The sequence below is a fragment of the Sphingomonas sanguinis NBRC 13937 genome, assembly GCF_001591005.1.
Taxonomy (GTDB): Bacteria; Pseudomonadota; Alphaproteobacteria; order Sphingomonadales; family Sphingomonadaceae; genus Sphingomonas; species Sphingomonas sanguinis.
In genome coordinates this window covers 1-56176 of the sequence record NZ_BCTY01000022.1, presented here as the reverse complement: position 1 = coordinate 56176, position 56176 = coordinate 1, and the positions used below count along the sequence as shown (strand labels likewise).

The following is a 56176-nucleotide window of genomic DNA, read 5'->3' as shown; positions in this document are numbered from 1 at the left end:
GACAGGACATCCCATCGCCAGCCGCCATCGGTCAGAACCACCTGTCGCGACAGCCCCGGCCGGTCGAGCGGGCTCGCCGCCAGCAATCGGTCGGCCCGCGCCAGCACGCGCCCCATCGCCGCGCGATCGATCGGCTGTTCCGACAGCACCGTAGTCGACCCGAAATCGGCGCGGTGTGGAAAGGCGAGGGCGGCGGGGGTGTGAACCACGGCGGCGAGGATCACGGCGCCGCCACATCCGATCCGGGCGGTCCATCGGCGAAGGGCGGCCAGTCGCATGGGGCTTACAGGTCCACGCCCGCGGCGATGGCTTCGAGCTTACGGATACGCTCCTTCAGGTCCGCCATCTCGATCCGCGACGCCGCCGAGCTGGCGGGCGGGTAGGGCATGTCGTTCGCCCGGTCGAACTCGCGGCTCTTCAGCTGCAACCAGCCGCGCCACCCGGCAAGGCCGGCGGTGACGATCATCGCGAGGCCGGCGAGCCCGGCGGTGGCAAGGACGATATAAAGGTTGGTGTCGGTCATGATCCGGGCTCCCTGTCCGTATCAATGGTTGGCTTAACGGTCGCGCAGCCGCTCGATCTCGCGGTCGAGGTCGATGCTCTTGCGCTCGTCGGTGATGACGCGCTCCAGCACCTGGATGCGTTCCTTGAGCTGCTGGATTTCGCCGCGCAGCGCCTGGGTGTCGCGGGCGCTGTCGCCGCGCAGATGCTCGACCATGTCGAGACCGGGCGAGCGGCGATGCTTGGCCTTGAAGATGCTGGCGACCATGACGATCGCGACGATCAGAACGACCATGAACTGTGAACCGGACATGGTGGTAACTCCCTTTTATATTATGTTTCTATGATGTCAGTGTTCGATGCGGGCTGGCGTCTCGCCGGGGACCCGCAGACCGTCGATCTCGTCGCTCAGCGCCAGGCCGCGATCGGTGATGATCCGCTCCAGCACCCGGACCCGCTGTTCCAGCCGCTCGGTCTGGGCGGCGTACTGCGCCGCCTTTTCCGCGACCATCGAGGCTTCGGTGGCCAGCCGCTTTTCGCGATAGGCGAACCAGGGGCGGACGAAGACGCCGCCGATGATCGCGACCATGCCGCAGCTGATACCGAAGAGCGGGACCAGGATGCCGATATCATTCATCACCCTTCTCCCTCAGCGATCGCGCAGCGCGTCGATTTCGCGCGCGGTCCGCTCGGCGGGATCGGTGGCGATGCGCTCCAGCACCGCGATCCGCTCCTCCAGTCGAGAGACCTGGCCGACCAGTTTCTGGTTCTCGGCGGTCAGCAGTTCGACCTTGCGGCCGTCGGCGATGTCGCTCTTGTGCGTCATGCCGCCCCAGTCGTTTTCCAGGCTATAGCCGTGCTTGGCCCGTATCCAGGTGGTGACGACCCACCCGATCGTCGACATTGCGATGATCGCCAGGACGAAACCCGGTCCTCCCCAAGACATAATCCATACTCCCATAGGATAGTTGATGTGTCAGCGCAGTCTCAGCGCAGGCTGTCGATCTCGTCGGCGAGCTGGCGGTTGCGGCTGGTATAATGCAGCTCGATATCGGCGAGGCGACGGTCGAGATCGCGGAACTTCGAGCGGACCTCGGCGGTCGAGCGGCGCGGGTTGCTGCGCACGCCCTGCCAGAATTTGGCATCTTCGTCCGACTGATAGAGGCCGATCGGCTTGGCCGTCGCCATCCAGGCGATCAGCATATAGGCGAGCGGTACCCAGGGCATGCCGACCCCGGTGAGGGTGAGCAGGACCGCGGCGACGCGGACCCACATCACATCGACGCCAGTATAGTCGGCGATGCCGGAGCAGACGCCCTTGAACTTGGCATTCTGCTTGTCGAGGTAGAAATTGGTGCGGCTGGCGGTCATCTCAATTCCTCCGATCGAGGCTGTAGTCGGTCTGGCCCAGGCGCGGTTCGGGGCGCCATTCGGACTGAAGACCGGGCTTGAAGTCGGGATTGTCGGCGGCGACGATCCGTTCGACAGTGTTGAGCCGATCCTCCAGGCGACGGGCGAGCAGGTGAAGCTCGTCGAGCAGTTGCTCATCCTCATGGGTGATCTTGGGTGCCTGCTTCCACTTGGTGACATAGTGCAGGACCAGCCAGGGCAGCGCGACGAAAAGCGAACCGAAGACGATGAAGGGTACAGCGACGCCGTTCATCTCATTCCCCCTTGTTCAGGCGCGCCTTGAGCGCGGCGAGTTCGGCATCCACCCGGTCCGAGGCGCGCAGTTCGGCGATCTCGTCCTCGAGCGTCTTGGGGTTCGCGCCTAGGCCCAGCGCTTCCGCGCGGCCCTCGGCTTCGTCCACCTTGCGCTCCAGCATGTCGAAGCGGCTGAACGCGTCGTGTGTTTTCGGCCCGTTCCACATCTCGCGCAGGCGATAGCGGTTGTTGGCGCTCTCCAGACGGGTCTGGACCGCGTTCTGCTTTGTCCGCGCCTCGCGCAGCTTGTTCTGCAGCTTGGCGATGTCCTCTTCCGACGCGCGCAGCGCATCGTCGAGCACCTGGACTTCGGCCTTTAGCTGGTCGGCCATGTCGGCAGCCTTCTGACGCTCGATCAGCGCGGCCTTGGCCAGGTCCTCACGGTCCTTCGACAGCGCCAGCTCGGCCTTTTCGGTCCAGCTGTCCTGAAGCTGGTCCAGCTTCATGATGTGGCGGCGGATTTCCTTCTGGTCGGCGATCGTGCGGGCGGCGGAGGCGCGCACCTCAACAAGCGTTTCCTCCATTTCGAGGATGATCATGCGGATCATCTTCGCGGGGTCTTCCGCCTTGTCGAGCAGGTCGGCGAAATTGGCGGCGACGATGTCGCGGGTGCGGGAGAAAATGCCCATCGGATACTCCTTGATGGCGGCTATTCGGGGATTATGCGGTCGGTGCCTCGATCGCCGCAACCGACGTCTGCGCGGTGGCGACATGCGCGGGGGCGAGGGCGCCCATCAGGCAGGTGGCGCTCATCACGACGGTGCAGGCGATAGCGGCGATCTGGCGGGTGAAGGTGGTGGCGAACATGGTGAAAACTCCCTGAATTCTTATGTCGGTCCGCTCGTTGGCGGGATGTCGATAGCATTGCAGGGGGCGTGCCAATTTTGAAAATGATGTAAAATCAACGATTTGTGAAATAGTTGCGGTACCCGAACGATTGCAGCCTTGCCAAGCCTTGGGAAAATCCGCCACCTGTTGGGAATGGAGCGAACGAGTCAGGTCATCGGCCAGTCGGGGGCCTTTCTGGACGCGCTGGAACGGGCTAGCCGCGCAGCCGCGCTCGACCGTCCGGTGCTGGTCATCGGCGAGCGCGGGACGGGCAAGGAACTTGTCGCCGAACGCCTCCACCGCCTGAGCGGACGCTGGGACCAGCCGCTGGTCATCATGAACTGCGCCGCCCTTCCCGAAACGCTGATCGAGGCCGAGCTGTTCGGCCATGAGGCAGGGGCCTTTACCGGCGCGACCAAGGCGCGGGCGGGGCGGTTCGAGGAGGCGAGCGGCGGGACGCTGTTCCTCGACGAACTCGGCACGCTGTCGATGGCGGCACAGGATCGGCTGCTGCGCGCGGTCGAATATGGCGAGGTGACTCGGATCGGATCGTCACGCCCCTTGCGCGTCGACGTTCGTATCGTCGCGGCGACCAACGAGCATTTGCCCGACAAGGTCGCCGCCCATCAGTTTCGCGCCGACCTGCTCGACCGCCTGTGCTTCGAGGTGGTGACGCTGCCTCCCCTACGCGCCCGCAAGAGCGACATCATGGTGCTTGCCAATCATTTCGGGCGGCGCATGGCCGCCGAGATCGGCTGGGAGGATTGGCCGGGCTTCGGGGCGGCGGCGACCGATGCGCTGATGGAGCATCGCTGGCCCGGCAATGTGCGCGAGCTTCGCAATGTGGTCGAGCGCGCCGTCTATCGCTGGGACCGGGAAGGGCCGGTGGACGCCATTGAGATTGACCCCTTCCGCTCGCCCTATCGGCCACAGGGCCAGTCGCCCGCCGCCGCGAAAAGCGAACAGGTCGGCGCACCCGGGCCGGTCAGCGATGGCGACGAAGTGGCGGCCTGCGACGTCGGCCCGTCCGACTTCAAGTCGCGCGTCGCCCGGTTCGAGCGCGAGTTGTTGACCAAGGCGCTGGCCGAGAACCGTTTCAACCAGCGGACTACCGCCGAGTCGTTGGGATTGAGCTATGACCAGCTCCGTCACGCGCTTCGTCGCCACGATCTGATCGGAACGGTTGCGTAACCGCCTTTTGGGAGCCATTTGGGGTGCTCGGCGTTGCCACAGGCAAACCCAAAGGAGCATTGACGATGGCTTTCGAACTGCCACCCCTTCCGTACGACTATGACGCGCTGGAGCCGGTCATCTCCAAGGAGACGATGACCTTCCACCATGACAAGCATCATGCCGCTTACACCAACAAGCTGAACGAGGCGGTCGAGGCAGACACGTCGCTGCAGGGCAAGTCGATCGAGGACATCCTGGCGAATATCTCGTCGGCCCCGGCGGCCGTCCGCAACAATGGCGGCGGCTTCTGGAACCATGACTTCTTCTGGAAGATCATGACCAAGCCCGGCACCACCCAGCCTTCGGGCAAGCTGGCCGAGGCGATCGAGGCGTTCGGTGGTCTCGACAAGCTGAAGGACGAGTTCAACACCAAGGGTGCGGGCCAGTTCGGTTCGGGTTGGGCCTGGGTAATCGCGGATGCCGAGGGCAAGCTGAAGGTCACCTCGACCCCGAACCAGGACAACCCGCTGATGGACGTCGTTGCCGACAAGGGTACGCCGATCCTGGGTAACGACGTGTGGGAGCACGCCTATTACCTGACCTATATGAACGATCGTCCGGGCTATCTGAAGGCTTGGTGGGACGTCGTGAACTGGGACGAGGCCGGTCGCCGGTACGAGGCGGCGGTCGCGTAATTCCGCGATCCGTTTCGGATAAGGGAAAGGGCGGCTCCAATGGGGCCGCCCTTTTTCGTTGTTTCTAAAACTTCTTCTACCCCGGCGAAGGCCGGGGCCCAGGTGCCGCCAAGCCTATGGTACGCCAGGGGGTGAGAGGGAGGCAAGTGCGGCCGCCCGTTATTGCCTCCCACGCAAAGCCGGACCACTCACCCGGCTTCACCGCAACTGGGCCCCGGCCTTCGCCGGGGTGGTGGCCGCGGTTTGGTGAGATCGCTTCACTCCACCGGCGGTTCGTCGACCTTGGCGGCGTCCGCATTCAGCCCGTGCTTCAACAGCATCGGGATGTTCGCGATCGCGAAACCGAGCGTCAGCGGCATCGCGCCCCACAGCTTGAAGCCGACCCAGAAGTCCCAGGTCGAGTTGCGCCACACCAGCTCGTTGAGCACCGCCATGAAGGCGAAGAAGCACGCCCAGTTGCGCGTCAGCTTGCGCCAGCCCAGCTCGGTCAGCCCCGGATAGACATTGCCCAGCACCATCTGGATCAGCGGCCGCCCGGTCGCCAGGCCGAAGAACAGCAGCGCCGAGAACATGGCATAGACGATGGTCGGCTTCATCTTGATGAAGCGCTCATCGTGGAAATACAGGGTCAGCCCGCCGAACACGACGACCAGGATGCCCGACAGCCATAGCATCGGCGAGATGCGGCCCAGCTTCACCTTGCTGACGATCATCGCCACCACGGTCGCCGCCATGAAGACGCCGGTCGCGACCAGCACGCGGGTCAGCGGCCCCATCGGCGCCAGGAAATTGACCGCGAAGAACAGGACCAGCGGGCCATATTCGATGCCTGCCTTCAGGCCGGGACCGGCTTCGGTCTTGGGGGCGGGGCTCACTTTCGGCCTCCCTCGATGCCCGCGATGATGCGGCTGACTTCATTGGCGTCGAAGGGGCGCAGGTCGGTCATGCCCTCGCCGACGCCGATGGCGTGGATGGGCAGGCCGTATTTCTCGGCCGCCGCGACCAGCACGCCGCCGCGCGCGGTGCCGTCGAGCTTCGTCATGACCAGGCCGGTGACGCCTGCCACGTCCTTGAACACCTCGATCTGGTTGAGCGCGTTCTGGCCGGTGGTCGCATCGAGGACCAGCAGGATGTCATGCGGCGCCTCGGGGTTCAGGCGGCCGAGCACACGGCGGATCTTGGAGAGCTCGTCCATCAGTTCACGCTTGTTCTGGAGGCGTCCGGCAGTGTCGACGATCAGTACGTCGATGCCGGTCGCGGTCGCCTGCTTGACCGCCTCATAGACGATGCCCGCGGCGTCGCCGCCTTCCTTGCCCGAGACGATCGGCACGCCGACCCGTTCGGCCCAGGTGGCGAGCTGGCCGATGGCGGCGGCGCGGAAGGTGTCGCCCGCCGCCAGCATCACGCCATAATCCTGCTCCATGAACAGATGCGCCAGCTTGGCGATGGTCGTCGTCTTGCCCGACCCGTTGACACCGATGACCAGGATCACCTGCGGCCGGGGAAAGGCGTCGATCTCCAGCGGGGTGGCGACCTTGGCGAGCGCCTTCTCCACCTCCTCGGCGACGACCAGGCGGATGCCCAGATCCTCCATGTTCCGCTCGAAGCTGCCCTCGGCCAGGCGGGTGCGGATATGGCCCGCCGTCTCGGGGCCCAGGTCGGAGGCGATCAGCGCTTCCTCGATCTCGTCCAGCGTGCCCTCGTCGAGCCGCGCGGTGCCCAGGCCCGCCAGATTGCCGACCAGCCGGTCCGAGGTGCGACGGAAACCGCCGAGCAGCTTGTCGTGCCAGGAGGAGGAAGAACTCATGCCAATTGTCCGATCAGATGGGTTTCGGTCGCCGCCGTAACCCGAACGCGGGCGATGCTGCCGGGTTCGGCGGTGGGGGTAAAATGAATATCGGCGAAGTCGGGCGCATGGCCGCGCGTGCCCGGCCGCTCGACCAGCACGTTGCGGAGTTGCCCGACCTGCGCCGCCAGCCAGTCACGGCGACGACGCGCGGCGGCGTCGCGCAAGGCCGCAGCCCGTTCGCGGCGGAGGGGATGGGGCACCTGCGGCATCCGCGCGGCGGGAGTGCCGTCGCGCGCCGAATAAGGAAAGATATGCGCATGGACGATATGGGCGTCGTCGATCAACGCCAGTGTGTCGGCCGCCATCGCATCGTCCTCGGTCGGGAAGCCCGCGATCAGGTCGGCGCCGATCGCGATCTCGGGCCGCGCGGCCAGCAGCCGCTCGACGATGGCGACCGATTGCGCGCGGCTGTGGCGGCGCTTCATCCGCTTCAGGATCAGGTCGTTGCCCGCCTGGAGCGAGAGATGAAGGTGCGGCATTACCCGCGCTTCGCCGGTCACCAGCTCGAACAGCCGGTTGTCGATCTCGATCGAGTCCAGCGACGATAGCCGCAGGCGGGGGAGGGCGGGGACATGGGTCAGGATACGCTCGACCAGCTGGCCCAGGCTGGGCGCGCCGGGCAGGTCATGGCCATAGCTGGTCAGGTCGACGCCGGTCAGCACCACTTCCCGGTGCCCCAGTTCGACCGCGCGGGTAATGCGGTCGATCACCAACCCGGCGGGCACCGATCGGCTGGGGCCGCGTCCGGTCGGGATGATGCAGAAGGTGCAGCTATGGTCGCAGCCATTCTGCACCTCGACAAAGGCCCGCGCATGGCCCGCAAAGGCGGCGGCGAGGTGTGGCGTTGTCTCCACTATGCGCGACAGGTCGGTGACCAGCATCGGCTCGGTCGAGGTCCAGCTTTCGGGGCGCAGCTTGTCGGCATTGCCCAGCACGCGCGCGACCTCGGGCATGGCGGCGAAGCTGGCCGGGTCGATCTGTGCCGCGCAACCGGTCACGACGATCTGGGCGTCGGGGCGCGCCTTGGCCGCGCGGCGGATCGCGGCGCGGGTCTGCTTGACGGCTTCGTTGGTGACGGCGCAGCTGTTGATGACGACCATGTCCGCCCGGTCCGCGGCGAGCGCGCGGATCGTTTCGCTTTCGGCGATGTTGAGGCGACAGCCCAGACTGATGATCTCGGGGCCAGGGAGGGACGACATGATCGCCGATCTAGGGATGGATGAGGCACAAGTCCACGCGCACGCGCAGACCGTGCTGGACTTCTGGTTCGGATTGGCACCCGACCAGCATTTTGCGAAGGACGAAGCGCTCGACCAGGAAATCGCGGATCGGTTCGGCGCCCTGCGCGATCAGGTGCTGGCGACCGAGGCGATCGGGTGGCGCGACGATCCTGACACGCTGTTGACGGCAATCCTGCTGCTCGACCAGTTTTCGCGCAACCTGCACCGGAATAGCGCACAGGCCTATGCCGCCGATCCGCTCGCGCTGGAGCTGTGTCTGGGCGCGATCGATGCCGGGTGGGAGGATCGCTATCCGCCCGACCGGCTGGCCTTTGTCTACATGCCGTTGATGCACGCCGAATCGCGCGCGATGCAGGACCTGAGCGTCGCCAAGTTCGCCGAGCTGGGCCGGGAGGACAATCTGAGCTTCGCGCGCGATCATCGGGACGTCATCCGGCAATATGGACGTTATCCCAGCCGGAATGCCGTGCTGGGTCGGGCATCGACCGACGCCGAGCGCGACTATCTCAAACGGCCAGACGCGGGCTGGTGATCGTGGTCGCCTTGGCCCCCACCAGCAGGCGCTTCTCGGCCAGCAACTGACGCACCTGACCCAGGTCGAGCGTGGGGCCGTAGAACGGTCCCTGGCCGTGCGAGCAGCCGATATCGCGCAGCCGGGCATCGATCTGGGCATCGTCCACGCCCTTGGCGGCGATCGGCAGGTGCAGGCTGTCGCCCAACTGGACGATTGCGGCGACGATCGCGCCGCAATCGGGATCGGCGGCCATCGAGTGGATGAAGGTCGGGTCGATCCGCACCCGGTCGAAGGGCAGCGCGCGCAAATGGGCCAGGCTGGAATAGCCGCTGCCGAAATCGTCGAGTGCCAGGCCGATCCCCTGATTCTTCAGGCTGACGACGATCGACTGGGCCAGCGCCAGATTGGCGAACAGCGCATTCTCGGTGATCTCGATTTCCAGCCGATGCGCCGGGAAGCCGCATTCGGTCAGCGTCTTGATGACCTTTTGCGCGAGCCAGGCGTCCTGGAATTGCGAGGCGGCGAGGGGCACGGACAGGGTGATCGACGGGTCCCAGTCGCGCGCCGCCGCCATCGCCTGTCGCATCAGCGACAGCGAGACCTCGCCCGACAGGCCGCAGGCCTCGGCGATCGGCAGGAAGCGGTCGGCCGCCATCGCGCCCAGCGTCGGGTGGTCCCAGTGGCCCGACACCTCGAAACCGGTCAGTCGGCCGGTGCCCAGATCGATCTGGGCCTCGAACCGAGGGCGGATATCGCCCTGTGTCAGGGCGGCGCGCAGGTCGGTGATGATCGCGTTACGCTCGGCCATAGCCTCTTCGAGCGCGGGCGTGAACGACAGCGGACGGCCGTCGCCGCGCGTCTTGGCGGCGATCAGGGCCAGGTCGGCCTGGCGAACCAGCTGATCGATCGTCGCCGACCCGTCGTCGATCCGGGTCAGTGCGATGGTGGCGCGGGGCGAGAAATCCTGGTCGGCCAGGCGGATGGGCTGACCCAGCCGGATCGCCAGCCGGTCGGCCAGCCGCTCGATGCGGTCACGCCCGCGCGGATCGAAGGGCAGGAGGCAACCGAAGCAATCGCCCTCGAAGCGCGCCACGATCGCTTCGGACGGGGCTTCGCCGCGAATGGTCTTGGCGACATGCTGGAGCAGCGTGTCGCCCGCCTCATGGCCGAACGATCCGGCAATGGCGCGGAACCGGTCGATATCGACCAGCAGCAGCGCGATACCGCGCTGGCGCCGATGTCCATTGTCGATCATCGCCTGGCCCGCTTCGTGGAAATGGCGACGGTTGGATAGGCCGGTCAGCGGATCGCGCTGCTCGGGCTCCGGCGTGCCGGAGATGCGCAGCGCGGGCAGTCGCCAATAGACGATAGTCGAGGCGGTCGCGGTGGCGAACAACACGATCTTGGCAGGCAGATCGAAGCCTAGCTCGATCAAAAGGATCGCGGCGGCCAGCAACAAGGTGCCCACCGCCGCCGCGACGCCAAAAAGGCGAGCGGACGCAGGCGAGTTGGACGCGGTCTGGGGCGTGCCGGGCATGACCGATCGGTCGCATGCCGGGAGTATACAAAAAGTTAACGCCGCGCCGGGCCGCGTTCTGCTTGCGTCCATCCGCGTTTTCCCCTAAGAGCCCGCCCAAGTTCCGTTTCGGAATGTGAAGGTGAAGCGCCCAAGGGTGCACGCTGGCCGGCGAGGTTTCGCCCGCCGGCGCTTTTGCGTTTGGCGGTACGACACGAGTTTTTGGGCCGGAGCTTCCGGTTCGGGTTTGACGAGGTGAGGCGATGTTCGACAGCTTGAGCGATCGGCTTGGCGGCGTATTCGACCGCCTTCGCGGCCGTGGCGCGCTGACCGAGGCGGATGTCCGTACCGCCATGCGCGAAGTGCGCGTGGCATTGCTGGAAGCCGATGTCGCGCTGCCCGTCGCGCGCGACTTCGTCGACAAGGTTACCGAACAGGCGATCGGCCAGAACGTCCTGCGTTCGATCACCCCGGGCCAGCAGGTCGTCAAGATCGTCCATGACGCGCTGGTCGCGATGCTGGGTGCCGATGCCAGCGAGCTGCTGCTCGACGTCACGCCGCCCGCCGTCGTGATGATGGTCGGCCTCCAGGGCTCGGGCAAGACCACGACCACCGCCAAGATCGCCCGCCGCCTGTCGAGCGGTGCGATGGGCCGTGAGCGCAAGAAGGTGCTGATGGCGTCGCTCGACGTCAATCGCCCCGCCGCGCAGGAGCAGCTGGCGACGCTGGGCACGCAGGTCGAGGTATCGACCCTGCCGATCATCGCGGGCCAGCAGCCGGTCGAGATCGCGCGTCGCGCGCTCCAGGCCGCCAAGCTGCAGGGCTATGACGTCCTGATGCTCGACACCGCCGGTCGTCTGCACGTCGACCAGGCGTTGATGGACGAGATGAAGGCGGTGGCGGAGATCGCCCAGCCGCAGGAAATCCTGCTCGTCGTCGACTCGCTGACCGGCCAGGACGCGGTGAACGTCGCGACCAGCTTCTCCGAGCAGGTGCCGCTGACCGGCGTCGTGCTGACCCGTATGGACGGCGATGCGCGCGGTGGTGCGGCGCTGTCGATGCGCGCCGTCACCGGCAAGCCCATCAAGTTCGCCGGTGTCGGCGAAAAGATGGACGCGCTGGAGGCCTTCCACCCGGAACGCGTCGCGGGCCGCATCCTCGGCATGGGCGACGTCGTGTCGCTGGTCGAGCGCGCCGCCGAGACGATCCAGCAGGAAGATGCCGAGCGCATGGCCATGAAGATGGCCAAGGGGCAGTTCGACCTGAACGACCTGCGCGGTCAGCTGGCCCAGATGCGCCGCATGGGCGGGCTGGGTGCGCTGGCGGGCATGATGCCGGGCATGAAGAAGGCGCAGAGCGCGCTCAATGATGCCGGTGGCGACAAGATCCTGCTCCGCATGGATGCGATCATCACCTCGATGACGCCCAAGGAGCGCACCAAGCCCGAGCTGGTCAACGCCAAGCGCAAGATCCGCATCGCCAAGGGTTCCGGCACCACGGTGCAGGACGTGAACAAGCTCCTGAAGATGCATCAGGAAATGTCCACGGCGATGAAGAAGATCAAGAAGATGGGCGGCATCAAGGGCATGATGGCCATGCTCGGCAAGGGCGGCCTTGGCGGTCTGGGCAATGCGCTGGGCGGTCCGCAGATGGGCGACATGCTCAACAAGGCGGGCAGCAACGGCCTGCCCGGTGGCGGCATGGGTGGCATGGGCGGCGGCAAGCTGCCCGACGGCATGCCCAAGCTGCCCCCCGGCTTCGAGAATCTCCTGAAGAAGAAATAACCCCCGCGCCGGACGGAATGCCGGTGGATTTGAACGTTTTAACTCAAGGACTGAAATATGGCTCTCAGCATTCGTCTGTCGCGTGGTGGCTCGAAGAAGCGCCCTTACTATCGCATCGTGGTGGCCGATGCCCGTGCGCCGCGCGACGGCAAGTTCATCGAGAAGATCGGTAACTACAACCCGCTCCTCGCCAAGGACAACGACCAGCGCGTGCAGCTCGACGCCGAGCGCGCGAAGCACTGGCTGGCCAATGGCGCGCAGCCGACCGACCGCGTTGCCCGCTTCCTGGACGCCGCCGGCGTTCGTGAGCGCGCCGCTCGCAACAACCCGAACAAGGCGAAGCCCGGCGAAAAGGCCACCGAGCGCGCTGAAGAGCGTGCCGAGAAGCTGAAGGCTGCTCAGGAAGCCGCCAACGCTCCGGCCGAAGAGACCGCCGAGGCTTAATGGCTTTCGGCTTTGCGCTGCCTCGGTCGATCGCGATCGGGGTAGGGCAAGGCACCGGATACGGGGTCATGCGTTTCCAAAGCCAATGGCTTTAGGAGATAAGCGCATGACCCCGCCAACCGAACCCGATCCCCGGACCGCACCCGACGATCATGACGACGCGACTAATCAAGGCGTCTCCGCGCCAGACCCCGCCGAGGGCGGCAACGACGCCCCCAAAGGGGACGGCGAATCACCCAGCGGGTGAGCCCCACGTCACGCTGGCCGTCATCATCGGCGCGCATGGCATTACGGGCGAGGTTCGGCTCAAGGTTTTTGCCGACGACCTGTCGGACTATCGCTCGTTTAATGGCGGCGCGCTGACGTTGAAGTCGGCCCGCGATGGCTCGAACGGCGTCATCGCGCGCTTCGCCGAAGTCACCGACCGCAACGGTGCGGAGGCGCTTCGCGGCACGGAACTGACGGTGCCTCGCTCCGCCCTGCCTCCGCTGGAGGAGGGCGAATATTATCATGCCGACATTATCGGGCTGTCCGCGATCGCCAGTGATGGTGAGGAACTGGGCCATGTCGCGCTGATCGAGAATTTCGGCGCTGGCGACGTGCTCGAGATCGAGCGTCCCGATGGCCGTCGCTTCATGGTGCCGATGAACGCGCAGGCCGTGCCGGAATGGAGTCAGGACCGCCTGATCGTGGATCGCGCTTTCATCGCCTGATCGGCGATTGCTCGTTCAGCAGGTTGCGAATCGTCGTGGCCGCCACCCCCGCCTCGCCCATGGCGTGGCTGATCTGATCCAGCCCCTTCACCACATCTCCTGCCGCAAACAGGCCGGGCACCGATGTCCGCTGGTGGTCGTCGACCTCCAGGCAGCCGCTCGGGTCTGCCTTCGCGCCCGCCGATACCGCCAATTCCGACCGGATACGCGAGCCCATCGCCGGATAGACGCTGTCGAAGCGCATCCGCCCGTTCGCCGTGTCGAGCGCGATTTGCTCGCCTTCTATGGCCCATCCGCCGCAGGGACCGTCGATGCGCGCCACACCAGCCTCGTCCAAAGCCTTGGCGCATTGGGGATCTAGGTCGTGCGCGGCATCGGGCGCGATCAGCGTCACGTCGCGGGTGAAGCCGCGCAGGAACAGCGCCTCGCGCATGCCATGGTCGCTGGTGCCGATGACGCCGACCCGCTTGTCGGTGACCTCATAGCCGTCACAGACCGGGCAATAGCGGATCAGCCCGCGCTCCAGCGCCGGGTCGTGCACCTCGGGCAGGAGCTTGCGGGGGCGATGATTGACCACACCCGTGGCGAGCAGGACGGTTCGGGTGCGATACTCGGCCTCATCGGTGACGACGCGGAAATGGCCATTTTCGGGGTGGATCGCCGTGACCCGGCGCGGCGTGCAATGCGCGCCATAGCGTCGCGCCTGATCGTGCATACGTGACAACAGGGCCTTGCCGCTGATCCCTTCCGGGAAACCGGCATGATTATGCGTACACGGGATCATCGCGGCCCGGCTCGACCCGCTGTCGAACATATGGATACGCAGGTGATAGCGCGCGAGATAGATTGCAGCCGTCAGCCCGGCAGGGCCCGCCCCGATGATGATACAATCGTCCATGGCGAGGGCAAAGCGCGAGGCGCGGCAACGTTCCTTGGCGTTTTCCAACGCGCGATGTATATACATCGCGTATATACGGAGGCTTCATGGGCAAGGATTATCAGGCAAAGGTCTTCCGATCAGGCAACTCACTGGCGCTTCGCCTGCCTGCCGCCTTGGGCTTGGCCGAGGGGATGGAGATGACCCTGCGCGAGGAACAGGGGCGCTATGTGTTCGAGCCCGTCCAGGCGCCGCGCAAAACGATCGATCTGACCGGCATTGCTGGCTCGATGCCGTGGCTGAAGCCGATCGAGCGGGAAGATTTCGAGATGGAACCCCGTGCGCTGGACTGGGATGGGAAATTGCTTGGCCGTGATTGAGGCGCGCTATCTGCTCGACTCCAATATTTGCATCTATGTCCTGCGCGACGCTGCGGGAACCGCTGCAAGGCGGCTCGCCAGCTGTGAACCAGGCAGTGCGGTTGCATCCGCAATCACCTATGCCGAGATTATGAGGGGCCTCGAACATCATGGTGCGGAAGCTATCGCGGCATTCGATCGCTTTTTCGAGCGCGTGCCGATATTGCCGTTCGACCAGCGCGCTGCCTCGGCCTACGCGACGATCCCCTTCCGGCGGGGTCGGTTCGATCGCCTGATCGGTGGCCATGCCCTGGCGACAGGTCTGACACTGGTGACCAACAACGAAGCCGACTTCGCCGACATTCCCGGCCTGACTATCGAGAACTGGACGCTGTGACCTTTCGCGCAACGATATTGACGCTCTATCCAGAGATGTTTCCCGGACCTTTGGGCCACTCGCTGGCGGGACGGGCGCTGCGCGAGGATCGCTGGGCGCTGGAGGCGGTGCAGATCAGGGACTTCGCCACCGACAAGCATCGCTCGGTCGACGACACGCCAGCCGGTGGCGGCGCGGGCATGGTGTTGCGCGCCGATGTGCTGGCGGCGGCGGTGGATTCGGTGGCCGACGACCGCCCCGTGCTGGCGATGACGCCGCGTGGGGCTCCCCTGACCCAGCCGCGTGTCCGCGAACTCGCGGCGGGGCCGGGCGTCACCATCCTGTGCGGCCGGTTCGAGGGATTCGACGAGCGCCTGTTCGAGGCGCGCGGCATCGAACAGGTGTCAATCGGCGACTATATCCTGTCGGGCGGCGAGATGGGCGCGCTAGTGCTGCTCGACGCTTGCGTTCGGCTGCTTCCCGGCGTAATGGGCGCGGCTTCCAGTGGAGTCGAGGAAAGCTTCGAAAGCGGCCTCCTCGAATATCCGCAATATACCCGACCTGCTGAGTGGGAAGGGCGCACGATCCCTGAAGTGCTGCGATCGGGGGATCATGCGAAAATCGCAAAATGGCGTCATGCCAGGGCTTGCGAGGATACACGGTCAAGGCGGCCGGACCTTTGGGAACGTCATGAGGGCGTTCGGGTCGGTCGCCCTCTGGCGCGCGGCGACGATTGAGGAATGAAGTCATGAACGTGATCCAGCAGATCGAAGCTGAGCAGATCGCCAAGTTCAACGAGACGAAGAAGATCCCGGAATTCCGCCCCGGCGACACGCTGAAGGTCGGTGTGAAGGTCGTCGAAGGCGAGCGCACCCGCGTCCAGTTCTATGAGGGCGTCTGCATCGCCCGCGCGAACAAGGGCATGGGCTCGTCGTTCACCGTCCGCAAGATCTCCTTCGGTGAGGGTGTGGAGCGCGTCTTCCCGCTCTACTCGCCGAACGTCGACTCGATCGAAGTGGTTCGTCGCGGCGCCGTGCGTCGTGCGAAGCTCTATTACCTGCGTGGTCGCACCGGCAAGTCGGCGCGTATCGCCGAGCGTCGCGATCCGCGTCCGGCCAAGGGCACCGCAGCCGCCGAGTAATCGGCGCGGCGGACTGTCCAGCGGTTCGACAGGAAAGGGCGGTGGCACCAAGCGGTGCCGCCGCCCTTTTTCTTTGGCGGGAGAGGGGCTTCACCCCCCGAAATTATACAGCCACATCTTGGGCTCGCCGGTCGGATGCGGTTTGCCGTCCAGCCGCTTGACGTTGAAGACCTTGACGGGCTGCAGGATCATCTGCCCCTTCATCGCATCCATGCCCCCGCCCGAGGGCTTGGCGAGGATCTTCTTCACCGTATCCATCCCCGCCACGACATGGCCGAAGGCAGCATAGCCGTCATAGCCCGGCCGCGCGTCCAGGCCGGGCGCAGGGCCGACGGTGAGGACGAAGTTGCCGCCCGCCGATTGCGGCGTCGCGCCCCGCGCCATCGAGATCGCGCCGTCGAGATGCTTGATCCCGGTCTTGGTCGTCGTCTCCAGCGGGAAGGGGGGCAGGATGCGCCGCGCATCAGTACGGATGCCGCCCTGCACGAAGCCCTTCTTCGGATCACGCTTGTCGCGCGCGGTCCGGTAGAAGACCGTCCCGTCGAACCGCCCGTCATCGACATAGGCCAGGAAATTCTTCGTGGTCGCGGGCGCCCGGCGCGCGTCGAGCGCGACGACGATCGGCCCTTCGGAGGTGTTGATCTGCACCCGGACATAGCCGGGGCGGGGGACATTCTGGTTCGCGGGCGCTGCGGCGGTCAGCAGCGCGAGGAGCGGCAACGCATACTTCATGCGCGCCCGATACCCCTTTCGGCCACGATTGTGGAGGGGCTGGGGCTGCTGATCCATCATTCGAAAATGGGTGAGCATGAAAAAGGGCCGCCGATCCTTCGACCGGCGACCCGTTTCGTTAAAATCCAAACCCAACCTTATTGGTCGAGGAAGCTGCGCATCTTGCGGCTGCGGCTGGGGTGCTTCAGCTTGCGGAGCGCCTTGGCCTCGATCTGGCGGATGCGTTCGCGGGTGACCGAGAATTGCTGGCCGACTTCTTCCAGCGTGTGGTCGGTGTTCATGCCGATGCCGAAGCGCATGCGCAGCACGCGCTCTTCGCGCGGGGTCAGGCTGGCGAGCACGCGGGTGACCGTTTCCTTCAAATTCGCCTGGATCGCCGCGTCGACCGGGATGACCGCATTCTTGTCCTCGATGAAGTCGCCGAGATGCGAATCCTCCTCGTCGCCGATCGGCGTTTCGAGGCTGATCGGCTCCTTGGCGATCTTCATCACCTTGCGCACCTTCTCCAGCGGCATGGAGAGGCGTTCGGCCATCTCCTCCGGGGTCGGTTCGCGGCCCTGCTCGTGCAGGAACTGGCGGCTGGTGCGGACCAGCTTGTTGATCGTCTCGATCATATGGACCGGGATACGGATGGTCCGCGCCTGGTCGGCGATCGAGCGGGTGATCGCCTGACGAATCCACCAGGTGGCGTAGGTCGAGAACTTGTAACCGCGGCGATATTCGAACTTATCGACTGCCTTCATCAGGCCGATATTGCCCTCCTGGATCAAATCCAGGAACTGCAAGCCGCGATTGGTGTATTTCTTGGCGATGGAGATGACGAGGCGCAGATTCGCCTCGACCATTTCCTTCTTGGCGATACGCGCCTCGCGCTCGCCCTTCTGCACCATGTTCACGATGCGGCGGAATTCGGTCAGCGCCATGCCGGTCTGCTGCGAGATGTCGGCGATCTCGCTGCGGATGCGGTCGACGGTGGCGGCTTCGTTGGTGGCGAAGTTGCCCCACTTCTTGTCGACGCCACGCACGGTATCGAGCCAGTTCTCGTCCAGCTCATGACCCAGATAGCGGTCGAGGAAGTCCTTGCGGTTGACCTTGTGACGCTCGGCGAGGCGCAGCATCTGGCCGCCCAGCGCGGTCAGGCGCCGGTTGAAGGCATAGAGCTGGTCGACCAGGAACTCGATCTTGGCGTTGTGAAACTGAACGCTCTCGACCTCGGCGGTCAGCTCTTCGCGCAGCTTGTGATACTTGCGTTCCTCAGCCGCCGACAGCTCGCCGCCCAGCGCCATGGATTCCAGGCGCTGCTGCTGGATTTTCGAGAATTTCTTGTAGATCGCGGTGATGTTGGCGAACTTCTCCAGCGCCTGCGGCTTGAGCGTCTCCTCCATCTGGGCGAGGGACAGGGTATTGTCCTCTTCCTCGTCCTCGGCGCGGGGGCCACGGCGTTCGCCGCCCTCTTCATCCTCGCCATCGACCGAGGGTTCCTCGGGCTCTTCTTCTTCCTTGAACTGGGGACCGGCGTTCTTGGCACTGATCTCGCCATTGTCGTCCTCGTCCTCCTCGCCCAGATTTTCCGGGCCGGCGTCCTTGGACAGCATGGCGTCGAGATCGAGGATCTCGCGCAGCTGCATCGTGCCTTCGTTCAGCGCGGTCGACCAGTCGATGATCGCGTTGAAGGTGATCGGGCTTTCGCACAGCCCCAGGATCATCGTGTCGCGACCCGCCTCGATCCGCTTGGCGATGGCGATTTCGCCCTCGCGGCTCAGCAGTTCGACCGCGCCCATCTCGCGCAGGTACATGCGGACCGGATCGTCGGTACGATCGACGGTTTCCTTCTTCTTCGCCTCGGGCTGCGGGCCGGAATCGCCATCGGCCTCCGTGGTATCGGCGTCGTCGGCCTCTTCCTCGGACTCACCGTCCTCGCCCTGTTCCTCATTCTCGACGATATTGACGCCCATCTCATTAAGGGCGGCCATGATATCCTCGAGCTGGTCGGAGGACATCTGGTCCTGCGGCAGCGCTTCGTTCAGCTGGTCGTACGTGATGTAGCCGCGCTTCTTGGCGCGCGCGATCAGCTTCTTGATCGACGCCTCGTTCAGGTCGATCAGCGGCGCATCGCCCGTTTCGGTGGTATCGGTCGTATCCGCCGCCATATTCGCCTTCGCCATCAAATGCCCTCAGGGTTCCGTGCCCGGCCTCTGTCACACCGCTCGCAGGTGATGCAAGCGGGTGAGGGGGCCATGCGTAATTTTCCAGTGCGGGCGTGGGTCGCCCAATATGCCCCGGATATGGGGCGGGAGAGGTGCTGTATCAAGCGGCCTCCCCGGCTTGCTTCTCGGCTAGATCGCGCGCCGCCTCCAGCCAGCTATAGAGCTGGTCCAGCGATTGCGCGTGCGCGGCGTGGCACCGCGTCTGCTCGGCGAAGCGATCCTCGGTCATGTCGGTCTGGAACGCCTGCACCGCGCGTTCGCGGTTCGCGCGCGTCTCGCTTTCCTCCAGCATGACCTCGATGATCTTTTCCAGATCGCGGACCGCAATGGCCGGATCACTGGTCTTGCTGAAGAAGCTGAACGCCAGGTCGCGGGTATAGTCGCGCGCGTCGATCGGATGGACGTCGGTGGTCGCCATGATCTGTTCGATCAGGCTTTCGGCCTCGGCGGCGTCCTTGCGCGACAGATGCGGGTCGTTGACCGCTGCGTCGAGCAGGTGATGCCGCCAGTCGTTGAGATAGCGGTCGCCCATGTCCAACCGGCTGATCTCGTCCATATAGCGGCACAGCACATGCGGATAGCGCATCAGGCCGAGCAGCACCGCGCGCTTCAGGCTGTACTCGACACCGCGCCCGACATGGCGATTGGCCTCGGCCACCGCCTGATGCACCGCCGCCGCGTTGACCCGCCGGATGCCGAAGATGTCGAAATAGCGCGACATCATCGCGCGCTTATATTCGTAGGCGAGATCCTTGTGCGGGATCTGCTGCGCCAATTCCTCCAGCCGCTGTTTCAGCGCGGCGCGGCCCTCGGGTGTGTCGGTCTGGGCCTGCGCGATCTCAGACTGCCAGAGCAGGTCGCTGAGCGGCGTGGCGCGGGTCAGCACCGCCTCGAAGCCCGCCGCACCCTTTTCCTGGACCAGATCGTCGGGGTCCTGGCCCTGCGGCAGGGTGACGAAGGACAGGCTCTTGCCCGGCTGGAGCAGCGGCAGCGCACGGTGCGCGGCGCGGATCGCGGCCTTCTGCCCCGCCGCATCGCCGTCGAAGCAGAGCGTCGGCACGTCGACCATCCGCCACAGCCGTTCCAGCTGATGCTCGGTCAACGCGGTGCCGAGCGGTGCGACGGCTTCTGCGATCCCGGCCTGGGCGAGGGCGATCACGTCCATATAGCCCTCGACCACCAGCACGCGGCCGGACTTGCGCACCGCAGGCGCGGCGCGGTCGAGATTGTAGAGCGTGCGGCCTTTGTCGAAGAGCGGCGTGTCGGGCGAGTTCAAGTACTTCGGTTCGCCGTCGCTGATGATCCGGCCGCCGAACGCGATCACCCGGCCGCGTGCGTCGCGGATCGGGATCATCAAGCGGCCGCGGAACCGGTCATACGGGTCCTTGCCGTCGACCTTGATGAGCAGCCCGCACTCGATCAGCGCGGGATCGCCATAATCCTTGAGCGCGGCCTTCAGCTTGCCCCGGCTGTCGGGCGCGAAGCCCAGACCAAAGGCGCGGGCCGTGTCTGGCGTGACCCGGCGGCGGGTCAGCAACTCGCGTGCATCACCGCCCGATAGGCCGCCCAGCTGTTCGGAAAACCATGCGGCGGCATCGGCCATCGCGTCGTGCAGGCCCTTGGCGCGCTCCGCCTTTTGGGCGGCGCGGCGGTCCTGCTCGGGCATGTCGAGCCCGGCGACCTGCGCCAGTTCCTTGACCGCATCGATGAAGGGCAGGCCGCGCTGGTCGGTCATCCAGCGAATGGCATCGCCATGCGCCGAACAGCCGAAGCAATGGTAGAAGCCCTTGTCGTCGTTGACGTAGAAGCTGGGCGTCTTTTCGTTATGGAAAGGGCAGCAGCCCTTATATTCCCGGCCGGCCTTTTGCAGCTTCACCGTCTTGCCGATTAGCGCCGACAGACTGGTCCGAGTGCGAAGCTCGTCAAGGAATTGCGGGGTCAGGCTCATGGCGTCCGCGCGATTATAATTTGTAGCGGGATGGGGGTGTTTTGGCAAGGGGTGGGGGTGTACGGATGGTCCGGGTTTGCCCTCCCCCAGCCCCTCCCGCTTGCGGGAGGGGAGCTTGCAGGGATTGAGGTTAGGGGTGTCCGCGCCTCAAACGCTTCCCCTCCCGCAGGCGGGAGGGGATCGAGGGGAGGGCTTGTCCGCGAGCGCGCGCTCAATGGTTTCGACGACGCCTTGCAGGTTACCCAGAACATCGTTGTTCCAGAAGCGGATCACCCGCCAGCCTTGGGCTTCGAGATAGCTCGTGCGGGCTTCATCATAAGCGGCTTGGGCATCGTGTTGACCGCCATCGACTTCAACGATCAGCTTTTCCGATCGGGCGGCGAAGTCGGCGATATAAGGGCCGACGGGTACCTGCCGGTTGAAGCGAACGCCTGCGACCTGGCGCCTCGATAGGGCCCGCCAAAGTCTCCGTTCCGCATCGGTCGGATTGAGGCGAAGTGCTCGCGCCTTCCGCGTCGGGCGGTTTTCGCGGAAAGGTCGCGGGCCCTCCCCTCGGTCCCCTCCCGCCTGCGGGAGGGGATGCGCTCGGGGTGGAGGGCGGTCCTCTCCACGAAGCGAAACAGGCTCCTCTCCCGCAGGCGGGAGGGGTTGGGGGAGGGGACCACGCTCGCGATCGAAACCCCGCACCAGCCCCACTCCCCACCTCACATCACGCCAAAGCCGCCTTTACCAACCCGCTGGCCTTGCTCATATCCAGCACCGCCGCATGCCGCGCCTTCAACTCGGCCATCACCCGGCCCATATCCTTCATGCCGCTCGCCCCGATCTCCGCCTTGATCGCCTCGATGGCGGCCTTGGTCTCATCCTCGCTCAGCGTCTGCGGCAGGAAGCGTTCGATCACCGCGACCTCGGCCTTTTCGGCGTCGGCGAGTTCCTGACGGCCGCCCTGTTCGTACATGGCGATCGATTCGCGGCGCTGCTTGACCATCTTCTGCAGCACTTCGATCACGACCATGTCGTCGTCAGCGGGCGCTTCGCCGGTGCGGAGTTCGATGTCGCGGTTCTTGATGGCGGCCTGGATCAGGCTGATCGCCGCGCGGCTTTCCTTGTCGCCCGCTTTCATGGCGGCCACCTGCGCGGCCTTGATGTCGTCGCGAATCATGTTTTTTCCGTCTTGTCTGAAAGGCGGGGACGATAGCCGATGGAACCAATTCCGTGAACCGGTTGACGGCGCGGCCCGATGGGCCTAGCGGACGCCACTTAGCGACATTGCAGACATTTTAGCAGGAGTGCCCGCCGATCATGGCCGACGCCAAGCCATTCGCCATGCCCGAAAAGCCTGAAGGCGCCACGGGCGTTCTCGTTCTGGCAAGCGGAGACGTGTTATGGGGGCGCGGTTTCGGCGTCGAGGGTGATGCCGTCGGAGAGGTGTGCTTCCACACCGCGATGACCGGTTATCAAGAGATCATGACCGACCCGTCCTTCGCGGGCCAGATCATCACCTTCACCTTCCCGCATATCGGCAATGTCGGCGCGAATCCCGACGATATCGAGGCGGACGCGCCGCACGCGCTGGGCATGATCGTCCGCGAGGACCCGACCGCCCCGTCCAACTTCCGCGCCATGGAGAACCTGGCGGGCTGGATGGCGCGGCACAACCGCATCGGCCTGGCGGGCATCGACACCCGCGCGCTGACCCGCCGCATCCGTGCCGCTGGCGCACCCAACGGCGTGATCGCCCATTCGGCATCCGGCGAGTTCGACATTGCCGCGCTGCTCGAAAAGGCGCGCGCTTGGCCGGGTCTGGAGGGCATGGACCTCGCCAAGGACGTGTCGACCGAGCTTCATTATGGCTGGGGCGAGACGCGCGAGGGCGGCCTGTGGCGGCTGGGCTTCGGCTATGCGGGCGCGGAGGGCGAGGATCGCCCGCACGTCGTCGCGATCGATTATGGCAGCAAGCACAACATCTTCCGCAACCTGGTTCAGGCGGGTGCGAAGGTGTCGGTGGTCCCCGCCACCGCGTCCTATGAGGATGTGATGGCGCTGAACCCGGACGGCATCTTCCTGTCCAACGGCCCCGGCGATCCGGCGGCGACCGGCGAATATGCGGTGCCGGTCATCCGCCAGCTGCTCGACACCGGCAAGCCACTGTTCGGCATCTGCCTGGGCCACCAGCTTCTGGGTCTGGCGGTCGGCGCCAAGACCTCGAAGATGCACCAGGGGCATCGCGGCGCGAACCACCCGGTCAAGCGCCTGTCCGACGGTCTGGTCGAAATCACCAGCATGAACCACGGCTTCGCGGTCGAGCGCGAGACGCTCCCTGCGAACGCGCGCGAGACGCATGTGTCGCTGTTCGACGGGTCGAATGCGGGTCTGGAACTCACCGACCGCCCGGCCTTCTCGGTCCAGTACCATCCCGAGGCTTCGCCGGGGCCGCAGGACAGCTTCTATCTGTTCGAGCGGTTCGTGGGGGCGCTTCGGTCATGATCTACGGCATGAAGATCTACGAATTCATAAACCTGATCGGTTTGTTCGTTGGTCCGATTTCTGCCGTTATAATTACGCTGTGGTATCAGCAGCGATCGGGTATGAAGGATAGGCAGACCCAAACGCTTCGTATGCTCATAAATACGAGGCATATGGCAGCCGATCCAGCATATTCAGTTGCTATAAATATGGTGCCAATCGAGTTTAATAACGTCCCTTCCATTATGACGGCTTGGGAAAAGTACATCGAAGTCGTCAGATATAGGGCATCCGAAGATAACGTCGATAGTCACCATAAAGATATGACCGCGAAGCAAACGCAGTTGATCTTTAGTATATCGCGGCATTTAGGGTACAAGATATCGGAAACCGATATCCAATCCAGTGCCTATGTTTCGCAGGGTTATATCGATCGGGATCAGTTGGCCGTTCAGTCTCAGGTAGCCTGGATTCGAATTGCTAATGCGCTCGAGGGGCAGAATGCGGCAGCTGGCCTGCCAGACCCGCCGTCCCCCGAGCAGCTTATACCCGAGCAAAAACCCGTCTCATCGGAATCATAATCGCAATGCCAAAACGCACCGACATCTCCTCCATCCTCGTCATCGGCGCTGGTCCGATCGTCATCGGTCAGGCGTGCGAGTTCGACTATTCGGGCACGCAGGCGATCAAGGCCCTGAAGGAAGAGGGCTATCGCATCGTCCTGGTCAATTCGAACCCGGCGACGATCATGACCGATCCCGAGCTGGCCGACGCAACCTATGTCGAGCCGATCACGCCCGCCGTCGTCGCCAAGATCATCGAGAAGGAGCGCCCCGACGCGGTCCTCCCGACCATGGGCGGCCAGACCGCGCTGAACACCGCGCTGGCCCTGTTCCATGACGGCACGCTGGAGAAGTTCGGCGTCCAGATGATCGGCGCCGATGCCGAGGCGATCGACAAGGCCGAGGACCGTCAGAAGTTCAAGGTCGCGATGGAGAAGATCGGGCTGGAATCCGCCCGCTCGGCCATCGCGCATAGCGAGGCGGAGGCGCTGGCGGGGTTGGAGAAGGTCGGCCTGCCCGCCATCATCCGCCCCAGCTTCACGCTGGGCGGCACCGGCGGCGGCGTCGCGTATAACCGCGAGGAGTTCATCGCGATCGTCCGCGCCGGGCTCGACGCCTCGCCGACGACCGAGGTGCTGATCGAGGAATCGCTCCTCGGTTGGAAGGAATATGAGATGGAGGTCGTGCGCGATCGCAACGACAATTCCATCATCATCTGCTCGATCGAGAATATCGATCCGATGGGCGTCCACACCGGCGACTCGATCACCGTCGCGCCCGCGCTGACGCTGACCGACAAGGAATATCAGATCATGCGCAACGCCAGCCTGGCGGTGCTGCGTGAGATCGGCGTGGAGACGGGCGGCTCGAACGTGCAGTTCGCGGTCAATCCGAAGGACGGCCGCCTGATCGTCATCGAGATGAACCCGCGCGTGTCGCGGTCCTCGGCGTTGGCATCGAAGGCGACCGGCTTCCCGATCGCCAAGGTCGCGGCCAAGCTGGCGGTCGGCTATACGCTGGACGAGATCGAGAACGACATCACCGGCGCGACCCCGGCCTCGTTCGAGCCGACGATCGACTATGTCGTCACCAAGGTCCCGCGCTTCGCCTTTGAGAAGTTCAAGGGCTCGGAGCCGGTGCTGTCGACCGCGATGAAGTCGGTCGGCGAGGTTATGGCGATCGGCCGCAACATCCACGAGTCCATGCAGAAGGCGCTGCGTGGGCTCGAGACGGGCCTGAGCGGCTTCAACGATGTCGAGCATCTGGTTGGTGCCCCGCGCGCCGAGATCGAGGCGGCGCTGGCCAAGGCGACCCCGGACCGGCTGCTGGTCGCCGCACAGGCGCTGCGTGAAGGCTTCACCGTCGCCGAGGTCCATGCGATCGCCAAGTACGATCCCTGGTTCCTGGAGCGGATCGCCGAGATCGTCGCGGTCGAGGCCGAAGTCATGGCAAACGGCCTGCCGCAGGACGCGGCGGGGATGCGCCGCCTGAAGGCGATGGGCTTCTCCGACAAGCGGCTGGCCTATCTGGCGCTGCAATCGGCGAACCTGCGCGGCATGGATCGCGGCATCGCGCGCGGCTCGGGCCTGATCCACGAGGTCGTCAAGATGATGACCGGCGGCGTCACCGAGCAGGAGGTGCGCGAGCATCGCCAGAAGCTGGGCGTGCGTCCGGTCTTCAAGCGGATCGACACCTGCGCGGCCGAGTTCGACGCCAAGACGCCCTATATGTACTCGACCTATGAAGCCCCGACCTTTGGTGAGCCCGAGGACGAGGCGGTGCCCAGCGACCGCAAGAAGATCGTCATTCTGGGCGGCGGTCCGAACCGGATCGGGCAGGGCATCGAGTTCGACTATTGCTGCTGCCACGCCTGCTTCGCGCTGGCGGATGCGGGCTATGAGACGATCATGGTCAACTGCAACCCGGAAACGGTCAGCACCGACTATGACACCTCGGACCGGCTGTATTTCGAGCCGCTGACCGCCGAGGACGTGCTGGCGATCCTGGACGTCGAGAAGTCGAACGGAGAGCTGGTCGGCGTGATCGTGCAATTTGGCGGCCAGACCCCGCTGAACCTCGCCCGCGCGCTGGAATCGGCCGGTATCCCGATCCTGGGCACCAGCCCCGACGCGATCGACCTGGCCGAGGACCGCGAGCAGTTCGCCGCACTCGTCGACAAGCTGAAGCTGCACCAGCCCAAGAACGGCATCGCGCGCAGCCGCGAGGAAGCGCTGATCGTCGCCGAGCGTGTCGGCTATCCGGTGCTGATGCGTCCCAGCTTCGTGCTGGGCGGCCGCGCCATGGAGATCGTCGACGGCCCGCAGCAGCTGGAGGATTATATCCAGACGGCGGTGCAGGTGTCGGGCGATGCCCCGGTGCTGATCGACCAGTATCTGCGCGACGCGATCGAGGTGGACGTGGATGCGATTTGCGACGGCGACCAGGTCGTCGTGGCGGGCGTGCTCCAGCATATCGAGGAAGCGGGCGTCCATTCGGGCGACTCGGCCTGCTCGCTGCCGCCCTACAGCCTGTCGGCCGAGATCATCGCCGAGATCGAGCGTCAGGCAGAGGCGCTCGCGCGCGGCCTGAACGTGCGCGGCCTGATGAACATCCAGTTCGCGGTGAAGGACGGCACGGTCTACCTGATCGAGGTCAACCCGCGCGCCAGCCGCACCGTGCCCTTCGTCGCCAAGGCGATCGGCACGCCCATCGCCAAGATCGCCGCGCGCGTCATGGCGGGCGAGAAGCTGGCCGATCTGCCGCAGATCGATCGTCACATCGACTATTATGCGGTCAAGGAAGCGGTCTTCCCCTTCGCGCGCTTCCCCGGTGTCGATCCGGTGCTGTCGCCCGAAATGAAGTCCACGGGCGAGGTTATGGGCATCGACCCCGACTTCACCACGGCGTTCGCCAAGTCGCAGCTGGGGGCGGGCACCGTCTTGCCGACTGAAGGCGCGGTGTTCATCAGCGTGAAGGACGGCGACAAGGAACAGATCGTTCCCGCCGCCCGGATGCTGTCGGAGGCGGGTTTCGCGATCGTCGCGACCGGCGGCACCGCCGATTATCTCGACCGCGCCGGTGTGACGGTCGAGAAGATCAACAAGGTGGCGCAAGGGCGGCCGCATATCGTCGACCGGATCAAGGACGGCGGCATCACCCTGATCTTCAACACGACCGAGGGGTGGCAGAGCCTGAAGGACTCCAAGCCGATCCGCGAAGCCGCGTTGGGACAGAAGATTCCGTACTTCACCACGGCGCCCGCCAGCGTCGAGGCGGCGAAGGCGATTGCGGCGTCCGGCACCCGTGGTCTTGAAGTACGCCCCCTGCAATCCTACTATTCGCGTTCGCACAACTGATCCCGACATGAGAACATGATGTGCTGGCGGACCGCTCTCCCGGTTTGGGAGGGCGGTCCGTACCGGGAATGCGTAAGAATTGGGGACTAGGAATATGGCGACCGTCGAAAAGATGCCGATGCTCCAGGAGGGCTATGACAAGCTCACCCAGGACCTGCGGCGTCTGAAAGAAGAGCGGCCGCTGATCGTCGACGCGATCGAGGAAGCACGTGCGCACGGCGACCTGTCCGAAAACGCCGAATATCATGCGGCCAAGGAACGGCAGGGGCAGGTGGAGGCGACGATCGCCGACATCGAGGACAAGCTGAGCCGTGCGCAGATCATCGACCCGAAGGATCTGTCGGGCGACAAGATCGTGTTCGGTGCGACCGTCACGCTGCTCGACGAGGACGACAAGCCGGTCAAGTATCAGATCGTCGGCCAGACCGAGGCGGACGCCAAGACCGGCCGCATCAGCTACAACTCGCCGCTGGGCCGTGCGCTGATCGGGCGCAAGCTCGACGAAGAGGTCGAGGTGACAGTGCCGTCGGGCGACCGTTATTATGTCGTCAGCAAGATCGAGTTCATCTGATCCGATGAATTGGACAGCGGCACGGGCGACCACGGCCATCGCGGCCGTCACGGCGGCCGTGTCGCTGGCCCTGATCCTCACCGGTATGGTGCCGGATGCAGCGGTCGCGGGCGGCTTCATCCCGCTTCGGTTTGAGGGGGCGGCCTTGCCCCCCGATTTCGGTTTTGCGGTGCCGACCATCCTGACGCCGCTGACCGCGACGCTGATCCATGGCGGTTTTGCGCATATCGCGTTCAATCTGGTGATGCTGGTCTATTGCGGCGCGCAGACCGAACGGGCGCTGGGGCCGCGCGGGATCGCGATCCTGTACGTGGTGGGCGCCTATGCCGCCGCGTTGGCGCAATATTTTCCCGATCCTGCCTCGCCCATGCCTATGATCGGCGCGAGCGGCGCGATTTCCGCGATTGTCGGGGCCTATGCGCTGCTCTTCGGGCGGCGGCGGGCGACCAAGGGCGTCGCCGGGCTGTCGGCCGAGTTCACCCATGTTCTCTGGCTGGCGGCGGGCTGGATCGGTATCCAGCTGCTGATCGGCTATGCCGGGATGGGCATGGGAGCGATTGCCGTCGCCGCGCATATCGGCGGGTTTATCGCGGGACTGGTCTTTGCTCGCCCGCTTCTCCTGTGGCGTTATCGTAACGCGTAGGACAGGTGGGGCGTGATGCCCGACGTCCGTTCGATCTGGCGTTCGATCTGGCGTTCGATCTGGGCGAGGTCGAAGGCGATGCCCCGACCTCGCCCAGCATCCGGCTCAGCCCAGCGTCGGCTCCAGCAGGCGGTGCAGGTGCACCACCACGAACCGCATCTCGGCATCGTCGACGGTCCGCTGTGCCGCGGCGCGCCAGGCCTTTTCGGCGCTGGCATAGTCGGGGAAGATGCCGACCACTTCGAGGGCGGAGGGGTCGACGAAATCGAGAGTCTGCGGATCGCTGACGCGGCCGCCGAACACGAGGTGCAGCTTGCTCATGGTATCTCCTGAGGATTTGCGCTTTCCCCTAGCGACAACGGCGGCGTGATTGAAGACGCTCTTTCGCAACCGCAACGCTTTGTCATAGGGATGGGGTCATGGTGATTGGCAGACGCCGTCCATCCATCCTAGGGATAGCGCCATGACCGATATGCACCATCCCTCTTACGACATCGTTATCGTCGGCACCGGCCATGCCGGGGCGCAGGCGGCCATCGCCCTGCGACAGGAGGGTTTCGACGGCACGATCGCGCTGATCGGCGAAGAGGATTTCCCGCCCTATGAGCGACCGCCTTTGTCGAAGGAATATCTGGCCGGGGACAAGCCGTTCGAGCGTATCCTGATCCGGCCCGAGCGTTTCTGGGCGGAGCGCGGCGTAACGCTGCGGCTGGGCGAGCGGATCGTTGCGGTCGATGCGGAGGCGCGGTGCCTGACCAGCGAGAGCGGCACGCTGATCGCCTATGGTACGCTGATCTGGGCGGCGGGCGGGCATGCGCGGCGGTTGAGCTGCGACGGCCATGACTTGCGCGGCGTGCATTCGGTGCGGACCCGCGCCGATGTCGACCGGTTGATCGCCGAGTTGTCTTCGGTCGAGCAGGTGGTCGTGATCGGCGGCGGCTATATTGGGCTGGAGGCGGCCGCGGTGCTGACCAAGTTCGGGAAGGCCGTCACCATCGTCGAGGCGCAGGACCGGGTGCTGGCGCGGGTCGCGGGCGAGGCTTTGTCTCGATTCTATGAGGACGAGCATCGCCAGCATGGCGTGACTGTCCGCCTGAACGACGGCGTGACCTGTATCGAAGGGGAGGGGGCCGTCACTGGCGTGCGGCTGGCCGATGGCGTGGTCCTGCCTGCGCAATTGGTGATCGTCGGTATCGGGATCGTGCCCGCCGTCGCGCCGCTGGTAACCGTCGGGGCGGCGGGCGAGAATGGCGTGAAGGTCGATGCCCAGGGGCGCACCAGCCTGCCCCAGGTCTTTGCGATCGGCGACTGTGCCGCCCATGCCAATGCCTTTGCCGACGGCGCGGTAATCCGGCTGGAGTCGGTCCAGAACGCCAACGACCAGGCGACCGTCGTCGCGCGCACGATCATGGGCCGTGACGTGGCCTATCATGCGGTGCCGTGGTTCTGGTCCAATCAATATGACCTGAAGCTGCAGACAGTCGGCCTGTCGACCGGTCATGACCGCGCCGTCCTGCGCGGCGATCCGGCGACGCGGAGTTTCTCGGTCGTGTATCTGCGAAAGGGGCGAGTGATCGCGCTCGATTGCGTCAATGCGATGCGCGATTTCGTGCAGGGCAAGGCGCTGGTCGCCGATGGCGCGACGGTTGCCGAAGACGCGCTGGCCGACACCGACCGGCCCCTCAAGGCGCTGTGGCCGCTTACCTGACATTTTTGTTAAAGAGATGTTGTAACATCCCTGATCGCCGGATATGCGCGCCTCCCACGGGAGAATTACATGGTCATCTTTAACAAGCCGAGGGGGTTTCGGCTGACGTCCTCATGCGTGGCGCTGGTGCTGGCCGCCACGGCGGCCCAGGCCCAGCAGGCGCAGGGCACCGGTCCGGTGCCGGACGATCACGGCGATATCGTCGTGCTCGGCACCCGGTCGGATCGCGATACCAGCCTGGGGTCCGATCTCCTGACCCGGCGCATGTCGCAGTCCAGCCGTTCTCTGGAGCGCGACCTGCTGGTCGCCAACGGCACCTATCGCCTGTCCGACGCGCTGGAGCTGTTCAGCGGGATCAGCCAGCAGAATAATCGCGGCGGCTTCCTCGACAATTTCGCCATCCGGGGGTTCCTGGGCACGCCCGATGGCGGGGCGGAATATTATATTGACGGCTTCCTCGCCAATCGCGGCCTCGCCCCGCCGCGCGACCCGGCGACCACCGAGCGGATCGAGGTGTTGAAGGGCCCGGCTGGTGCGGTGTTCGGTGACATCGATCCGGCGGGCCGGGTTAATATCGTGTCGAAGACGCCGCGCTTCACCTCCGCAGTGAACGCGACGGTCCTCTACGGATCGTTCAACACGCGGCGTGGCGAGCTGGACGTGACCGGCCCGCTATCCTCGACGCTGGCGGGACGGATCGTCGTCGCGGCCGAGGACTCGGATGGTTACCGTGACTTCACCAACCCGTCGCGCCGGGTGGTGTCGCCGTCGCTGACCTGGCAGCCGCGTGTCGGCACGAAGCTGACTGCGCTGGCCGAATATACGACTTTCGACTCTGCCTTCGACCGGGGCGTACCCGCGATCCGCGGCGATGCGCTCGCGGTGCCGAGCAACCGTTATTATGGCGAGCCCCGTGACGGGATCACGCGGGCGCGCAACACCCGGTTGCAGCTGACCGGCGAGCAGGCGCTGGGCGGCGAATGGTTGCTGAATGGCGGGGTGGTCTGGCGCTATGCCACGCTGCGCGGCCTGTCGAGCGACCAGTCGCGACTGGTCGACAACCGCACCCTGTGGCGGCAACGGCGCGAGCGGGGTTACGAGTCCGAGGATCTGGCGGCACGGATCGAGCTGGCCGGGCGCTTCGATGCATGGGGCGTGCATCATCCCAGCATCGGCGTGAAGGGCTATACGCTGCGCTATCTGGAACTGCTGCGGCGTCGCAATCCCAGTGCGGCGAACCCTTATGCCATCGATGTGTTCGATCCCGTCTATGGCGGGCCGCAGCCGACCCTGCTGCCCTTCCTGAACCAGACGGAGACGCGGGCGTCGGGCGCGATTTATGCGCAGGATATGTGGGACGTCACCGACCGGCTGACCCTGACCGGGGGCGTGCGGTATGACCTGTACCGCCAGCAGCTTCGCCGCAACCTGACGGGCCTGACCACCCGGGCCACGGGCGATCCGGTCAAGTTCCGGGTCGGCGCGCGCTACCGGGTGACCGACACGGTGGCGGTCCATGCCAATTGGGGCGAGTCCTTCCTGCTCAACTCCGGCAGCGGGCGACCGACCGCCAGCGATCCCGAAGGCGCGGCGTTCGGCCCCGAAGAGGCGCGAGGCTATGAGCTGGGCGTCGCGGGGCGCTGGCCGGGCGTCAATGTCGCGGCGACCTATTTCAACATCGACAAGCGCGGCATCCTGACCACTGATCCGGTCAACCCGAACTACAATGCGCCGGTCGGATCGTTGAAAAGCCGCGGCGTCGAGCTGGATGCGTCGCTCGACCTTGCCAAGCGGTGGCAGATCGTGGGCAATTACGCCTATATCGATGCGCGGGCGGACGATCGGACCTTCCTGACGCCCGATGTGCTGAACGTCGCCAAGCATTCCGGCACGCTGTTCGCGGTCGGGCGATACCCGACCGGCTGGGGCACCGAATGGTCGGTCTCGGCAGGTGCGACCTATGTCGGTGACCGGGCAGGGGCGCTCGATGCCAGCGGCCTGCGCTTGCCCGCCTATACCAAGGCCAAGATCGCGGGCGAGATCGGCGTGACACCCACGCTGACCGTGCGGGCCGAAGCCGACAATCTGTTCGACGTCCATTATGCGATGAGCTCGTACAGCCAGGTCTGGACCTATCCCGGTGCGCCGCGCACCGTTCGGGTGTCGGCACGCGTCGCTTTCTGATACAAGCGCTTGCATCGCGTCGGTGCACTATGTCAGACTTAATGCAAAGGTTTGCAGGAGAGTCTGATGCGCTGGCGCAACGCGATATTGGCGGGGGGGGCGGTGGCCGCCCTCGCCACGCCGGTCATGGCGAAGGTGACGGCGCCCGCCGGGGCCAGGGTGTTTCGGCTCGATGGCGGCGGCGTCACCTATGCGATGGGCGTGGATGAGAAGGGCTATCTCCAGCCGCTCTATTGGGGATCGGCACTGGCGGAGGGCGATCCGCTGGTCTCCGGCGACCCGGTCAAGACGGGCGATCCCATCGTCCTGAAGGCGCCCGGCGAACTGTCCGGCTTCGACCCCGCCGGGTCGGTCACGCCGCAGGAATTTCCGGGGCAGGGTGAGGGGCTGGTCAGCGAGCCGGGCGTCAAGGCGCTGTTCGCCGATGGCAATCGCGATCTGGTCCTCAAATATCGCAGCCACCGGGCGAGCGGCGAGACGCTGACCATTGAGCTGGCCGATATTCGCCGCCCGCTGTTCGTCACCCTGACCTATACGATCGACCCCGAAACCGGCATCGTTGCGCGGTCGGCCAAAGTGCGTAACGGCGATGCGAAGCCGGTGCGCGTCGATCAACTGGCGGCGGCGGTCTTCTCGCTGCCGGTCGGGGATGGTTACCGGCTCCACTATCTGACCGGCCGCCACGCCGCCGAATGGACGCAAAAGGTCGTGCCAGTGGAGGCGGCGGAGACCGTGCTGGAAAGCCGTCGCGGATCGACCGGTCATGGCAACAATCCGTGGTTCGCGATCGGCCGCGAAGGGCTGACCAGTGAGGTGCACGGCCCGGTCTGGTATGGTGCGCTCGCTTGGTCGGGATCGTTCCGCATCAGCGTGGCGTCGGACAATCTGGGCCGGGTGCGGATCGCGGGCGGTTATAACCCTTACGACTTTTCCTGGACGCTGAAGCCGGGCGAGACGCTCGACACACCGGTCTTCTATGCGGGTTATTCGGGTGAGGGGCTGGGCGGCGCGTCGCGGACCTTCCACCAGTTCGAGGTTGCGCATATCCTGCCGCATGGGACCAAGGCGCGGCTGCGGCCGGTCCTTTATAACAGTTGGGAAGCCACCGCCTTCGACGTGACCGAGGCGGGGCAGATGGCGCTGGCGGAAAAGGCGGCGAAGATCGGCGTCGAGCGCTTCGTGGTCGATGACGGCTGGTTCGGTGCGCGCAACAGCGACAAAGCGGGCTTGGGCGACTGGACGGTCAACCCGACCAAGTTCCCGAACGGCCTGAAACCCCTGATCGACCGGGTGAAGGGGCTGGGCATGGACTTCGGCCTGTGGGTCGAGCCCGAGATGGTCAATGTCGACAGCGACCTGTACCGCGCGCATCCCGACTGGGTGCTGAACTTCCCCGGTCGCCCGCGTACCGAGGGGCGAAACCAGCTGGTCCTGAACCTCGCCCGCACGGACGTGCGCGACCACCTGCTGAGCGTGCTCGACAAGCTGGTCAGCGAAAACGACATCGCCTTTCTCAAATGGGACTATAACCGCAACTGGACCGAGGCGGGTTGGCCCGAACAGCCGGTCGCCGACCAGCAGCGCGTCTATGTCGATTATGTCCGGAACCTCTATTACATCCTGTCCGAACTGCGGCGGCGTCATCCGAAGCTGGAGATCGAGGCGTGTTCGGGGGGTGGCGGTCGCGTCGACTTGGGGATCATCGGGCTGACGGACGAGGTATGGCCGTCAGACAATACCGACCCCGCCGACCGTCTGACCATCCAGGACGGCTTTACCCGCGCCTATCCGGTCGCCGTCATGATGGCCTGGGTCACCGACAGCCCCAATTGGGCGAACACCCGCGTGACCAGCCTGGACTATCGTTTCCTGTCGTCGATGCAGGGTGGTCTGGGGATCGGTGCGAACCTCGACAAATGGGGCGATGCCGACTTCGCCACCGCGCGCAAATGGGTGGCGGCCTATAAGACGATCCGCGAGACGGTGCAGCGCGGCGCGCTCTATCGGCTGGAGTCGCCGACGGGCGACAATGCCACCGCGGCGACCATGTATGTCGGGCAGGATAAGAGGCAGGCGGTGCTGTTCCAGATGCTGCATTCCTCGATGTGGCGCGACAATCCTGCGGCCATCCATGCCCAGGGGCTGGACCCCGCGCGGGTCTATGCGGTCAGGATGCTCGACGGATCGGCGCGGCCTGCGGGCGTACCTGCCCAGGCGTCCGGCGCCTATTGGATGAACCGGGGGCTACGCGCGCCGCTGAAAGGCGATTATGTTGGGGCGGCGTTCGTCTTCGAGGCGACGAACTGAACGACGGGGGGCGGGATATGAAGGTTGCGGGATATGGCGTGGCGCTGGGCGTGCTTCTGGCCGGATGCGCTACCACGCCCAAAGAGAAACCGCTCCTCACCAACCGCGCGCTCGCCCGAGCGGCGGCGAAATGCCATGTGAAGTCGCTGGGCGTGCATTATTCGCGCACCGGCAAGCTGCCCTATGGCGACTATCTGATCCCGGCATCGGAAATCGATGCCGACGGACCCGACGCGCGCCCCAGCACGGCCTGTATGTTCGCTGCGCTGAAGGGGTATCGCCGGGATTATCTAGGTCAGGTCGAACACGAACCCGCCACCCGCCCCGCGCGATAGGGCACCATACCCTTGACGAGGGCGGCGACGGCGGATTTAGGATCGAGTTCGGGCCCCGGCTGGAAAAGCGGCGAATGGCGATCGGCAGGACGGTTGAGACGCGTGTGACCAAGCAAGCCGATGTCGAACGGCGTTCGGTTGATCGGCACGCGGTGATGCGCGCGATCCGGTGGCTGGGGCGGCGTCTGGAGCTGCGGTCGTTCAGTCTGCTGCCCGAGCATTGGAACCATGCGGAGGGGCTGCGCGCCGCGCTGGCCGTGGGGGTGCCGCTGGTCCTGGCGATTGCGACGGGGCAGAACCTATGGGGATGGGCGGTCTATGCCGCTTTCTGGACATGCCTGTGCGATGCACCGGGGCCGAACCGGCTGCGTCGTCGTCTGCTGGCCGTGTTCGTGGTCGGCGGTGCGCTGGTGGCGCTGGTGGGATCGTGGACGGCCTCGTTCGCGCCGCATGGCGTCATGGTGATCGGCCCGTTGCTGGTCTTCGTCGTGACCGCGCTGGCCGGGCGGTTGAAGTTCGGGGGGCTGGTCGGCACCCTGTCGGCGGTCGTCGCGGTCGTTGCGGTGGGCTTTCCGCATGACCTCGACCAGGCGCTGCTGCTGGCCGGCGCCTTTTTCGCCGGGGCGGCGTGGAGTTATCTGCTCATCACGTTCCTGTGGCGGATCGACGCCTTCGATCCGTTACGCCGCGCCAGCCGCGCGGTGAGCGCGCGGCTGCTCGACATGGCCGATGAGTTGGCCGCCCTGCGCGAGGCCGCGCACCGCGACGCGCAGTGGCATAGCGATCACGCCGAGCATCGCCGTGCCGTCCGCCTGGCGATCGAACGGTTTCGCGACGTCCTGATCCGCTATGACGGAGAGACGGTTTCCGAGCGGACGGCGCGGCGCGAACTGGCGGCGGCGGAGACGATGTTCGGCGCGCTGCTGGCGCTCGACCAGGCGTGTATCGATCGCTGGGGATCGGTCGAGGATCGATCGGCGGTGGCGGAGGCCTGTCGCGCGGCGGTAGCGAGCTGGTTGGTGTCTGGAGGGCAGGAGACGGCGGCGATGGCGGAGGCGCGGACCGTCCTGCAACGGCTTCGCGTGGATATGCCGCAACCGCTGTTCCGGGGATGTGCGGCGGCGTTCGGGAATGCGCTCGATATCCTGGCCGGTCGGCGCGAGCCGCCGGTCGTCGCGCTGTCCGAGGGCCTTTGGTCGCCCCGCGCGTCTTCGCTGGCGATGATCCAGCAGGGATTGCGCCAGGCCGGGGGGCTGGTCGCGGTCTATTATGCGGTGGCGGTGTTCGGGCTCGGTTATCCTTATTGGGCGGCGATGGCGGTGATCGTCGTGTTGCAGGGGGACGTGCGCGTCACCTGGTCGCGGGGGCTGGAGCGTATCTTGGGCAGCCTGCTGGGCGGGGCCATGGCGCTGGCGTTCCCGCTGTTGGGCGGCGGACCGGTCGTGCCTGCGGTGGGGGCGGTGGCGCTGGCGGCGCTCACCATGGCGCTGCGATCGGTCAATTACACCATCTTCGTCATGTTCCTGACGATGCTGTTCGTGCTCGTGACAGACATGCTCCACCCCGGCCTTGGCATCGCATCGGCGCGGATCGTCGACAATGTGGCGGGCAGTGTCGCGGCGTTGTTGGCGGTCTTTGCCTTTCGCCCCGATTTCGGTCCGCCCTTGCCCAAGCGGATCGAGGCGGGGATCGCGGCCCACCGCCGTTACGGCGAGGCGGTGGAAACCGGACAGCCGATCGCCGTCATCGAAGCCGCGCGCCGTGCCGCCGGACGCGCCAGCGTGGATGCGGAGATCGCCTCGCACGACCTGGGCGGCTGGCTGCACCGCCTGACCCACCGCCGCGCCGATTTCGCGGGGTTGCAGGAGATGCGCCACCTGGCCGGTCGCGCCGCCATGACGTGGCACGGCAAATTGGGCGAGGGGCGTTCGGCCGCTTAGGTCCGATCGGCCACCGGGATCACCGCGCCAGCGCGCGCTCGGTGTCTTCGCGGGCCTGGTCGACCAGCACGATCGTCGCGGCACGTGCGGCGGCGGCGTCCGAGTCCGCGATGGCGGCGAACAGCTGGCGATGCTCGGGCATGGAGTCGCGGGGCAGCTTGGTGCTGCGATGCTTGTAGAGCGTGGTCCAGTGGACCGCCGCGCCGATACTGCCCGACAGGCTGACCAGCAACTCGTTGCCCGTCGCCTCCAGGATGATGTTGTGGAACAGCTGGTCGGCGGCGCGGCCCTGTTCGGTGTGCAGGCCATGGTCGGCCATCGCCTCCAGCGCGGCCCCCATGCGCGACAGCTGGCGCGTGTCGCGCTTGACGGCGGCCAGCTCGGCGGCGGCGGGCTCGACGATCAGGCGCAACTGGAACAGGCTCTGGACGAAACCGGCGGGCGGCTCCCCCTCGAACATCCAGGCCAGCAGTTCGGGGTCGAGCAGGTTCCATTCATGCCGCTCGCGCACCCGCGTGCCTGCCTTGGGCTTGCTGACCACCAGCCCCTTGGCCGACAGCATCCGAAGCGCCTCGCGCACGACCGAACGGGACAGGCCGCGCTGTTCGGCGATGTCGACCTCGCCCGGCAGGGTCGAGCCGGTGGGTATCCGTCCGGTCACGATGGCGACACCGATGTCCCGCGCCAAAGCGCTATGAGCGGGTCCGCGTCGCTGCAAGGTCGTCACTCGGTGGGTTCCTCCCCGATGGCCGGGGCGGGTGCCCCATCCTGTTTGTCAGACCTTTCTATGGACGCTCGCGCCGAAAGGAAAGTGTAGCGATATCCGGGCGGCCCGCTTGCACCCATAATGATACCATGTATCATGGGCAATCCGCCAGTTGCCCTGGGCCCGATGTCGCGGCACCATGGCGTATCAACCGGTCCAAGAGGGGGTCCGTTTTCATGAACGTCCGTAACCTGATGCTTGCGGTGAGCACGCTCGCCATTATGACACCGGCCACCGCGCAGCAGGCGCCGACCGCGAGCGAGCCGGTCAAGGTGGTCACCGATTCCACGGTCAGCGACATTCCCGCCAAATTCACGCCGCCGACCAATGTGGCCGAGCGCGACTATGTGAAGCGCGAGGTGATGATCCCGATGCGCGATGGGGTGAAGCTGTACACCGTCATCGTCGCACCCAAGGGCGCGGTGAACGCGCCGATCGTACTGACGCGCACGCCCTATAACGCCGCCGGTCGTGCCAAGCGGTCGGACAGCACCAAGATGATCGAGGCATTGCCGCTGGCGGATGAGGAGTTCGTGAAGGCGGGCTATATCCGCGTCTATCAGGACATTCGCGGCAAATACGGATCGGAGGGCGAATATGTCGTGACGCGTCCGGTCATCGGACCGCTGAACGCGACCAAGGTCGACCACACGACTGACGCCTATGACACGATCGACTGGCTGGTGAACAAGGCCAATGTGCCGGAATCCAACGGCCGGGTCGGCATGATCGGCTCCTCCTATGAGGGCTTTACCGTCGTCATGGCGCTGCTCCACCCGCATCCCGCGCTGAAGGTCGCCGCGCCCGAAAGCCCGATGATCGACGGCTGGATGGGCGACGACTGGTTCCATTACGGCGCGTTCCGCCTCGCCAATATCGGCTGGATCGGCGCGCAGACCGGCTACAAGGGCGAGGGCAAGGCGCCGTCGAGCGGCGGCTATGATGATTACGAGAATTTCCGTTACGGCTCGGCAAACGACTGGGCGAAGAAGTCGGGTTACGACCAGCTGCCGTTCTGGCAACGGATCGTCCAGCATCCCTCCTATGATTTCTATTGGCAGGGCCAGGCGCTCGACAAGTTGCTGGCGGCCAACCCCTCCAACGTGCCGACCATCTGGGAACAGGGTCTGTGGGACCAGGAGGACATGTACGGCGCGATCACCTCCTGGGAGGCGCTGAAGGCCAAGGGCAAGCTGGGCAACAATTTCCTGGTGATGGGTCCGTGGCGGCACAGCCAGATCAACCGCACGGGCACGAATCTCGGCCCGTTCCAGTGGAATGGCGACACCGCCAAGCAGTTCCGCGAGGACATGGTCCTGCCGCTGTTCAACCAGTATCTGAAGGACGGCCCCGCCGCCAACCTGCCCAGCGCCGCCATCTACAATACCGGCGAGAACCATTGGGACAAGCTGACCCAGTGGCCGCTGGCCTGCCAGACCGGCTGCGCGACGCCGCTGACCCCGCTTTATCTCGCCGATGACAAGGGGTTGAGCTTCGACAAGCCAGCGGCGGGGGCGGACGCCTATGTTTCCGATCCCGCCAACCCGGTCCCGCATCTGTCGCGGCCCGTGAATTTCGATGATGGCCGCTGGGGCGACTGGCTGGTCAGCGACCAGCGTCATGCCGATGGCCGCACCGATGTCGTGACCTATACGACGCCGGTCCTGACCAAGGCGGTGCGCGTATCGGGTGCGCCGATCGCCGACCTGTTCGCGCGCACGACCGGCACCGATGGCGATTTCGTGGTGAAGATCATCGACGTCCTGCCGCCCGAAAATGCGATCGATCCCAAGATGGGCGGATACGAGCTGCCGATCAGCCTCGACATCTTCCGGGGCCGCTATCGCAACAGTTTCGCCAACCCCACCGCGATCCCGGCGGGCAAGGTGCAGGAATATAAGTTCCGCCTGCCGACCGTGAACCATGTGTTCCAGCCGGGGCACCGGATCATGATCCAGGTCCAGTCCAGCCTGTTCCCGCTCTACGACCGCAATCCGCAGACCTTCGTGCCCAATATCTTCACGGCCAAGGCCAGCGATTACAAGAAGGCGACGATCACGCTGGAGCGGGGCGGTGCCAACGCCAGCCGTGTCTGGTTGCCGGTGGTGCCGGTCGACCAGTCGGCGGTGATCGCCCGCTAAACCCTTTGGCGGGAGGGGTTTTTCCCTCCCGCCATCGGCATGGTGCGGTTCGCCGCATCGGCGGCCAGAGGCCCTTGGTCCGATAAACCGGTCTCGTTATTCTGCGACCCGTGGCTCCCCCTTCCTCCCCAATTTCGACTTCTGTCGTGCCGGTAAGCGCCGACGGTGCGGTGGCGGCCGTCGATCCTGCCGATGCGCGGCGCTATCTGTCGCTGGTGACCGCCGCGACCGAGCGGTTGATGGCGGCCGACGATCCGGCCGCGATGATCGATTCGCTGTTCGCGTTGATCCGTGACGAGCTGCGCCTCGACGTGTTCTTCCACTTCCGACGCGACGGGGATGTCGTGCGGCTCGATACGTCCGGCGGCCTGACCCGCGCGCAGCGACAGGCGATGACGATGCTGGACGTCGACACGTCGATCAGCGGCCTGGTCATGCGTGAGCGGCGGCCGCTGCACCTGACCGATATCCAGCAGGTGGACGAGTCGCTGACTGATTTCGTGCGTACGTTGGGCGTGCAGGTCTATCTTTGTATGCCGCTAATGCATGGCGAGGAATTGCTGGGCACGCTGGGTTTCGGGCGACGCACGGCGCGCGCCTTTGGCGAGGAGGAGCAGCGGCTCCTGTCGCTGCTGTGCCATTATGCGGCACTGGCCCAGCACCGGCTGCGCATCGAGGAGGCGCTGCGCCACGGGCTCGACACGCAGGCGCGGTTGCTGGCCGAGTTGAACCACCGGGTCCGCAACGCCCTTCAGATTGCGATCGGCCTGGTCTCCCATGAGGGGCGACAAGCCGCCGATCCCGACACGCGCTCGGCCTTGCGCCGCGCGGCGGAGCGGTTGCAGGTGCTGGCGAGTGCGCATCGCCCGCTCTATGCCACCGCCGATCCCGGCCTGGTCGATCTGCCCGCGCTGTTCGGCGACGTCATCGCCCAGGTGCGGAGCGAGGGGCCGGACGCGCGCATTGCGGCGGACGGCCCGGTCGCGGTGCCGGTCGAACGCGCGGTCGCTGCCGCGTTGCTTCTCGACGCGATGATGGCACAGCCCGTGGGGACGCCCGCCATCACTTTTGCGGCTGTCATGCAGGGCGGGAACGAAATGCTGCGCATCACGTTTCAGGGCGTCGGATGGGGACGGATCGCGGGTCTGGTCGAGCAGGATCGACTGGTGGCGCGGCTTTGCCATCAAATGCGTGCGACCGTGACGAACGAGGATGACGGGTGCCTGATCTTGGTCATGCCGCATGATGGCGGCGAACACGGGCACCGCCACGACGTGTGACGCCGATACCGCTGCCGACGATGCGCTCAACCTGCTGATTATCGAGGATGAGGCGCTGGTCGCCATGCTGGTCGAGGATGCGTTGACGCTTCACGGCCACCGGGTGATCGGCATCGCTGACACCGTCGCCGCGGCGATGAGCCTGGCGGAGGCGGATCGGCCCGATCTGGCGCTGTGCGATGTGAAGCTGGCGGACGGCGACAGCGGTCTTACTGCCGCGCAGTTGCTGGCGGAGCGCGGCATTCCCTGCATTTTCCTCAGCGGCAATTGTCCCGAGCGCGGCGGCCATCCGCTGGTCATCGGCTGCATCGCCAAGCCGTTTCGCGCCGGAACGCTGGGAGCGGCGGTTCGGGCCGCTTATCGCGTCGCGCAAGGCGACCGACCGGCCGACCCGCCGGCGGCGCTGAAATTCTATCGCGAGGGATGCTGAGCGGGACGGACTATCCCGTCAATTTCCGAAGGGCAGGGCAGCGATGGGGGCGGGGTTGGACGACGGACGACGATCACCCGCCCTAGGCTTCCGCCGCCGGTTCCTCGATCGCCTGTTCCATCTTGTCGAGAATCCGGGCGAACTGCGCGATTTCTGCATCGGTCAGCAGCCCGAAGGCCTGAGAGATCAGCGAGCGACGGAGTGGCTCGGTCTGGCGGAGCACATGTTCGCCATGTTCCGTAATGTCCAGCCGCTTGGCCCGCCGGTCCGCGGGGTCGGGCACCCGCACGACCAGCCCGTCGCGCTCCATCGTGTCGACCGCCTGGGTTACCGTGCGGGGGGCGAGATTGAACCATTCTGCTACATCGGCGGCGCGCACCGGCGCATTGTTGGCGATGAAATGCAGCATCTTGGTCCGCGCCAGCGACGCGCCTTGGGCCGCCATCTGCCGGTCGAGCAGCCGATGGAAGCGCAGATAAATCTGACTGTAGCGGAGGGCCAGTGTTTGGAGATCATGCATAATATGAGGTAGCTCAATAAATGGTCTTGCCTTATTGTGCAAGTGCGAGCAAATGCACCATCGAGTTCTATTGATTCCATCGACAGGGAGGCCGGGATGGCCGACGCACACCAAGTGAATGAGGGGCAGGACGAGGGCACGCACGACGCCGCCGAGGCGGAGGACAGCACCCCCGTCTCGCCAGGCAAGAAGCGGCGCATTCGGATCATCCTGCTGGTCGTGGCGGCCGTTGCGATCGTCGGCGGCGTCTTCTGGTACGCGAACTACAAGAGCGTCGGCCAGTATATGCAGGCGACCAACGACGCCTTCATCCAGGCGGATGCGGTGACCGTCGCGCCCAAGGTTTCGGGTTATGTCGACAAGGTGTTCGTGGCTGAAAACCAGAACGTCCAGGCGGGCCAGCCGCTGCTCCAGATCGATACCCGCGATTACCGCGCGCAGACCGCGCAGATCCAGGCGCAGATCGGCGTCGCCCGCGCCAATGCCGAGGGCGTGCAGGCGCAGATCAAGGAACAGCAGGCCGCGATCGACCGCTCCGAGGCCGATCTTCGCGCTGCGCAGAGTGACGCCGCCTTCGCCCAGGCCGAGGTTGCGCGCTACACGCCGCTTGCCGCATCGGGGGCGGAAAGCCGCGAACGCCTGTCCCAGCTGCAGAATCAGGCGCGTCAGGCCAATGCTAAGGTCGCCGCGGCCAATGCCGCGCTGTCCGCGTCGCGTCGCCGGATCGGCACGCTGAACGCGCAGGTCGATCAGGCCCGGTCGCAGGGCCAGGCGGCCAAGGCGCAGCTGGATGCCGCCGAAGTCAATCTGGGTTCGACCACGATCCGCGCGTCGATCGCGGGCCGCGTCGGCAACAAGACGGTGCGCGTCGGCCAGTTCCTGCAGGCGGGCACCCGCACCATGTCGATCGTGCCGGTCAACCAGCTGTACATCAACGCGAACTTCAAGGAAACGCAGCTGGGCCTGATGCGCCCTGGCCAGCCCGTGAAGATCGAGGTCGATGCGCTGCCGGGTGTCGAGATCAAGGGCCATGTCGAGAGCGTGGCGCCGGGGACCGGTGCGCAATTCTCGCTGCTGCCGCCGCAGAACGCGACCGGCAACTTCACCAAGATCGTGCAGCGCGTACCCGTCCGCATCGCGGTCGACGCCGATGCGCAGACCCGCGCGCTGATGGTGCCTGGCATGTCGGTCGACGTGACGGTCGATACCCGCTCGGCCAAGGGCGCGCTCAAGCGCATCGCCGAGCAGCAGGACCTGCATAACGAAGCGCGGCAGGGGGCGCAGGGCCGGTGAGCGCCGCCGCCGCCCCCGCTCGGGGCAATAAGGGCGCAGCGCCCGCCCAGGGGGGCGGCGCACCGGCCAAGGCCGACCTGACCGCCTGGCTCGCGGTCGCGGCGGGCAGCATCGGTGCGCTCATGGCGACGCTCGACATCTCGATCGTCAACTCCGCGCTGCCGACCATCCAGGGTGAGATCGGCGCCAGCGGGACGGAGGGGACGTGGATCGCGACCTCCTATCTGGTCGCCGAGATCATCATCATTCCGCTGTCGGCATGGCTGGAGCGGTTGCTGGGCCTACGCACCTTCCTGCTGATCGCCTCGATCCTGTTCACTGGTTTCTCGGTGGTCTGCGGCCTGTCGACCAACCTGACGATGATGATCATCGGGCGTGCGGGCCAGGGCATCACCGGCGGCGCACTGATTCCGACCGCATTGACCATTATCGCGACCCGGTTGCCGCGCGAGCAGCAACCGATCGGCACTGCGTTCTTCGGCGTCACCGCCATTCTGGGCCCCGTGATGGGGCCGCTGATCGGCGGCTGGCTGACCGAGAATATCAGCTGGCACTATGCCTTCTTCCTGAACCTGCCCGTCGGCGCGGTGCTCGTCACGCTATTGCTGGTCGGCCTGCCGCACCAGAAGCCGCATCTGTCGGAACTGATGAAGGCCGACTGGCTGGGCATTGCCGGGCTGGCGCTGGGCCTGGGCGGCCTGACCGTCGTGCTGGAAGAAGGTCAGCGCGAGCAGTGGTTCGAGTCGCGCGAGATCATCGAGCTGACCATCCTGTCGATCTTCGGCTTCGGCCTGTTGTTCGCGGGCCAGTTCGTTGCGTCGCGTCCGGTTATCCGCTTGAAACTGTTGCTGGATCGTCAGTTCGGCAGCGTGGTCATCATGGGCATCGTGCTGGGCATGGTGCTCTACGGCACCTCCTATGTGATCCCGCAATTCCTGGCCTCGATCGCCGGATACAACGCGTTCCAGGCGGGCAAGGTCGTGCTGCTCAGCGGCATTCCCAGCCTGATCATGATGCCCTTCACCCCGATCCTCATCAAGAAGGTCGATATCCGCATCGCGGTTGGCCTGGGGCTGGGCATCATGGCGTTGAGTGCCGGGATCGACACGGTGTTGACCGCGGACTCCACCGGCGGCTCGTTCACCGACTCGCAGCTGCTGCGCGGCGTCGGCACGATCCTGGGCATGTTGTTCCTGAACCAGGCGGCGATCTCGTCCGTCCCGCCGTCGCAGGCGGGCGATGCGGCCGGGCTGTTCAGTGCGGCGCGCAACCTGGGCGGCTCGTTCGCCCTGGCCGGGATCGCGACCGTACAGGATCAGCGTAGCTTCCTGCACGAACGTCGTCTGGAGGAAACGCTGACCGCCAATTCGGGGTCGACCCAGGGCTGGGTCGACGCGCTGACCCAGCAATTCGGCAGCAGCGACGCGGCGCTTCGCATGATCGGCAATACGATCAAGCAACAGGCGCTGGTCATGACCTATAACGACCTGTTCTTCATCCTGTGCGTCGGCATCATCGCGGTGATGCCGCTTGTCCTGTTCCTCCGCCCGCTGCCCAAGGGCGGCCCCGTGGCGATGCATTGAGAACCATGATGCGCAAGCAGCTTTCCCTGATCCCGCTTCTCCTGCTGGGGGCCTGCACCGTCGGGCCGAACTATGCGGGCCCGCCCAAGGCGATCGGTTCGGCCGCAACCCCGCCCGCCGGGTTCGTGCGCGCCGACGCCACGCTGGCGACGACCGCCCCCGCCGTCGCCGACTGGTGGACGACGCTGAACGATCCCGTTCTCACCTGGCTGGAAGAGCGCGCGCTCGAGTCCAACCCGAACGTCGCAGTGGCGCAGGCGCGGCTGAAGCAGGCGCGCTCGGCGCTGCGGCTGGAGCGCGCCAACCAGGCGCCGAACGCCAATGCCAGCGCCACCTATCTCCACGCCGATCTGCCCGCGCTCAATCTGGGCGGCGGCAGTGAGCAGGGCGGCGGGCAGGGCGGTGCCAATGGCGGTGCGTCGGGCGGGTCCGGCGGCGGCACCAATGTCGACTTCTTCAACCTAGGCTTCGACGCGAGCTGGGAGATCGACCTGTTCGGCGGCCGTCGCCGCACCGTCGAGGCCGCGCGCGCCAGTGCCGAGGCGGCGGAGGCCAATGTCGCCGACGCACAGGTTTCGCTCAGCGCCGATGTCGCCCAGGCCTATATAGGGCTCCGCGACGCGCAACAGCGGCTGATCTTGGCGCGTGACGCCTCGCGGATGCAGCGTGACACGCTGAACCTGACGCTCCAGCGGTTCAACAACGGCACCGCCTCGCAGCTCGAGGTGGAGCGGCTGCGCAATCAGGTGGAAAGCACCGATGCGCAGATCCTGCCGTTGTCTTCCTCGGTCGAGACCTATCTGAATGCGCTTGCCATCCTGATCGGGGAAGCTCCGGGCACGCTCGACCAGCGGTTGAGCCAGCCGGGGCAGGTGCCGTTGCCGCCCGCGCAGGTGGCGGTCGGCGATCCTACCGCACTCCTGCAGCGTCGGCCGGATATCCGCGCGGCCGAGCGCAATCTGGCGGCGCAGACCGCCAAGATCGGGGTTGCGGAGGCGGCCAAGTTTCCGCGCCTCAACCTGATGGGGATCATCGGCATCGGCGGCACCTCGCTCGATGCGCTGACCGACCTCGACAATCTGGTGACGCTGGGCGCGCCGATGCTGCAGTGGAATGTGCTGAATTTTGGCCGCGCCAATGCTCGGGTCGGCCAGGCCGAGGGCGCGCGCGACGAGGCGGAGGCGCGGTATCGCGGTGCGGTTCTGTCGGCGCTGCGCGATGCGGAGGATTCGCTGTCGCGTTTCCGGGCGCGGCGGAACACGGTCGCTACGCTGGCGCGGGCCAAGGCGTCGGCGGATCGCTCGGCGGTGCTGATGCAGCAGCGTTATCGCGCGGGCGCGGCGACGTTGATCGATACGCTGGATGCCGAACGGCAGCGGGTCGCGGCTCAGCAGTCGCTGTCGCAGGCGGTGGCCGGGCTGACCAACGATTATGTAGCGCTGCAAAAGGCGCTCGGCCTGGGCTGGCGCGTGCCGACGGCAATTCCTCCCCTGTAAGGGGAGGTGGCAGTCCGCAGGACTGACGGAGGGGTGTCACCATCAGCGGGGACACCCCTCCACCAGCTTCGCTGGTCCCGCTCCCCTTGCAGGGGAGGAATAGGAAGCGGTCAGGCCCCGGCCTTCGCGATACGCTCCCGCGCTTCGCGTTCGATGGTCTCCAACTCCGCGACGGTCTGGACCAGTGCGGTCATCTGCTGGCGCAGTTCGTCGACGCGTTCGCGGCATCGCTCGGCCAGCACGCGCATCTGTTCGACATGCTGCGGGTCGGCATCGTACAGCCGCAGGAATTCCTCGATCTCGCGCAGGGAAAAGCCCAGCCGCTTGCCGCGCAGGATCAGCTGCATCCGCCCCGTCTCGCGTTTGGAATAGACCCGCGCGGTGCCAACCCGGCGCGGTTCGATCAGCCCGCGATCCTCGTAAAAGCGCAGCGTGCGCGTGGTTACGCCCAGGCTGTTCGCGACATCCTGGATGCCGCGAAGCTCCTCATTGTCTCCCACTATCTCTATTCCCCCACCGGCTGCGTCGCCGCCGCCGCCTTCGCCAATTCTTCCTCGACCAGTTCCTTTTTCGACAATTTGCCGATCAGGGTCTTGGGCAGGCTTTCGCGGATTTCGACCTCGCGGGGAAGTTCGATCTTGCTGACCTTGTCCTGAAGGAACACACGCAGTTCCTCCGGTGTGGCATGATGATCCGCGGCCAGCTTGACGAAGGCCTTGGGTGACTGGCCGCGATAGGCGTCGGGGATGCCGATGACGACGGCCTCGGCGACTGCCGGATGCTCGTACAGCGCCTCCTCGATCATACGCGGATAGACGTTATAACCGCCGCACAGGATCACGTCCTTGATCCGGTCGACGATGAACAGATAGCCGTCCTCGTCCAGATAACCGACATCGCCGGTGCGCAGCGCTCCATGAATGAAGACCTGCTCGGTCTCGGCCGGCTTGTGCCAATAGCCGGACATGACCTGGGGGCCGCGTGCGCAGATTTCGCCGACCTCGCCCGGCGGCATCAGCCGGTCGGGATTGTCGCGGTCGCGGATTTCGATGATCGTGCCGGGGAAGGGCTGGCCCGCCGAGCCGCCCTTATTCTCGCCGATGATCGGATTGCAGGTGATGATCGGCGACGCCTCTGACAGGCCATAGCCCTCGACCAGCTTGCCACCGGTTGTGTTCTCGAAGGCGATACGCACCTCGGCGGGCAGGGGGGCCCCGCCCGAGATGCAGGCCTTGATCGCCGACAGGTCGACCTTGCGCGCTTCCGCCACGCCCGCGATCGCGTTGTAGATGGTGGGGACGGCGGGGAAATAGGTCGGCTGGCTGCGCGCGATGGTCTTGAGCACCTGCTCCAGCTCGAACCGGGGAAGCAGGATCATCTCCGCGCCGACCCGGATCGCGAAGCTGAGCACGGTGGTCAGCGCGAAGACGTGGAAGAGGGGAAGGACGCCCAATATGCGTTCCTGGCCGATCATCTCCTCGCCGCCGGTATGGATGACCATGGCATCGGCATTGGCGATTAGGTTCCAGTGCGACAGCATCGCCGCCTTGGGGCTACCCGTCGTGCCGCCAGTATATTGCAGCACGGCCACATCATCGGGCTTGGCCGCGACCGGGGTCAGGCCGCGTCCGCCCTTCATCATTTGCGCAAAGGTCAGGTGGCGCGGGGCGGGGCCGGGGGCGGCGATCATCGACCGCTTGAACAGGCGATAGGCAAAGCCCTTCACGCTGGGCAGCGCATCGGCGACGGGGCAGGAAATGACGTGGCGGACCGACAGCTTCTCGGCCGCCTTGCTGACCCGGGCGTAGATGTCGGGGATGTCGCAGGTCGCGATGATCTCCGCGCCCGAATCCTCCAGCAGGTGGCACAGCTCGCGGTCGACATAGAGCGGGTTGACGTTGACGACGATGCCCCCGGCCTTGAGCGTCGCGAAGTAGAGGACGGGGTAATAGATGATGTTGGGCAGGCACAGCGCTACGCGCGTACCGGGCTTGACGCCCAGTGCCTGGAGCCCCGCCGCCGCCTTGTCGACCATCGCGCCCAGTTCGTCGTACCGCGTGATTCGACCCATGAAATCAATCGCCGGGCGGTGGCCGTACCGCCGTACCGTGGTCTCGAACATATCGGTCAGCAGTCGGGGGTGCGCCTCCAGCGGGCGACCCGTCGCCTGACCCGGTACGTCCTTTGTCATGGCTTCCCCGATAGCTCCGGTCGTCATCGCGTCGCTCTCCTGTATCTTTTTTCGACCATACCCTGTTGTCGATTGCGGTCGAGTTTCTTATGGTGTTTACGTATAGGGTAGGTAACGCACCTTAACGTTAGGCCGCAAGCCATAAAGAGAGGATTGGATGACCAACATCGTGATCGCAGGCTATGCCCGCTCTCCCTTCACCCAGGCTGGCAAGGGCGCGCTCGCACGGGTTCGTCCCGATGATCTGACCGCGCAGGTGATTCGCGGCCTGATCGAACGGACCGGCGTCGATGCCTCGGAAATCGAAGACATCATCCTGGGCTGCGCTTTCCCGGAGGGCGAGCAGGGGATGAACGTCGCGCGGCTGATCGGCCTGCTGGCGGACCTGCCGCTGTCGGTCGGCGGCATGACGGTGAACCGCTTCTGCGGATCGTCCATGTCGGCCATCCATATCGCGATGGGCCAAATCCAGATCGGTGCGGGCGAGGCGTTCATCTGCGCCGGTATCGAGTCGATGAGCCGCGTGCCGATGGGCGGTTATAACCCGCTGCCCAATCCCGAACTCGCCGCGGCGCGTCCCGGGGCCTATATGGGCATGGGCCAGACCGCCGAGAACGTCGCGACCAAGTACCAGATCACCCGCGCCGAGCAGGAAAAGTTCGCGGTCGCCAGCCAAAAGAAGGCCGCCGAGGCGCGTTCGGCCGGTCGTCTGGCCGACGAAATCGTGCCGATCCACACCAAGGCGGGCGACGTCACGGAGGACGGCCTGATCCGTGCCGACACGACCGAGGAAGTGCTGGCGGGCCTGAAGCCTGCCTTCGACAAGGAAGGCACGGTGACCGCGGGCACCGCTTCGCCGCTGACCGATGGCGCGGCCGCGGTGCTGGTCACCTCGGAAGAGTTCGCCAATCGCCACGGCCTGAAGATCCTCGCCCGCATCAAGGCGGTCGGCATTTCGGGCTGTGAGCCCGAGACGATGGGTCTCGGCCCGATCGGTTCGTCGAAGAAGGCACTGGAGCGCGCGGGTATCTCGGCTGGCGATCTCGACGTGGTCGAGATTAACGAAGCCTTTGCCAGCCAGGCGATCGCCTGCATCCGCGACCTCGGCCTGAAGGACGAGACGATCAACAAGGACGGCGGCGCGATTGCCATCGGCCATCCGCTGGGCGCGACCGGTGCGCGCATCGTCGGCAAGGCGGCGGCGCTGCTGGCGCGTGACGGCGGTCAGTACGCACTCGCCACCCAGTGCATCGGCGGCGGGCAGGGCATCGCGACTGTGCTGGAGCGTGCATGATGGCTGACACGATCAACAAGGTTTGCGTGATCGGCGCAGGGGTGATGGGGGCTGGCATTGCGGCGCAGGTCGCCAATGCCGGTGTGCCCGTCCTGCTGCTCGACATTGTGCCCAAGGACGGCGGCGACCGTGACGCGGTGGCCAAGGGGGCCGTCGCCAAGATGCTCAAGACCGAGCCCGCCCCCTTCATGTCGCCTGCCGCCGCCAAGCTGGTGGAAACCGGCAACATCGAGGATCACCTCGATAAGGTCGCCGAATGCGACTGGATCGTCGAGGCGGTGGTCGAGCGGCTGGACATCAAGCAGGCGCTTTACGCCAAGCTGGAGACGCTGAAGCGTCCCGGTACGGCGGTGTCGTCCAACACCTCGACCATCCCGCTCGGCCATCTGGTCGAGGGGCGGTCGGAGCAGTTCAAAAACGACTTCCTCATCACCCATTTCTTCAACCCGCCGCGCTATATGCGGCTGATCGAGATCGTCACCTCGGAGCACACCGATGCCGGTGTCGCCGCCAAGGTCGAGCAGTTCATCGATCACCGTATGGGCAAGCGGATCGTCCGCGCCAAGGATACGCCGGGCTTCATCGCCAACCGCATCGGCACCTATTGGCTGGCGGTCGCGATTAACGCGGCGATGGACCAAGGCCTGACCGTCGAGGAGGCCGACCAGATCGGCGGCCGCCCGATGGGTGTGCCCAAGACCGGCATTTTCGGGCTGATCGATCTGGTCGGCATCGACTTGATGCCGTTGCTCGCCAAGTCGCTGTCCTCGACCCTGCCGGAAGGCGACGCCTATTTCGACACGATCCGGCCCCTCCCGCTGGTCGACAAAATGATCGCGGACGGCTTTACCGGCCGCAAGGGGAAGGGCGGTTTCTACCGCCTCGACCGCAAGCCCGACGGCACCAAGGCCAAGCAGGCGATCGATCTGAAGACCGGCGAGTATCGCGCGGAAAAGAAGCCCGAGCGGCTTCCGGGCCGTGCCGAAAAGGACCTGGCCGCGCTGGTCGCGACACCGGGCAAGGTCGGCGACTATGCCTGGGCGATCCTGGGCCCGGTGCTGTCCTATGCCGCCGGGCTGGTCGGCGAAGCGGCGGATGATATCGTCGCGATCGATGACGCGATGAAGCTGGGCTATAACTGGAAGTTCGGCCCGTTCGAGCTGATCGACCGCATGGGTCCGGGCAAGCTGGCCGAGCGGCTGCGTGCCGAGGGCAAGCCGGTCCCGGCGCTGCTGGAGACGGCGGGCGACCGCCCCTTCTACCGCGTGGTCGATGGCAAGCGTCAGTATCTGACGCTCGGGGGCGACTATGCCGATGTCGTCCGCGCCGAGGGCGTGCTGCTGCTGGAGGACATCAAGCTGCGCTCCGAGCCGCTGCTCAAGAACGGTTCGGCATCGGCCTGGGACGTCGGCGACGGCGTCGTGGCGTTCGAGTTCACCGGCAAGATGAACGCGCTCGATGAGCAGGTGCTGTCGCTCCTTCAAAAGACCATCGCGCTGGTGAAGAGCCAGTATAAGGCGCTGGTCATCTATAATGAGGGCAGCAACTTCTCGGCCGGGGCCAATCTGGGCCTCGCCATGTTCGCGGTGAACATCGCGGCCTGGGGTGAGGTCGACAAGCTGGTCGTCGCAGGACAGCAGGCGTACAAGGCGCTGAAATATGCGCCCTTCCCGGTGGTCGCAGCCCCTGCGGGCATGGCGCTGGGCGGCGGATGCGAGATCCTGCTCCACGCCGATGCCATCCAGGCCCATGCCGAAAGCTATATCGGGCTGGTCGAAACCGGCGTCGGTCTGGTCCCCGGCTGGGGCGGAAACGGCGAACTGATCGATCGTCTTGCCAAGTCGCCCAAGATGCCCAAGGGGCCGATGCCCGCCGCGATGAAGGCGTTCGAGACGATCTCGACCGCGCAGGTGTCGCGCTCGGCGGCTTTGGCCAAGGACTTGGGCTATCTCCGCAAGGACGACGGCATCACCATGAATCGCGACCGGCTGCTCGCCGATGCCAAGCAGAAGGCGCTGTCGCTGGTCGAGGGCTATCAGCCGCCCGAAAAGCCGGTCTTCCGCCTGCCGGGTGCGGCCGGACGCGTCGCGTTCAACGGCGCTGTCGCCGACTTCGCCAAGAAGGGTGTCGCCACGCCGTACGACGTCGTGGTCGCGGGTCGTCTGGCGAACATCGTCACCGGCGGCGAGGCCGACATCATCGACGAGGTGAGCGAGGACCAGCTGCTCAAGCTGGAACGCGCCGCCTTCATGGAAAGCGTCAAGGATGCGCGGACCCAGGCGCGGGTCGAGCATATGCTCGAAACCGGCAAGCCGCTGCGCAACTGATCGGGAGAGGATATTCCCATGCAAGTCTATAACGCACCGCTGCGCGACATGCGTTTCGTCCTCCATGAGTTGTTCAAGGAGGATGAGTTCGGCCCCGTCGCGGGGCAGGACGAATTCGGTCCCGAGCTGTACGACGCCATCCTGGAAGAGGCGGCGCGCGTCACGCAGGAAGTCCTGCTGCCACTCAACGCCACCGGCGACATCGAAGGGTGCAAGCTGGAAAACGGCATCGTCCGTACGCCTGCCGGTTTCAAGGAAGCCTATAGCCAGTTCTGCGAAGGCGGCTGGGCCGCGCTCGCCTCACCGGTCGAATATGGCGGGCAGGGGCTGCCCGAGGCGGTGAACAAGCTGGTCGAGGAAATGATCTGCGCGACCAACCTGTCGTTCAGCCTCTATCCCGGCCTGACCCATGGTGCCACCACCGCATTGATGGGCCATGGCTCGGAAGACCTGAAGAGCTTCTACCTGCCCAAGATGATCTCGGGCGAATGGTCGGGCACCATGTGCCTGACCGAAGCGCATTGCGGCACCGATCTGGGCCTGCTGCGCACCCGCGCCGAGCCGCAGGAGGATGGCTCCTATCTGCTGACCGGGGGCAAGATCTTCATCTCGGCGGGCGACCATGACCTGACCGATAACGTCATCCATCTGGTGCTGGCCCGCACGCCCGATGCGCCCAAGGGGGTGAAGGGGATCAGCCTGTTCCTGGTGCCGAAGTACCTTCCCAAGGATGACGGCTCGGTCGGCCCGGCCAATGGCGTCAGCGTCGCCGCGATCGAGCACAAGATGGGCCTGAAGGCGTCGGCCACCTGCCAGCTGGAGTTCAACGACTCCAAGGGCTGGGTCGTGGGCGAGCTGAACAAGGGGCTCGCCGCCATGTTCACCATGATGAATACCGAACGTGTGTCGGTGGGCATCCAGGGCCTGGGCGTCAACGAGATCGCGTACCAGTCGGCGGTCGCCTATGCGAAGGACCGCTTGCAGGGCCGGGCGCTGGGCGGGGCCGCGCGTCCCGACCTGCCCGCCGATCCGATCATCGTCCACCCGGACGTGCGGCGGATGCTGATGACGATGCGCGCCTATGCGGAAGGGTGTCGTGCGCTGGGCCAATGGGCGGCGCGCGGTCTGGATGCCGAAGCCCATGCGATCGACCCGGCGGACCAGTCGCGCGCGTCTGACTTCGTGGCGCTGATGACCCCGGTCGTGAAGGCGCTGTTCACCGATCTCGCCTTCGATGCGGCGAACATGGCGGTGCAGGTCCATGGCGGTCACGGCTATATCCGCGACCACGGCATCGAGCAGTTCGTCCGCGACGCCCGCATCGCCCAGATTTACGAGGGCACCAACGGCGTCCAGGCGCTCGACCTCGTCGGTCGCAAGATGCCCGCGCATATGGGCCGCTATATGCGTCCCTTCTTCCACGCGGTGTCCGAACAGGTCGAGGCGTTGGTGAAGCATGACGACAAGGCCATCACCGGCTGGGCAGCGGGGATGCAGCAGGCATTCGGCGCGCTCCAGCTCAGCACCGGTATGATCGCGCAAAAGGGCATGAAGGACCCCGAGGAAGCGGGGGCCGCCGCAACCGACTATCTGCGTTTGCTGGGCCTGGTCGGCATCGGGCATTGCTTCCTGAAGTCGGCCCGGATCGCCACCGAGCGCTTGGCCGAGGGCACCGACGAGGCGGGTTTTTACAAGGCCAAGCTCGCCACCGCCGGGTTCTTCTTTGACCGTATCCTGCCGCAGGCGACGGCGGCGTTCCTGGCGATCAAGTCGGGCAAGCGTTCGACCATGGCGCTGGAGCTGGAAGCATTTTGAAATGAAGCGATGCCGGTTGCGCTTGATTGCGCGCCACCGGCATCGTACGCATGACGTGTCGTTGCCCTATGCGTCATACGATGAACGTATAGGGTAATTCAGGCCAAGAAACGGGGCGACCGGCCATAACCGGCGTTCCCGCCCGGATGACGGGCATGGAGAGGAGAAGAGGCATGATGTTGACCCTGATGGCCATGGCCCTTGCCGGAGCGGGCGCGGCGCCGAATGCGGACACGGTGGTTGGCCGCTGGCAGACCCAGACGCGCGGCGGCGTGGTCGAAATCCAGAAGTGCGGAACCTCGGTCTGCGGCCGCATCCTGAGCTCGGAAAAGCTGCGCACCAACCCCGCGCTGACCGATCAGAACAACCGCGATCCCAAGCTGCGCAATCGTCCGCTCAAGAACCTGCTGATCCTGCAGGGCTTTTCGGTCGATGGCGCGGCGTGGAATGGTGGCACCATCTACAATGCCGAGGACGGCAAGACCTATAGCGCCAAGCTGACGCCCGAGGGGCCGGACACGCTGAAGGTGCGCGGCTGCGTCTTCGTTCCGCTCTGCAAGACGCAGACCTGGACCCGTGTCCGCTGATCCTTTGCCCAATCACGAGAAAATTCCGGGGAGTATGCTCATGACCAAGTCCTTCAAGGCGCCGCTGCTCGCGACTGCCATCGTCTCGTCCTCCTTCGCGTTCGCCGGGGCCGCCTATGGCCAGGCCTTTTATCTTCAGGAACAGTCGACTCGCGGACAGGGCCGCGCCTTTTCGGGTGAGGGGGCCGATACCGGTGCGTCGTCGCTGTGGTGGAACCCCGCCTCGATCGCGGGCATGGAGCGCGGCGAGGCCGTGATCGGCGCCTCGGCGATCATCCCCAAGGGCGATGTCGTCGACAATGGCACGTTGATCCGTCGTCCGACCCTGCCGGGGCAGCCGGTGCAGACTTTCCAGCCGGTCGGCGGCAATCGCGTGTCTAGCGATCCGATCAATCGCGGTGTCGTGCCGTCGGGCGCGGTCGCTATTCCGCTGAACGACCGGGTCGCGGTCGGCCTAGCGGTCACCTCGCCCTACAGCTTCACGACCGAGTACGACGCGAACAGCTGGGCCCGGTACAGCGCGCTCAAGACCGAGCTTCGCACGATCGACATCCAGCCTTCGGTCGGCATCGCGGTGCTCGATTGGCTTCGCGTCGGTGGCGCACTGAACGTCGAGTACACCAAGGCCGAACTCGGCAACGCGCTGCCCAATCTCTCCTCGGCGCTGCCCGATGGTTTCCAGCGGCTGAAGGGCGATGGCTGGGACCTGGGATGGAGTGCGGGTGTTCAGCTGCACAATGACTGGGCGACCGTCGGCATCAGCTACAAGTCGCGGATCAAGCACAATCTGAAGGGCAGCCTGGAAGTTGGGGGGCTTCTGGGGCAGATCCTCTCGCCGCAGAACCGGACGGTCGACGGCGCGACGGCGACCTTCTACACGCCTGCGCAGATCATCGTCGCGGGTCGCTTCCGCGCCACCGACAAGCTGACCCTGAACGCACAGGCGGTGCGCTTCACCTGGGCCGATTTCGACGCGATCCGCCTGGGTGCGCCGATCAACCAGGCGATCCCGGAGAATTACAAGAACAGCTTCTCGCTGGCCGGTGGTTTCGATTACGCGGCCACGGATCGTCTGACCCTGCGCGCCGGTGCGCAGCGCGGTATTACGCCGACCCAGAACGGCAATCGCGATGCGCGCGTGCCGGATGCCAATCGCTGGAATTATTCGATCGGCGGCTCGTACAAGGTGACCCCGCGCTTCACCTTGGATGCGGCGGGCAGCTATATCGACTTCGCCAATGCCAGCATCGACCGCCGCACCGCGGCCTATGCGGGCACCGCGGTGCAGACGCCGATCCTGACCAACGGCCAGGTGCAGAATGCGCGTGCGTTTGTGGCGTCGATCGGCGGCCGCTTCAGCTTCTGATTGAGAGAGCCATCATGAAGATCGTCGTGCCCGTGAAACGGGTGTTGGATTATAACGTGAAGCCGCGCGTGAAGGCGGACGGGACGGGCGTCGATCTGGCGAACGTGAAGATGAGTATGAACCCGTTCGACGAGATCGCGGTGGAAGAGGCGATCCGGCTGAAGGAGAAGGGGGCGGCGACCGAAGTGGTCGTCGTCTCGATCGGCGAGCCGAAAGCGGCGGACACGCTGCGCACCGCGCTGGCCATGGGCGCGGACCGGGCGGTGCTGATCACCGCTGACCAGCCGGTGGAGCCGCTCGGCGTCGCCAAGCTGCTCGCCAAGGTGGTCGAGGAGGAGCAGCCGGGCCTCGTGATTCTGGGCAAGCAGGCGATTGACGGCGACAACAACCAGACTGGCCAGATGCTGGCGGG

The 56176-nt window shown here is 65.6% G+C and carries 55 protein-coding genes and 1 pseudogene (1 of these 56 cut by a window edge); 32 read left to right on the top strand and 24 right to left on the bottom strand.

The annotated features are described in order from the left end of the window. The 9 genes in view from SSA01S_RS10815 to SSA01S_RS19815 are tightly spaced (at most 41 nt apart) and all read right to left on the bottom strand, a layout consistent with a single transcriptional unit that may run on beyond the window. A protein-coding gene (locus SSA01S_RS10815; RefSeq protein WP_061780359.1) for a hypothetical protein crosses the window boundary here: on the bottom strand, positions 1-278 show its 5' portion. The gene continues 388 nt to the left of window position 1, outside the view; 278 of the gene's 666 nt are visible here — the first part of the coding sequence; it begins with the start codon at positions 276-278; its stop codon lies beyond the left edge, outside the window. A gap of 5 nt (positions 279-283) precedes the next feature. Next, on the bottom strand, positions 284-523 hold the full coding sequence (locus SSA01S_RS10810) for a hypothetical protein (RefSeq protein ID WP_061780358.1): 240 nt from the start codon (positions 521-523) through the stop codon (positions 284-286). 33 nt (positions 524-556) lie between these two features. Continuing rightward, complete coding sequence (locus SSA01S_RS10805) at positions 557-814, bottom strand: hypothetical protein (RefSeq protein WP_061780357.1); 258 nt, start codon at positions 812-814, stop codon at positions 557-559. A gap of 36 nt (positions 815-850) precedes the next feature. Further along, positions 851-1138, bottom strand: a complete 288-nt coding sequence (locus SSA01S_RS10800; RefSeq protein WP_061780356.1) for a hypothetical protein — start codon at positions 1136-1138, stop codon at positions 851-853. A gap of 12 nt (positions 1139-1150) precedes the next feature. Beyond that, positions 1151-1447 carry a hypothetical protein gene (locus tag SSA01S_RS10795; protein ID WP_058717805.1) on the bottom strand — a complete coding sequence of 99 codons (297 nt, stop codon included), beginning with the start codon at positions 1445-1447 and terminating at the stop codon, positions 1151-1153. Between the two features lie 41 nt (positions 1448-1488). Continuing rightward, a complete protein-coding gene (gene pspC / locus SSA01S_RS10790; protein WP_056433939.1) occupies positions 1489-1872 on the bottom strand; it encodes an envelope stress response membrane protein PspC in 384 nt (127 codons plus the stop codon). Position 1873: 1 nt separating this feature from the next. After that, positions 1874-2164 carry an envelope stress response membrane protein PspB gene (pspB, locus tag SSA01S_RS10785; RefSeq protein ID WP_058732997.1) on the bottom strand — a complete coding sequence of 97 codons (291 nt, stop codon included), beginning with the start codon at positions 2162-2164 and terminating at the stop codon, positions 1874-1876. 1 nt (position 2165) lies between these two features. Next, positions 2166-2834 (bottom strand): phage shock protein PspA, encoded by a 669-nt coding sequence (gene pspA, locus SSA01S_RS10780; RefSeq protein WP_056433933.1) that lies wholly within the window; start codon positions 2832-2834, stop codon positions 2166-2168. Between the two features lie 31 nt (positions 2835-2865). Beyond that, a complete protein-coding gene (locus tag SSA01S_RS19815; protein ID WP_167348911.1) occupies positions 2866-3012 on the bottom strand; it encodes a hypothetical protein in 147 nt (48 codons plus the stop codon). A gap of 174 nt (positions 3013-3186) precedes the next feature. Between SSA01S_RS19815 and pspF the strand changes: the two genes are divergently transcribed. After that, positions 3187-4224 carry a phage shock protein operon transcriptional activator gene (gene pspF, locus SSA01S_RS10775; RefSeq protein ID WP_061780355.1) on the top strand — a complete coding sequence of 346 codons (1038 nt, stop codon included), beginning with the start codon at positions 3187-3189 and terminating at the stop codon, positions 4222-4224. A 65-nt stretch (positions 4225-4289) separates the two neighbouring features. Beyond that, a complete protein-coding gene (locus tag SSA01S_RS10770; RefSeq protein WP_061780354.1) occupies positions 4290-4901 on the top strand; it encodes a superoxide dismutase in 612 nt (203 codons plus the stop codon). A gap of 257 nt (positions 4902-5158) precedes the next feature. Here the strand turns inward: SSA01S_RS10770 and SSA01S_RS10765 are convergent, their stop codons facing one another. The 3 genes from SSA01S_RS10765 to mtaB are packed head-to-tail and all read right to left on the bottom strand — an operon-like array spanning position 5159 to position 7949. After that, on the bottom strand, positions 5159-5776 hold the full coding sequence (locus tag SSA01S_RS10765) for a septation protein A (RefSeq protein WP_061780353.1): 618 nt from the start codon (positions 5774-5776) through the stop codon (positions 5159-5161). Continuing rightward, a complete protein-coding gene (gene ftsY, locus SSA01S_RS10760) occupies positions 5773-6708 on the bottom strand; it encodes a signal recognition particle-docking protein FtsY (protein WP_056433924.1) in 936 nt (311 codons plus the stop codon). The genes SSA01S_RS10765 and ftsY overlap by 4 nt, the downstream gene beginning before the upstream one ends. Beyond that, on the bottom strand, positions 6705-7949 hold the full coding sequence (gene mtaB / locus SSA01S_RS10755) for a tRNA (N(6)-L-threonylcarbamoyladenosine(37)-C(2))-methylthiotransferase MtaB (protein WP_061780352.1): 1245 nt from the start codon (positions 7947-7949) through the stop codon (positions 6705-6707). Before mtaB ends, ftsY begins: the two co-directional genes overlap by 4 nt. On the opposite strand from mtaB, the gene SSA01S_RS10750 reads away from it, so the two are divergent. Next, complete coding sequence (locus tag SSA01S_RS10750; RefSeq protein ID WP_170171315.1) at positions 7948-8523, top strand: DUF924 family protein; 576 nt, start codon at positions 7948-7950, stop codon at positions 8521-8523. The genes mtaB and SSA01S_RS10750 overlap by 2 nt on opposite strands. Here the strand turns inward: SSA01S_RS10750 and SSA01S_RS10745 are convergent. Next, the gene (locus tag SSA01S_RS10745; protein WP_061780351.1) at positions 8498-10042 is read right to left on the bottom strand and encodes a putative bifunctional diguanylate cyclase/phosphodiesterase; all 1545 of its coding nucleotides are present in this window, start codon (positions 10040-10042) and stop codon (positions 8498-8500) included. The two genes, SSA01S_RS10750 and SSA01S_RS10745, sit on opposite strands and share 26 nt — an antisense overlap. Before the next feature lie 242 nt (positions 10043-10284). Here SSA01S_RS10745 and ffh point away from each other — a divergent pair, with 242 nt between their 5' ends. From ffh to rimM, 3 genes are all read left to right on the top strand, one after another. After that, entirely contained in the window at positions 10285-11805 is a 1521-nt protein-coding gene (ffh, locus tag SSA01S_RS10740) for a signal recognition particle protein (RefSeq protein WP_061780350.1), read from the top strand. Positions 11806-11862: 57 nt separating this feature from the next. Next, a complete protein-coding gene (gene rpsP / locus SSA01S_RS10735) occupies positions 11863-12249 on the top strand; it encodes a 30S ribosomal protein S16 (RefSeq protein ID WP_007404083.1) in 387 nt (128 codons plus the stop codon). Positions 12250-12401: 152 nt separating this feature from the next. After that, positions 12402-12962, top strand: coding sequence for a ribosome maturation factor RimM (rimM, locus tag SSA01S_RS10730; RefSeq protein ID WP_240954543.1), 561 nt, complete (start codon positions 12402-12404; stop codon positions 12960-12962). Here rimM and SSA01S_RS10725 read toward each other — a convergent pair. After that, the gene (locus SSA01S_RS10725) at positions 12952-13860 is read right to left on the bottom strand and encodes an NAD(P)/FAD-dependent oxidoreductase (RefSeq protein WP_061780366.1); all 909 of its coding nucleotides are present in this window, start codon (positions 13858-13860) and stop codon (positions 12952-12954) included. The two genes, rimM and SSA01S_RS10725, sit on opposite strands and share 11 nt — an antisense overlap. Positions 13861-13946: 86 nt before the next feature. Between SSA01S_RS10725 and SSA01S_RS10720 the strand changes: the two genes are divergently transcribed. The 4 genes and pseudogenes from SSA01S_RS10720 to rplS all read left to right on the top strand — a co-directional run bounded on the left by SSA01S_RS10720 (position 13947) and on the right by rplS (position 15715). Beyond that, positions 13947-14219 carry an AbrB/MazE/SpoVT family DNA-binding domain-containing protein gene (locus SSA01S_RS10720; RefSeq protein ID WP_061780349.1) on the top strand — a complete coding sequence of 91 codons (273 nt, stop codon included), beginning with the start codon at positions 13947-13949 and terminating at the stop codon, positions 14217-14219. Next, positions 14212-14595, top strand: a complete 384-nt coding sequence (locus tag SSA01S_RS10715; protein WP_061780364.1) for a type II toxin-antitoxin system VapC family toxin — start codon at positions 14212-14214, stop codon at positions 14593-14595. Before SSA01S_RS10720 ends, SSA01S_RS10715 begins: the two co-directional genes overlap by 8 nt. Then, positions 14592-15307, top strand: a pseudogene (gene trmD / locus SSA01S_RS10710) (tRNA (guanosine(37)-N1)-methyltransferase TrmD); the annotation flags it as partial. The gene SSA01S_RS10715 and the pseudogene trmD, both read left to right, overlap by 4 nt. Positions 15308-15322: 15 nt before the next feature. After that, complete coding sequence (rplS, locus tag SSA01S_RS10705) at positions 15323-15715, top strand: 50S ribosomal protein L19 (protein WP_058733020.1); 393 nt, start codon at positions 15323-15325, stop codon at positions 15713-15715. A 90-nt stretch (positions 15716-15805) separates the two neighbouring features. On the opposite strand, the gene SSA01S_RS10700 is transcribed toward rplS, so the two are convergent. The 5 genes from SSA01S_RS10700 to SSA01S_RS10680 all read right to left on the bottom strand — a co-directional run bounded on the left by SSA01S_RS10700 (position 15806) and on the right by SSA01S_RS10680 (position 21764). Beyond that, positions 15806-16447, bottom strand: coding sequence for a peptidylprolyl isomerase (locus tag SSA01S_RS10700; RefSeq protein ID WP_061780363.1), 642 nt, complete (start codon positions 16445-16447; stop codon positions 15806-15808). Positions 16448-16584: 137 nt separating this feature from the next. Beyond that, on the bottom strand, positions 16585-18612 hold the full coding sequence (gene rpoD, locus SSA01S_RS10695; RefSeq protein WP_058733009.1) for an RNA polymerase sigma factor RpoD: 2028 nt from the start codon (positions 18610-18612) through the stop codon (positions 16585-16587). Between the two features lie 142 nt (positions 18613-18754). Next, positions 18755-20602, bottom strand: a complete 1848-nt coding sequence (gene dnaG, locus SSA01S_RS10690) for a DNA primase (RefSeq protein ID WP_061780348.1) — start codon at positions 20600-20602, stop codon at positions 18755-18757. A 147-nt stretch (positions 20603-20749) separates the two neighbouring features. Then, positions 20750-21289, bottom strand: coding sequence for an endonuclease domain-containing protein (locus SSA01S_RS19130; protein ID WP_082795041.1), 540 nt, complete (start codon positions 21287-21289; stop codon positions 20750-20752). A 22-nt stretch (positions 21290-21311) separates the two neighbouring features. After that, entirely contained in the window at positions 21312-21764 is a 453-nt protein-coding gene (locus SSA01S_RS10680) for a GatB/YqeY domain-containing protein (RefSeq protein WP_061780346.1), read from the bottom strand. 140 nt (positions 21765-21904) lie between these two features. Here SSA01S_RS10680 and carA point away from each other — a divergent pair, with 140 nt between their 5' ends. The 5 genes from carA (at position 21905) to SSA01S_RS10655 (ending at position 28201) form a co-directional block, all read left to right on the top strand. Further along, on the top strand, positions 21905-23089 hold the full coding sequence (gene carA / locus SSA01S_RS10675) for a glutamine-hydrolyzing carbamoyl-phosphate synthase small subunit (protein WP_061780345.1): 1185 nt from the start codon (positions 21905-21907) through the stop codon (positions 23087-23089). Between the two features lie 8 nt (positions 23090-23097). Further along, positions 23098-23649 carry a DUF6680 family protein gene (locus SSA01S_RS10670; protein WP_167348910.1) on the top strand — a complete coding sequence of 184 codons (552 nt, stop codon included), beginning with the start codon at positions 23098-23100 and terminating at the stop codon, positions 23647-23649. Between the two features lie 5 nt (positions 23650-23654). Further along, positions 23655-26987 carry a carbamoyl-phosphate synthase large subunit gene (gene carB / locus SSA01S_RS10665; protein ID WP_061780343.1) on the top strand — a complete coding sequence of 1111 codons (3333 nt, stop codon included), beginning with the start codon at positions 23655-23657 and terminating at the stop codon, positions 26985-26987. Between the two features lie 94 nt (positions 26988-27081). Beyond that, positions 27082-27558, top strand: a complete 477-nt coding sequence (gene greA, locus SSA01S_RS10660) for a transcription elongation factor GreA (protein WP_042483476.1) — start codon at positions 27082-27084, stop codon at positions 27556-27558. A gap of 4 nt (positions 27559-27562) precedes the next feature. Continuing rightward, on the top strand, positions 27563-28201 hold the full coding sequence (locus tag SSA01S_RS10655) for a rhomboid family intramembrane serine protease (protein WP_061780342.1): 639 nt from the start codon (positions 27563-27565) through the stop codon (positions 28199-28201). Between the two features lie 105 nt (positions 28202-28306). Here the strand turns inward: SSA01S_RS10655 and SSA01S_RS10650 are convergent, their stop codons facing one another. Beyond that, a complete protein-coding gene (locus SSA01S_RS10650; protein ID WP_058716478.1) occupies positions 28307-28522 on the bottom strand; it encodes a DUF4170 domain-containing protein in 216 nt (71 codons plus the stop codon). A 142-nt stretch (positions 28523-28664) separates the two neighbouring features. On the opposite strand from SSA01S_RS10650, the gene SSA01S_RS10645 reads away from it, so the two are divergent. The 5 genes from SSA01S_RS10645 to SSA01S_RS10625 all read left to right on the top strand — a co-directional run bounded on the left by SSA01S_RS10645 (position 28665) and on the right by SSA01S_RS10625 (position 36675). Continuing rightward, positions 28665-29909, top strand: a complete 1245-nt coding sequence (locus tag SSA01S_RS10645) for an NAD(P)/FAD-dependent oxidoreductase (protein ID WP_061780341.1) — start codon at positions 28665-28667, stop codon at positions 29907-29909. Positions 29910-29978: 69 nt separating this feature from the next. Next, positions 29979-32093, top strand: coding sequence for a TonB-dependent siderophore receptor (locus tag SSA01S_RS10640; RefSeq protein WP_061780340.1), 2115 nt, complete (start codon positions 29979-29981; stop codon positions 32091-32093). 66 nt (positions 32094-32159) lie between these two features. Beyond that, complete coding sequence (locus SSA01S_RS10635) at positions 32160-34400, top strand: alpha-galactosidase (RefSeq protein ID WP_082795038.1); 2241 nt, start codon at positions 32160-32162, stop codon at positions 34398-34400. A gap of 17 nt (positions 34401-34417) precedes the next feature. Next, positions 34418-34735: a hypothetical protein gene (locus SSA01S_RS10630; protein WP_061780339.1), complete on the top strand. Its 318-nt coding sequence runs from the start codon at positions 34418-34420 to the stop codon at positions 34733-34735. Between the two features lie 74 nt (positions 34736-34809). Beyond that, complete coding sequence (locus SSA01S_RS10625; protein ID WP_061780338.1) at positions 34810-36675, top strand: FUSC family protein; 1866 nt, start codon at positions 34810-34812, stop codon at positions 36673-36675. Positions 36676-36694: 19 nt separating this feature from the next. Here SSA01S_RS10625 and SSA01S_RS10620 read toward each other — a convergent pair whose 3' ends face one another. Beyond that, on the bottom strand, positions 36695-37402 hold the full coding sequence (locus tag SSA01S_RS10620; RefSeq protein WP_058716484.1) for a FadR/GntR family transcriptional regulator: 708 nt from the start codon (positions 37400-37402) through the stop codon (positions 36695-36697). A gap of 215 nt (positions 37403-37617) precedes the next feature. Between SSA01S_RS10620 and SSA01S_RS10615 the strand changes: the two genes are divergently transcribed. The 3 genes from SSA01S_RS10615 to SSA01S_RS10605 all read left to right on the top strand — a co-directional run bounded on the left by SSA01S_RS10615 (position 37618) and on the right by SSA01S_RS10605 (position 41292). Beyond that, complete coding sequence (locus SSA01S_RS10615) at positions 37618-39582, top strand: CocE/NonD family hydrolase (protein ID WP_061780337.1); 1965 nt, start codon at positions 37618-37620, stop codon at positions 39580-39582. Between the two features lie 146 nt (positions 39583-39728). Continuing rightward, the gene (locus SSA01S_RS10610; RefSeq protein ID WP_061780336.1) at positions 39729-40862 is read left to right on the top strand and encodes a GAF domain-containing protein; all 1134 of its coding nucleotides are present in this window, start codon (positions 39729-39731) and stop codon (positions 40860-40862) included. After that, positions 40825-41292, top strand: coding sequence for a response regulator (locus SSA01S_RS10605; protein WP_082795037.1), 468 nt, complete (start codon positions 40825-40827; stop codon positions 41290-41292). Before SSA01S_RS10610 ends, SSA01S_RS10605 begins: the two co-directional genes overlap by 38 nt. An 82-nt stretch (positions 41293-41374) precedes the next feature. Here SSA01S_RS10605 and SSA01S_RS10600 read toward each other — a convergent pair whose 3' ends face one another. Next, positions 41375-41812, bottom strand: a complete 438-nt coding sequence (locus tag SSA01S_RS10600) for a MarR family winged helix-turn-helix transcriptional regulator (protein ID WP_061780334.1) — start codon at positions 41810-41812, stop codon at positions 41375-41377. 96 nt (positions 41813-41908) lie between these two features. Between SSA01S_RS10600 and SSA01S_RS10595 the strand changes: the two genes are divergently transcribed. From SSA01S_RS10595 to SSA01S_RS10585, 3 genes are read left to right on the top strand one after another with little or no spacing between them, the layout of a single operon-like run. Further along, on the top strand, positions 41909-43105 hold the full coding sequence (locus SSA01S_RS10595) for an HlyD family secretion protein (RefSeq protein WP_061780333.1): 1197 nt from the start codon (positions 41909-41911) through the stop codon (positions 43103-43105). Beyond that, positions 43102-44688 carry an MDR family MFS transporter gene (locus tag SSA01S_RS10590; protein WP_061780332.1) on the top strand — a complete coding sequence of 529 codons (1587 nt, stop codon included), beginning with the start codon at positions 43102-43104 and terminating at the stop codon, positions 44686-44688. Before SSA01S_RS10595 ends, SSA01S_RS10590 begins: the two co-directional genes overlap by 4 nt. 8 nt (positions 44689-44696) lie before the next feature. Beyond that, complete coding sequence (locus SSA01S_RS10585) at positions 44697-46184, top strand: efflux transporter outer membrane subunit (RefSeq protein WP_061780361.1); 1488 nt, start codon at positions 44697-44699, stop codon at positions 46182-46184. Positions 46185-46294: 110 nt separating this feature from the next. Here SSA01S_RS10585 and SSA01S_RS10580 read toward each other — a convergent pair whose 3' ends face one another. Together SSA01S_RS10580 and SSA01S_RS10575 are read right to left on the bottom strand one after the other, a co-directional pair. After that, entirely contained in the window at positions 46295-46684 is a 390-nt protein-coding gene (locus SSA01S_RS10580; protein WP_061780331.1) for a MerR family transcriptional regulator, read from the bottom strand. A 5-nt stretch (positions 46685-46689) separates the two neighbouring features. Next, entirely contained in the window at positions 46690-48375 is a 1686-nt protein-coding gene (locus tag SSA01S_RS10575) for a long-chain-fatty-acid--CoA ligase (RefSeq protein WP_061780330.1), read from the bottom strand. Between the two features lie 157 nt (positions 48376-48532). Here SSA01S_RS10575 and SSA01S_RS10570 point away from each other — a divergent pair, with 157 nt between their 5' ends. The 6 genes from SSA01S_RS10570 to SSA01S_RS10545 all read left to right on the top strand — a co-directional run. Then, entirely contained in the window at positions 48533-49669 is a 1137-nt protein-coding gene (locus tag SSA01S_RS10570) for a thiolase family protein (RefSeq protein ID WP_061780329.1), read from the top strand. Beyond that, on the top strand, positions 49669-51996 hold the full coding sequence (locus tag SSA01S_RS10565) for a 3-hydroxyacyl-CoA dehydrogenase/enoyl-CoA hydratase family protein (protein ID WP_061780328.1): 2328 nt from the start codon (positions 49669-49671) through the stop codon (positions 51994-51996). Before SSA01S_RS10570 ends, SSA01S_RS10565 begins: the two co-directional genes overlap by 1 nt. 18 nt (positions 51997-52014) lie before the next feature. Beyond that, a complete protein-coding gene (locus SSA01S_RS10560) occupies positions 52015-53811 on the top strand; it encodes an acyl-CoA dehydrogenase C-terminal domain-containing protein (RefSeq protein WP_061780327.1) in 1797 nt (598 codons plus the stop codon). A 173-nt stretch (positions 53812-53984) separates the two neighbouring features. Then, complete coding sequence (locus tag SSA01S_RS10555; RefSeq protein ID WP_061780326.1) at positions 53985-54398, top strand: DUF2147 domain-containing protein; 414 nt, start codon at positions 53985-53987, stop codon at positions 54396-54398. Positions 54399-54438: 40 nt separating this feature from the next. Further along, the gene (locus SSA01S_RS10550) at positions 54439-55764 is read left to right on the top strand and encodes an OmpP1/FadL family transporter (RefSeq protein WP_061780360.1); all 1326 of its coding nucleotides are present in this window, start codon (positions 54439-54441) and stop codon (positions 55762-55764) included. A gap of 14 nt (positions 55765-55778) precedes the next feature. Then, on the top strand, positions 55779-56176 hold a 398-nt coding region (locus SSA01S_RS10545), incomplete at its 3' end, for an electron transfer flavoprotein subunit beta/FixA family protein (protein WP_167348909.1).

Bases quoted from the DNA above. Each gene is read 5' to 3' on its own strand.
- SSA01S_RS10770 (WP_061780354.1), top strand. From the start codon at position 4,290: ATGGCTTTCGAACTGCCACCCCTTCCGTACGACTATGACGCGCTGGAG.
- SSA01S_RS10795 (WP_058717805.1), bottom strand. From the start codon at position 1,447: ATGTCTTGGGGAGGACCGGGTTTCGTCCTGGCGATCATCGCAATGTCG.
- carB (WP_061780343.1), top strand. From the start codon at position 23,655: ATGCCAAAACGCACCGACATCTCCTCCATCCTCGTCATCGGCGCTGGT.
- SSA01S_RS10570 (WP_061780329.1), top strand. From the start codon at position 48,533: ATGACCAACATCGTGATCGCAGGCTATGCCCGCTCTCCCTTCACCCAG.
- SSA01S_RS10635 (WP_082795038.1), top strand. From the start codon at position 32,160: ATGCGCTGGCGCAACGCGATATTGGCGGGGGGGGCGGTGGCCGCCCTC.
- SSA01S_RS10700 (WP_061780363.1), bottom strand. From the start codon at position 16,447: ATGAAGTATGCGTTGCCGCTCCTCGCGCTGCTGACCGCCGCAGCGCCC.
- SSA01S_RS10645 (WP_061780341.1), top strand. From the start codon at position 28,665: ATGACCGATATGCACCATCCCTCTTACGACATCGTTATCGTCGGCACC.
- SSA01S_RS10630 (WP_061780339.1), top strand. From the start codon at position 34,418: ATGAAGGTTGCGGGATATGGCGTGGCGCTGGGCGTGCTTCTGGCCGGA.
- SSA01S_RS10800 (WP_061780356.1), bottom strand. From the start codon at position 1,138: ATGAATGATATCGGCATCCTGGTCCCGCTCTTCGGTATCAGCTGCGGC.
- pspA (WP_056433933.1), bottom strand. From the start codon at position 2,834: ATGGGCATTTTCTCCCGCACCCGCGACATCGTCGCCGCCAATTTCGCC.
- greA (WP_042483476.1), top strand. From the start codon at position 27,082: ATGGCGACCGTCGAAAAGATGCCGATGCTCCAGGAGGGCTATGACAAG.
- rpoD (WP_058733009.1), bottom strand. From the start codon at position 18,612: ATGGCGAAGGCGAATATGGCGGCGGATACGACCGATACCACCGAAACG.
- rplS (WP_058733020.1), top strand. From the start codon at position 15,323: ATGAACGTGATCCAGCAGATCGAAGCTGAGCAGATCGCCAAGTTCAAC.
- SSA01S_RS10750 (WP_170171315.1), top strand. From the start codon at position 7,948: ATGATCGCCGATCTAGGGATGGATGAGGCACAAGTCCACGCGCACGCG.
- SSA01S_RS10655 (WP_061780342.1), top strand. From the start codon at position 27,563: ATGAATTGGACAGCGGCACGGGCGACCACGGCCATCGCGGCCGTCACG.
- dnaG (WP_061780348.1), bottom strand. From the start codon at position 20,602: ATGAGCCTGACCCCGCAATTCCTTGACGAGCTTCGCACTCGGACCAGT.
- ffh (WP_061780350.1), top strand. From the start codon at position 10,285: ATGTTCGACAGCTTGAGCGATCGGCTTGGCGGCGTATTCGACCGCCTT.
- SSA01S_RS10560 (WP_061780327.1), top strand. From the start codon at position 52,015: ATGCAAGTCTATAACGCACCGCTGCGCGACATGCGTTTCGTCCTCCAT.
- mtaB (WP_061780352.1), bottom strand. From the start codon at position 7,949: ATGTCGTCCCTCCCTGGCCCCGAGATCATCAGTCTGGGCTGTCGCCTC.
- carA (WP_061780345.1), top strand. From the start codon at position 21,905: ATGGCCGACGCCAAGCCATTCGCCATGCCCGAAAAGCCTGAAGGCGCC.
- SSA01S_RS10805 (WP_061780357.1), bottom strand. From the start codon at position 814: ATGTCCGGTTCACAGTTCATGGTCGTTCTGATCGTCGCGATCGTCATG.
- SSA01S_RS10670 (WP_167348910.1), top strand. From the start codon at position 23,098: ATGAAGATCTACGAATTCATAAACCTGATCGGTTTGTTCGTTGGTCCG.
- SSA01S_RS10550 (WP_061780360.1), top strand. From the start codon at position 54,439: ATGACCAAGTCCTTCAAGGCGCCGCTGCTCGCGACTGCCATCGTCTCG.
- SSA01S_RS10625 (WP_061780338.1), top strand. From the start codon at position 34,810: ATGGCGATCGGCAGGACGGTTGAGACGCGTGTGACCAAGCAAGCCGAT.
- SSA01S_RS10595 (WP_061780333.1), top strand. From the start codon at position 41,909: ATGGCCGACGCACACCAAGTGAATGAGGGGCAGGACGAGGGCACGCAC.
- pspC (WP_056433939.1), bottom strand. From the start codon at position 1,872: ATGACCGCCAGCCGCACCAATTTCTACCTCGACAAGCAGAATGCCAAG.
- SSA01S_RS10720 (WP_061780349.1), top strand. From the start codon at position 13,947: ATGGGCAAGGATTATCAGGCAAAGGTCTTCCGATCAGGCAACTCACTG.
- SSA01S_RS10680 (WP_061780346.1), bottom strand. From the start codon at position 21,764: ATGATTCGCGACGACATCAAGGCCGCGCAGGTGGCCGCCATGAAAGCG.
- rpsP (WP_007404083.1), top strand. From the start codon at position 11,863: ATGGCTCTCAGCATTCGTCTGTCGCGTGGTGGCTCGAAGAAGCGCCCT.
- ftsY (WP_056433924.1), bottom strand. From the start codon at position 6,708: ATGAGTTCTTCCTCCTCCTGGCACGACAAGCTGCTCGGCGGTTTCCGT.
- SSA01S_RS10650 (WP_058716478.1), bottom strand. From the start codon at position 28,522: ATGAGCAAGCTGCACCTCGTGTTCGGCGGCCGCGTCAGCGATCCGCAG.
- SSA01S_RS10605 (WP_082795037.1), top strand. From the start codon at position 40,825: ATGATGGCGGCGAACACGGGCACCGCCACGACGTGTGACGCCGATACC.
- SSA01S_RS10745 (WP_061780351.1), bottom strand. From the start codon at position 10,042: ATGCCCGGCACGCCCCAGACCGCGTCCAACTCGCCTGCGTCCGCTCGC.
- SSA01S_RS10640 (WP_061780340.1), top strand. From the start codon at position 29,979: ATGGTCATCTTTAACAAGCCGAGGGGGTTTCGGCTGACGTCCTCATGC.
- pspF (WP_061780355.1), top strand. From the start codon at position 3,187: ATGGAGCGAACGAGTCAGGTCATCGGCCAGTCGGGGGCCTTTCTGGAC.
- SSA01S_RS19815 (WP_167348911.1), bottom strand. From the start codon at position 3,012: ATGTTCGCCACCACCTTCACCCGCCAGATCGCCGCTATCGCCTGCACC.
- SSA01S_RS10615 (WP_061780337.1), top strand. From the start codon at position 37,618: ATGAACGTCCGTAACCTGATGCTTGCGGTGAGCACGCTCGCCATTATG.
- SSA01S_RS10555 (WP_061780326.1), top strand. From the start codon at position 53,985: ATGATGTTGACCCTGATGGCCATGGCCCTTGCCGGAGCGGGCGCGGCG.
- SSA01S_RS10600 (WP_061780334.1), bottom strand. From the start codon at position 41,812: ATGCATGATCTCCAAACACTGGCCCTCCGCTACAGTCAGATTTATCTG.
- SSA01S_RS10575 (WP_061780330.1), bottom strand. From the start codon at position 48,375: ATGACAAAGGACGTACCGGGTCAGGCGACGGGTCGCCCGCTGGAGGCG.
- pspB (WP_058732997.1), bottom strand. From the start codon at position 2,164: ATGAACGGCGTCGCTGTACCCTTCATCGTCTTCGGTTCGCTTTTCGTC.
- SSA01S_RS10725 (WP_061780366.1), bottom strand. From the start codon at position 13,860: ATGGACGATTGTATCATCATCGGGGCGGGCCCTGCCGGGCTGACGGCT.
- rimM (WP_240954543.1), top strand. From the start codon at position 12,402: ATGACGACGCGACTAATCAAGGCGTCTCCGCGCCAGACCCCGCCGAGG.
- SSA01S_RS10585 (WP_061780361.1), top strand. From the start codon at position 44,697: ATGCGCAAGCAGCTTTCCCTGATCCCGCTTCTCCTGCTGGGGGCCTGC.
- SSA01S_RS10810 (WP_061780358.1), bottom strand. From the start codon at position 523: ATGACCGACACCAACCTTTATATCGTCCTTGCCACCGCCGGGCTCGCC.
- SSA01S_RS10565 (WP_061780328.1), top strand. From the start codon at position 49,669: ATGGCTGACACGATCAACAAGGTTTGCGTGATCGGCGCAGGGGTGATG.